Below are 57671 nucleotides of genomic sequence, written 5' to 3'. Positions count from 1 at the left end.
GCAAAAGCCGCGGCTTGCCAAGGGGATGGCGCCGCTCTCGCAAGGCGATGCGCTGCAATGGCAGATCGCGCAGGGCTTCGGCAAGGAAGGCCCGCTCGGCTGCGTCGCCTGCCACTCCGAGCACGAGGGCCCGGTGCGCACGCAGGCGGGGAGCGAGGCCTTCTGCGGCGATTGCCACAAGGACCTGAACACGCGCCTGACCGACACGGCGCTCGCCAACGCGCATGATTTCGGCAAGACCCACCCGCAGTTCCGCCCGCTCTATTTCGCGAGCTTCGGCGCGGCCAACCCTGTCCGGGCGGCGGCGGGATCGAAGCCGGTCGAGCAATCGGGCCTCGTCTTCCCGCACGACGTCCACATGAACCCGCGCGGCGGCGCGGCGCGCATGGCGGTGAGCCTCGCGCAATATCGCGCACCCCTCGAATGCAAGGACTGCCACGCGCCCACGGACGACAAGGTCACCTTCAAGCCGGTCGAGATGGAGCAGGCGTGCGAGGCGTGCCACAGCCTCGTCTCGGGCCGAACGCCGGGCGGCGGGTTCGGGAAGCTGCGCCACGGCAGCGTGAAGAACCTCGCCGAGGATCTCGCCCGGATTACCTCAGGCCCGCGCCCGGCGATTGCGCCCGGTCGCCAGCGTCCGGGGCAGCTCGGCAGCGCCTCGCCCTATCGCGCGGACTTCGGCCGTCCGGTGCGCGCCTATATCGGCATTTCGAACGCGCTCTCCACCGGGGGCGTGTGCACCGAGTGCCACCTGCCCACCACCGGCCCGACGGGGCAGGCCGACCTGATGCCGGTCAACTTCCCCGAACGCTTCCTCACCAGCGGCTATTTCAGCCACGCCGCCCACGCCAAGCAGAAGTGCTCCGATTGCCACGCGGCCGAAACCTCGAAGGCGGCAAGCGACCTGCTGATGCCCGACCTCAAGAGCTGCCGCGACTGCCATCTCGGGGCGACCGCCGTGAAGAGCGCCAAGATCGTGCCGAGCGACTGCGCGATGTGCCACGCCTATCACGTGCCGGCCGGGCAATGGTCCCCCAAGGGCCCCGCGCCGCACTACAAGCCCCCGCCGCCTGACAAATCTAAGGTTGCAGCAAAACTCGCACAAGCTAGACCATAGCAATGGGCGGGGGCGCTTCTTCGACTGGCCGTGCGGTGCTGATCGCGCAGATGACCGACATCCATGTCGGCTTCGCCCCCGATGAAAAGCCCGAGGAGCTGAACCTCACCCGCTTCCGCGCCACGCTGAAGCGGGTGGTCGAGGGGCCCAACCGCCCTGATTTCCTGGTGCTTTCCGGCGACATCACCGATCATGGCGATGCCGAGAGCTTCGCCAAGACCATCGAGATCCTGCGCGACTGCCCGATCCCGATCCTGCCCATGGTCGGCAACCACGACAGCCGCGAGGGGCTGCTCGGCGCCTTTCCCGAGGTCGAGCCGGCAGAGGGCGGGTTCCTGCATTATGTCGTCGATGCGGGACTCGGCCTCAGGATCATCTGCCTCGACACGCTCGAGGAGGGCCGCCACGGCGGGGCCTTCTGCGCGGCCCGCGCCAGCTGGCTCGCCGCGCAGCTGGCCGAGGCGTCCGATACGCCGACGCTGATCTTCATGCACCACCCGCCGGTGGTCGCGGGGATCGACTGGATGGATCCTGCCCCCGATGAAGGCTGGATCGTGCGGCTGCGGGACGTGCTGGAGGGGCAGACGCAGGTGCTCGCGATCCATTGCGGGCATCTCCACCGCCCGATCTCCACGCGCTTTGCCGGTATCCCGCTGGGGGTGACCCCCTCGGTCGCTCCGCTGGTGGCGATGGATCTCAACCCGATCGACCAGAACGTGCCCGACGACCGCGAGCTCATCACCACCGAGCCGCCGACCTATGCGATCCACCGCTGGGATGGCGAGGGTCTCGTCTCGCACTACGAGCGCGTGGGCGACTGGCAGGTGCTGGCGCGCTTCCACGCAGGTCTCCAGCCGATGATCGAGGGCATGTTCGCGGAGAGGGAGTAGGTCTTAAATCGTCATCCTGAACTTGTTTCAGGATCCTTCGGGCCGCTTGAACCGCTATCCGAACATCTGCAGCCACGGTTCGTCAGGCGACGACAATCTGGCCTCTTTGGTGAGCACCGCGCTTGCTGAGCAATGGATGCTGAAACGAGTTCAGCATGACGAGGGTTGCGTCTATTTCCGCGCCGCCGCCCTTTGCGCGCCCACCGGCGCCAGCCCGACCCAGCGCTTCATGTCGACCTCGTCGCTCACCTTCCACGGCACGCCGCTGCGGGTCATGAACATCCGCTCCATCTCCTCGCGGGTGAAGGGGCGCGAGCCGAGGCGGCCGAACACCGCCATCTGCCCGCCGGTCTCGTCCACCGCACGGTCGCGGTCGAGGCCCTTGGACATGGCGATGGCGGGCGTCGGCGTCTTCGCCCAGGCGATCAGTTCGGGCATCGGCGCGGGGCTGAAGCCGTAGAAGCCGCGCTGGCTTTCGGGGCTGGTGAGCTGCAGCACCTTGATTCCGTTCCTCCCGTCCGCGACGTAAGCGAACAGCGAGGCATTGGTGGTGCCGACGATCACGTCCTCGGCATCGTTGAGCGCGCCGCCCAGCGTCACCTTCTGGTAGACCTTGGGTGCGCGCGGGTTGGTGACGTTGAGGATCACCAGCCCCTCCTGCTTCGCTGCGACATAGGCATAGGTGCGCGCGATATACATCCGCCGCGCGTCGGCGAGCGGCACGGTCGCCTCGGGCACCGCGACGGGGTTGCGCAGCGAGGTGATGTCGAACAGCTTCACGCCTTCCGCATCGGTCACCCACAGGTAGCGGAACTGCACCGCGCTCGCCCGCGCATCACGCAAGGTCCGCACCGCGGCAAGCTTGGGCGTGTCGGGATCGCTGAGGTCGACCACGACCAGGCCCTTGGCCGCCGTGATATAGGCGATCTCGCCCGCCAGCACGATGTGCCGCGCGCCGTCGAGCACGCCGCCCGGGTTCCAGGCGGTGGAACCGTCGGAATAGACCTTGCGCTTGAGCTTGTTGTTGCGGAATTCGCCGTCCGCCAGCGTGTTGACGTTGACGAGGATCAGGCCCTCGACCGCGTCGGTGACGGCGGCATAGTTGTAGATCGGCTTGAACGCCTGTTCCTGATTGGCCGCGCGCATCGCCTCGGTGTTGCGGGTCGGCGCGATCGGCTGGTTGGTGGCGAGCGCCATGCAGGTCGCATTGGTGGTCTTGACCTGCGTGTCGTGGCCCAGCGCGGAGAACGGCCCCTTGAGGATCCGCTCCGAGGTGCCCTTGTTGGCGATGCTGGCGACGTCATAGGCGACGAACCCGCCCTTGCCTTCGGCCACGAACATGTATTCGCCGCGCAGCTGGAGGCAGCCGACCCGGCCGGGCGTGCCTTCGTGGACGTTGACGAATTCCTCGAACGGGTGGGTCTCGCCGCTGAGTTTCTCGTCGAAGGCCTTGCCGCGCGTCCAGTTCTTCAGCTCGCGTCCGTTCTGTTCGACATGGAGCTTCCAGTAATCGGGATAGGCATAGCGCTGGAGGTAGGAGCCGATCACCGCCTGCGGCTCGTCATATTCGGTCACCCGCGTCGCCTGGAACCCGCCTTCCAGACCGCTCCACGCGTTGAGGCCGACGAAGTTGACGTAGTTGGTGCCGAGCAGGAAGAGCTGCGCCATGATCGCGTTGTTGTCCTCCTTGGCGGAGAGGTGGCAATCGGTGCAGGTCTTGGTCTCGGTCAGGCGCACGGTGTGCGGGAAGTGCGGCGCGAAGGCCTGGCTGGAGAAGCCGATGGCCGAGATCGGCGGCTGCTGCACGTAGATCCGTTCGCGGTTGATATTGGTCGAGGACAGCACCAGCGCCGAGGACGAGCGGACCGGGGCGACCTGGTTGCCCTTGGTGGTCATGTGCTTGCCGAGCTGGAACATCTCGTCGCGCGCGACCTGCGGGTTGTAGGTCGCGAAGTTGCGCGTCTCGCCGCCTTCGTAGCGGTGGACGGGGGTCTTCCAGTTGGCCTCGATCGGGAGGTGGCACCCGCCGCAGCTCGTGGTCCATGACAGGTGGCAGGTAAAGCAGGCCATCTCCGGCTCACGGTGCGCGCGGTCGGGCTCGGAGATGCCGGTGCCGAATTCGAAATTGCCGGTCTCCGCTCCGTAACGGCTGACGAGCTTGGCACGCGCGGCCTTGGCGTTGAACACCGGGGTGGCGGGATCGACCGAGTCCTTGACGAGGCTCATCTCCCACTCAAGGCTGGGGTCGACGATCGAACGCTGGATCAGACGTTGCCTGCCATCCGGCCCCTCCAGCCATTCGAACCGCCGCTTGCCATCGGGGTTGCGCAGCAGGGCGAGGTTGTGGCCCTCGGGGGGCGCGGCCGGGCCGCTGGTGCGCAGGGTCGGGTAGGCGTCCGCGGTGCCGTGACAGTCCTTGCAGGTGATCTCGATCGCATTCGCCACCTCGCCGTAGATGAGGCCGTTGCCGTGGCTGTCCTGCTCGAAGTGGCAATCGGCGCATTGCATGCCCTTTTCGGCATGGATGTCCATCAGGTGGACCGCCTTGCCCGGGTTGATGCCCGCAGGCACGAACTTGCCCTCGCCCTCGCGCCGCCACTTCTCGGGATCGTCGGGGTCGACGATATTGCCCTCGGCATCGAGCAGATTGCCCTCGCGGTCGCGCTTGAAGATCGCGCGGAAGTTCCAGCCGTGGCCGTGATAGTCGGCGAACTGGGTGTCCTTCAATTGCGGGTTCAAGTCATAAACGTTGCGCAGGAAATCGAGGTCTGCCCAGTTGCCCTTGGGCGCGGCGCCCTCGGGGTTGCGGTCGGTGACCGCACGGACTTCGGCGGCGGTCGGGTATTTTTGGCTAGCTGGCCACATGAAGGGCGCGTCGGACTCGTAGTCCCACATGGTGTAGCCGAGGAAGGAATTCAGGAAGATGTTGGGCTGGTGCATGTGGCAGTTCATGCACTGGCTGGTCGGGATCGCGCGGGTGAAGACGTGCTGGAGCGGGTGGCCGCTTTCCTTGACCGCTCCGCTCGCAGTGCGCAGCGCCCCGTCATCGGCGTGATCGTCATGCCCCGGCTGCTTGACCGCGCCGTGGCCGCCTTTCTTCTCTTCATAGCCCGCCGCGTGGGCGATCTTCTCGGCAATGGTGGGGTCGGCGGTGATGCTCTGCCCGTCGCGCCCGTATTGCGCATAGACGAGCGAATGGCGCGGCTCGCGATCATTGGCGTAGACAACGTGGCACGAGGCGCAGCCCGAATGGCGGTAGTCGCCCGGCTGGTCGTTGGTGCCCATGAACCAGGTGAAGGGATCGTTGAGGCGCGTCTTGTGGATGTTGAGCGCCGGGATCGCGACCCGAAGCCCCGTGCCCGGCCCGCGGTTCGATTGCTTGAGGTCGGGCCGGCCGGGCTCTTCCAGACGCTGGATCGAGCCGGTCGGGTTGGGCAGGCCGATCTCCGGGAACTGCGAGTTGATCGTGCGCCCCCCGCGCTCGAACACGCGGAACACGTCGCCCGGCGGGATCACGTGCCACGTGGGCAGCGGATACATCTCGGCAAGCACGCCGCGCGCGATCTGGTCCTCGGAGAGCTTGCCCCCCGGCCCTGCGCCGGGCGTGGTGATCTTCGCCGGATCGCCCTCGCGCGTGTAGGCCTCGCCGAGGAGGTAGTTCTTGAAGGGCAGGATCCCGTTGTTATAGCTCGCCCCGCCCCACAGCATCGCGCCGGTCGCCATGATCGATCGCTCGGCGCTCTCGATCGCCTGGATGTGGCACGCCCCGCAGGCATCGCGCGCGACGCGGTAGTCCGAGGGGTTGATGAACTTCACGAACTCCGGCGATTCCTGGTTGAGCAGCGCGTAGGAGCGCTGGGGGTTCGCCGAGGAGGGGAAGTGCCAGGACTTGGGATATTTCGGCAGCACATGCGCCGCATCGCGCGCGGCGACGTAATCGGGGTGGTCGTGCGGCAGTTCGGAATTGCCGCGCACGGCCTCATTGCCGCCATGGCAATCGGTGCAACCGAGCCGCACGGCGGGCGAGACGTGCATCGTCGGCGCGTCGGTCTTGACGTGGCAGGTAAGGCAGCCTTCGGACTTGGCGTCCATCTCGGCCACCGATTGCCGCTGCGGCGCGGGCGGCGCGATGACGAGCGAGTAGTCGCGCTTGACCGGCTTCTCCTTGTCGGAGGCCATCGGGCTGCCGGCAAACAGGGACACGGCCAGCACCAGCGCCGCGGCAATCAGCGCAAGGTGGCGGGCGAAAGGCTGGGTGAGCGCGCGCATCAGTAGGTCAGCACCACGTTGGCGAGGATCGAGACGAATTCCTTTCCGCCCCCGCGGGAAGTGAACAGGTCCTGGAAACCGTCACCCGCAATCAGCGTGGCGGCGGACAGGCGGAAGACGAGGTTCTGGTTGGCATGCGGCCGCCAGATCGCCGAGGCCGAGAGGTCGAAGCCGATCTCCTTCGGGATCGAGCCTTCGTTCCTCAGCACCTCGAGCACCGAGGTGTTCTCGAACCACAGGTGGTTGGCATTGGCGGTGAGGCGGAATTCCGGCGTCAGATCGAAATCCGCGCCAACCCCGGCAAGGATCAGGCCCGGGTTGTTGAAATTGCTCTGCCCCTGCTCCTTCGAGGAGCGCAGCGAATTGAGCAGGCCATTCCTCCCGTTGACGCTGATGACGCGCCCGCCGCCCGCGAAGGGGATGGTCTGGCGGATCCAGTAGGAGGTGTCCGCACCTGCGAACACAGGGTTCTCGAAGATCGCGTCGAACCCGCCTTCGGTGTCGTCATAGGGATCGCTGTCCCCGCTGGCATAGGCGGCCGAGAGGCGGAAGCGCATCCAGTCCTTGTCGTAGCTCGCTTCCAGTGCGGCAAACTGGGCGTTGATGTCCGCCGGGCGGTCGGTGAGGAAGGAATTGCGGTCCTCGCCCAGCGCCCAGTAGAAGCTCCCCGTCAGGTTCACCCGCCCGATGCGGCCATCGAGATTGTAGCCGAGGTAGAAGGCGTCGTATTCGCGCCCCCGCAGCGTGCCGAGCAGCGCCGGGCGCACCGGGAAGCCGTTGTCGTCGATCTCGATGTCGTCGGCCTCGCGGTTGCGGTTGTAGACGACGGTTATCTGGCTGGTCAGGGCGGGAATGAGGAAATCCTGCCGGTAGGCGTTCGCGACGAACACGAAATCGTCGCGCGGGCTCTGCGTCACATCGTTGAGGCCGGAGTTGGTGTCCTTCTCCAGCCGCCAGAAGGCGCCCAAGTTGAACTGGAAGCGGTTGTTGTCGCGCGATCCGAACAGGCGCACGCCCAATTGCTGGTCGTTGAACAGGAACCCGCGGAAGTCCGACTGGAACGGCTGTATTCCGGCGCGGATCGAGATGAAATCGAACCTGTCAGTGTCGAACTGGCTGAAGTGGTAATCGACGAAGGCTTCCTGCACCCCGAGGAAATCGTCCAAGCGGTGCGAGGGGCGCGAGGGTTCGACGAACAGCACGCGGCGTTCCGGCACGTCGACATAATTGACGTTGTAGGCCAGCGTCAGGCGGTATTCGATGGTCGGCGGCTTGAAGTTGGTCGAGCCCTTGAGCAGCGCAAAGCCGGCGATGAAGGTCTGGCTGAAGACCTGGCTGAAATCATCGCCGAAGACGTCGTTGCGGTCCGGGTCCTCGGTGGTCTGGACGCCGACGGGAATGGGGAAGGTGCGCGGCTCGTAAACGGTGTCGCTGATGAGGTTGGCAACGAAGAACCAGTCGTCCTCCTTGATCGGCAGCCACGGCACTTTCGCCCGGTCGATCGGCCGGTCGCCCTTCAACGTGTTCTGGTTGTAGGGATCGAGCAGGTTCTCCTTCACGAGGCCGAGGCTCTGGATCAGCCTCCAGCGATCGGGGATCGGCACCTGCTCGGCCGGGAAGGCCTGCGGGGGCGGCGCGCGCACCGCGCCCTCGTTGTTCTGCTCGATCTTCTCAGGGAGCGGCGCGGTGTAGCCCGGGCGCTCGCGGCCCTCGATGATGCCGGGGTCGACGGGGGGGACATCCTGCTCCCAGTCCTGCGCGGCGGGAGCCTCGCCGGGCGGCACAACCGGGGGCGTCGCCTCTTCGGGCGGGGCGGCCTGGAGCAGCAACAGGGCGGGGAGCAGCGCCGTCATCTGCTACAGCCCCTGACACACGTTCTGTTCGCTGCTGCCGATGAACGGCGCGAAGGGGCAATTGACGTAGCGCAGCCGCACCTGGCGGTTGCCGACCTGCACCACGATCCGGTCGGAGCGGATCGCCGCAGGCGCATTGCCGAGGCCCCCTCCGGCGCGCGCGGCGCCGTTGTGGAGGCCGAGGAAGCTGATCATGTCGTCCTGGTCGATCCCGTCGCCCGAAACGCCGATGCCGCCCACCAGCACATTGCCGCGATAGACCGGGACCGAGCCGGGGAAGATCTGAATGCCGTTCGCGAGCCGCGGCGTGCCGCCTGCGGTGTTGGGCAGACCCGTGCAGGCGCGCGGCGTGTCCTGCGCGCTCGCGCCGGTCACGAAGCCGAGGTGCTGCGCGAGGTTGCCCACTATCAGCGCCGAGTGCAGCCCGGTCGAGAAGGGGCTGAACTGCTGGATCGGGCGCGAGAAGGGCCCGTTGGGCTGGCCCACCTCGCCATCGGGGAAATAGGGCCGCGAGAGGTTGCCGTTGGCACGGTCGGAGAAGGCGAAGTTGCCGGTCAGCGCGGTAGGATCGCCGAGGAACGTCCGTGCCCGCGTGACGAATTGCGGCACCTCCCCCGGCGCCGTGGAAAGCTCGGCAGCGGCGAAGGGGCCGGAGAAGAAATTGGCAGTGCGCGCCTTCTGCAAGCTCACGTCGATCCCGAAGATCGGCGCATCGGGCGAGCGCACGAGGCCCAGCACGGCCCCGCGCGTGTCGACGAGGCTGATCGTCACCTGCGCGCGGCTGTCCAAAGGTTGGCGGATCTGCGCCCGCGCGCGGCTCATGACCGCGAAGGCTTCCTCGAGGATCACCCGCGCCTCGGCGGCGGTGAGCGGCGCGGCCACATCACCCGCATCGGTGCCGCCGCGCACCGGATAGCGGTTCGCGCCTGCCCCGTTCGTGAGCACGAAGGCATCACGATTGGCGAACTCCGCCACGGTCGAGGCGCGCACGCCCGACGCCTCGGTGCCGTAGGTCGCGCCCGCCAGCAGACCTGCGCCGCTATAATATCCGTTCACCGGCACCAGCGCGCCCGCCGTGCTCGCGAAGCTCGCCCCCGCGACATTGCCGATCTGCGGGTATTCGACATCGGTGTAGCGTAAGGAAGTGCCGTCGGCGGTGATGCGGTCGGCGCGGATGCCGACCGGGGCCTCGAAGCCCACCGTGCCCGCGAGCGCGATCGCCTCGTCGAGGTCGGTATCGCGGTCGAGCACATTGGGGTCGAAGCCGTAGGTGCCGTCGGCGATCACCCCGATCCCGCCGACGACAACGCCATTCTGGTAGAGCGGAAAGCCGCCGGGGTCCGCCGCCAGCCCGAGCGGCGAGCGCTTGGGGCCGATCAGCCCGTCGCTCGCCCGCGCCGCGAGGTCGGAGCAGGGGAGCTGGCTGAACTGCACCCCGAACAGCGGGCCGCTCTCCAGCCCCACGGTGGTCGGCGCAGGCGGGAAGTGCTCCTGCACGATGAAGCTTGCGGTGCGGCTCGAGAAGGCGTTGCCGCCGCTCGACAGATAGGCGCCGGTGATCGCCTTGGCGATCGCGGCGCCCGCCGACGGGATGGTGAGGCCCTGCGCGTCGCGGCTGGTGCCGTCGCGCGCGGGCGGAATCTGCGCGGTCGCGGCAGCCCCGGGCATGGCGAAGACGCCGAGGACATTGCCCACCCGGTCGGTCACCGCGATGGTCGCCGCCACGCCCCGCGCGCGCGCCTCGGCGGCGGCCTGGGCGATGATCGTGCCGACCTCGCCGCTCGACAGGCTCTCGGGCGCGGGGACGCTGAACACCTGCCCGGCAGGCGGCGGGGTGGGCGTGGGGGCAGGGCCGCCGCCGGTCGCGCCGCCATTGGTGGGCGGGCCGTCGCCGCCGCACGAGGCAAGCACCAGCGCGCTCGCGGTCAGCCAGAAGGTGGTGATCCCCCCCCGCATCGCTATTTCAGCCGTCCGATCGCGCCAGCCGCCGCCTTCAATGCGGCGCGGAAATCGGCCGGGCGGTAGGCATTGGGCTCCTCGACCGCCTTGTAGGCGCGCGAAATGTCACCGCGAATGCCCGCCGCCGCGCCCTGCGTCACCCGGCCCTCGCGCACCAGCGCATTGAGCAGCGTGTCGACCGCCATCACCGCCTGCACCGATCCGGCATAGTCGGTGAAGCGTGGGCTCGTCGCCTCGCCGGATATCGTCGCGATGATCCTGAAGGTGTCGGCATCGCTGTAGGAGCGGCCCGCAAGCGCATCCGACAGCGCCCCGGCGCGCGCTGCCAGGGCCTGCGCAGCGGTGCGCGCTTCGGCGGGGCCCGCGCCGAACGCCTTGTGGAAGTCGCGCGCGGCAGCCTGGAACTTCGCCGCCTCGCCCGGCACCAGCGCCCCCGCCACTGCAGAGAGCATGATCATGTTCTCGTCGTTGAAGGGCGGGTTGCCGAAGGGGATCGGACGGCCGGGATTGGTCTCGAAGGTGAGCTTCCTCTGCGGGCCGTCGGTGATCGTGCGGTGGCACGAGTGGCAATCGAGGAAGTAGAACTGCGGGAAGGCGCCCTCGTAGCCGAACCTGGGCTGGGCGAAGAGGCTGGTCGAGCGGCGCACGGCTTCGGCCTGCCCGACCGCCCAGAAGCGCACCGAACTGGGCGGACCCTTCCGCGTCACGTAGTCGCCGTCGACCTGGTGGTGCTGCTGGAGCGCGCTGAACAGGTCGAGCTCGAAGGAGACGCGCGGGTGACCAGCGGCCATCATCGCGTGGGTGACGAACTGGCCGGGCTTGCTCGAGCCGTAATGGCAGTCGAGGCAAACCCCCGCGCGCGCCTTGGGATTGTCGAGCGGGGTGAGGCCTGCCGCGACATTCGAGGCGTGGGTGGCGGGGAGCGCGTAGTGCTCGGCGAGCCAGGTGCCGCCCGAGGCGCCGTGGCAGCTCTCGCAGCCGACCCCGTCGGTGAGCGTGAACTTCGCCCCGCGCTGGCCTGCGGGCGCGTTGGTGGCATGGCAGCCAAGGCAGGCAGGCGCGGACTGCGCATTGCCGAGCCCGAGGCTCGCGGCGATCTGCTGCCCGCGCCGTCCGCCGAGCACGGCATAGGCGCGGCTGTGTGCGCCCGAGGGTGAGGAGGGTTCCTGCCAGGTCGCGATCTCGTCCTGACGGACAACCGCGCCGTTGCCCTCGGCACGGCCGTGGCAGGTCGATCCGGCGCAGGTCGCCACGCCCTCGAAGGTGCCGCCGCCGAGCGCGGTCGAGACCGGATAGACGGCGATCAGCGCCAGCACTGCGGCAAGGCGCGCCAGCACGCGCCGCGAGGTCCCCCGTGCCGCTCCACCAGCGATCAGATCCGCCAGAATTCGTCTCATCCCATCCCCCCCGAGATGCCCGTCACCCGGCCCGGCCGGCCCCCGGCACGGCTATCGACACGCGCCCCGCGCCACGATTGCCGCATCGATGCAAAGCCCGGTTGCGCACCGCGTCCCGATTCCCCCGTCAGGCCGACCCCGTCGCCCTTCTCCCAAGCTTGCGCCTGCGATGCAACAGGCAATCGGCAGGCTGCAGGCGACCGGCCGTGCCTGCGCGTTCAGCCCCCGCTCGCCTCGGCATCGGCCTCGAGCCCGGTGGCGAGCAGGTCGAGCTGCACCGTGCAGCCCTTGGCGATCAGGGCCTCGCCGAGCGTGTCGGGCGCCTCGAAATCGCCCTCGAGCAGCACGAAGGTGACCTGCGCGCTGGTCGCGTTGTCGGGCCCGGTGATGGTGTAGGGCGCGCCCTCGACGATCGGCAGGCGCGCCGGATCGAGCGCCGCAACGGTCACTGTCTCGTCGAAGGTGACATCGACCGATGCGCCATTCTCGCGGTTGAACATGCGGTAGGTGATGGTGTCGGGCGCGCCGGGCCGCCACAGGCGCACCGTGGCAAGATCATAGAGGCACACCGTGCCCGAGCGGGTGACATCGACATACCACAGGCTGGGATTGGTCGGATTGCCCTCGGGCTCGCCGCGCACTGCCCCGGTGCGCACGCGGGTGGCGGCGCGCTTGCGGGTCAATGAGGCGAAACGGTCGGCGGCGACCTGCGGGCGGTCGCCGATGCGGAAGGTGCCCGCGCCCTTGATGACGCGCGTGCCATTGGCGGTCAGCACGGTGATGACATCGCCCGCCTTCAGCGTGATGGTGGCATTGTCGTCGACCTTGGCGCCGACCGGATAGCGGGTCGCCGAGGGCCCGGTGGACTTGACCACCACCCCCGCCATCGCCGCCGTCGGCAGGGCCAGTGCCGCTCCTGCCAGTGCCAGCGCGCGAAGGCGCCGCTTCAAGCTAATCGAGAACATAGGTTCCTCCCTCATCGATCGCTGCCATGCGCCGTGCAAGATTGCCTAGCGCTGAATCCTCCGGATGGCGAGCCGCGACTGCTTCGGCGAGCGCGCGCGCTGCGGCCGGATCGGTTGCCGCGAGCGCGCTCGCCTCGGCGAGGCTCGCGCGGTCTTCCGCCGGGAAATCGGGCGATGGTTCAAACAGGTCGACCGGCCGCGCCCGGCCGCGCAGCCGCACCCGGCCCATCTGCCGCCACCAGTCGAGCCCCGAGGCCTCGGCGAATTCGCGGCTCGCCATAACGCTCGAATCGAGCGCCTTGTTGGCGGCCTCGAGGCGCGCGGCGGTGTTCATCGAATCGCCCAGCGCGGTGTACTGGATGCGGGTCGCCCCGCCGAAATTGCCGATCACCGCCTCGCCGAAGTGGAGGCCCACGCGGGTCTTGCCGATCCTGGGCAGATCCGGGTCCATCGCCGCGACCTCGGCGCGGAAGGCCTCGCCCGCCTGCCACATCGCATAGCCCGCACGCGCGGCGCGGTTGCCATCGTCGGGCCGGCTGATCGGCGCACCCCAGAAGGCGACCACGGCATCGCCCACGAACTTGTCGATCACCCCGCCATGGTCGAGCACCACCTGGCTGAGCATGTCGAGGTAGCGGTTGAGCAGCTTCGCCACCATTTCCGGCGGGATCGCGTGGCTCATCTTGGTGAAGCCCTCGAGATCGCTGAACAGCACGAAAATTTCGCGCTTCTCGCCCCCGAGGCTGAGCAGTTCGGGCTTGTCGATGATCGCCTGGGCGATGTCGCGCGGGATGTACTTGCCGAGCGCGCCGGTGGCGAAATTGCGCTGCACCGCGCCTGCCGTGCGGGCGGCCACCGTCACCGCGGTGAAGACGAGAATCCACCCGATCAACCAGCCGACCGCCGGCAAGCCGTAGGTATCGACATTGCGTACCTGGAGCAGCACCGGCAGGCCCTGAAAGAAGACCAGCTGCGCCACGCCGAACAGCGCCAGCCGGCGCGCGGTCCATTCGAGCAGCGCGGTCAGAGCCGCGATGATGACCACCAGCACCGCCATCGACCACAGCACCCATTCCCCGATCGGCCGGAGAACCCGGCCGTCGAGCATCTGCGAAATGATCTCGGCATGCACCGCGATCCCGGCAGGCACCTCGCCGTTGATCGAGGTGAAGGTCGTCTCGACCCGGTCATAATCGACAATATCGCCGCCGATCAGGATGTACTTGCCTGCATACTGCTCCTTGAGAAAGGGCAGGATCTCCGGGTCGGGGTCGACAAAAAGGTCGATCTGGGCCGGGGGGAACAGCACCGAATCCTGGAACTTGGGCCGCCGGTAGTCGATCGCGCCCTGGTACCCTGCAAAGGCGGCGACGGCCGGCTCCCCCGCCTCTTCCAGCATAACCCGCCCGAGCAGCGGCGGAAGGCCCGCGCGGATGTCGGGCCACAGCCGGGTCGCGCCGAAGGTGTTGTCGAGCCGGATGCTTGCCGGACGCCCGTTGCTGCCCGCCAGCCGCGCCATGAAGGCTTCGAGATATTGCTGCTGTTCGTATTCGATGTCGTCCGGGTTGGTCGCCTTGGCGGCATAGGCGACCGCGACCGGGGTCTTCATCGCGCGCAGCGCGGCGATCAGCTCCTCGTCCTCGTCCTGCGGCTGGTCGAACAGGATGTCGATCCCGATCGCCTTGGGCTCGAAGGTGTCGAGCGTGCGCAGCGTCTTGGCCAGAAGGCCGCGGTCGAGCGGCGAGCGCTTGCGCGCGGCGATCAGGGTCTGGTCGGTATAGACCACCAGCACGACCCGCTTGTCTTCCTCGACCAGATCGGCAGCATAATAGGCCCTGAGGTCATAGAGCGCGCGTTCGGCCTCGCCAATGAGCGGGGTGGGCACCGAACCGCCGGGCAAGACCCATCCGTAGCGGGCGATGAGCACGCCGAGGCACATGAGCATGAGGGTCAGGCCGAGCTGCACGCCGCCCGCCGCGCGGACATTGCGCCAACCGCGCGCGAGCAGGCCGGAGCGCGCGTCCTGGCGGGCTTGCACGGTCTTGTCCATTGCCCTCGCGTCCCGGCCGCTCTCAGCGCGCGAGCCGCGCCGCGCCGTCGCCGACGACCGCGAAGGCCGACCAGTAGAACGGGTGCGAGGTCTGGGCATCGTCCATCAGCGCGAGCTGCGAGCTGCGCAGCGCCTCGGCTGTGCTGCGCCCGTCCTCGGCGAACAACCCGCCGACCAGCCGCCCGGTCGCGTCGAAATCGTCGGGCACTGGCCAGTGGCTCGCAAGCACTGTCCGCCCGCCCGCGCCCACGAAAGCGCGCACCAGCCCGTCGAGTGCGAACTCGCCGCCGCTCCTCACCCCCGCCTCGCGCGCCGCGCCGATGGTGGCGCTGCCGGCGGTGTCGCAGGCCGACAGGATCACCAGGTCGGCATCAATCCTGAGGTCGAAGATCTCGGCGAAGCTCAAGAGCCCGTCCGAGGCCGCGCCTTCGGCGAAACTGGTCAGCAGCGCCGGGCGCGGCGGGCAGCCGGGCTGAGGCGCGGTGACGAGGCCGTGGGTGGCGAAGTGGAGGATGCGGAACTCGGCAAGATCGGCCAGCGCCGCCACGCCGGTATCGGTGAAGGCGGTGCCGGTCAGCACCTGCGCGCTCGCATCGAACCTCGCCGCCGCCTCGCGCAGCTCCTTGGCCTTGATCGGGTTGGCCCAGATGTTGGGCGACCAGGTGCAGCGCTCGCCCGCCTCGAGCGCGGCGCGGACGCGCGACGCGCCGGGGCTGGCGGTGCCGATCGGGGTGTTCTCGCCGAGGCCGAGATAGGCGCGCTTGCCATCCGAAGGCCGCGCGGCGCGCACGTCGCGGAAGGCCGAGGGGCCGACCGAGGTGCTGACCTGAGTGCTGCGCCCGAGCCACCTGGTGCCGCGGAAGTCGTATTCGTCCGCGCCCTTCTGCTTCATGCGCGCCTGATAGGCGGCCACGCTCGCATCGTCGGTGACGAGCAGGTTGACCGGCAGCTTGAGCAGCGCGCCATCGGGTTCGAACACCAGATGCTTGAGCTTCGGCAGATCGTCGGCGACGGGGGCGAAGAGCTGCACATAGAGCTTCCGGGCAGCCGCCAGGTCGAAGGGATAGGTATTGACCTGCCCGCCCTCGACCACCGCGATGCTCTCGCGGATCTGCGTCACGAGGCCTTCCAGCTGGCGCGGGGTCGCTTCGGCGCGCCACACCCGCGCCGCCTCGCGGGTGGCGTAGAGCACATAGGCATCGCTATCGAGCGTCACCAGCTTCACATAGGCCTCGCCCTCGCCGAGCACGGCCTGGAGGTCGGCGAGGCTGATCGCATTGCCCGCGACCGCGCGGTAGCGGGGATAGGCAGCCAGCCGGTCGAGCACCTCGGCCTGCTGCTGCTCGAGCTGTTCGAGCCGCGCGCGCCGCTCGGCGATCTGGTCGGCGAGGCGGGTGTCCGCGTCGGGCAGGCTCTCGAGCTCGAGCAGCGAGACACGGCTCTGCTCGATCCCGCGCCCGAGATTGGTGGCGGTGCGGAACAGCTGCGCGGCCTCGTCGGTGCCCTCGGACAGTTCGCGGGCGAGCGCGGCCTGGGTCTGGGCAAGGCCGGGGCGCTGGAGCAGCTGGCTCGCGGCGAAGACATCGGCGGCGGCGACCGCGTTGCCGATCCCGGCGTTGCTATCGGTCAGCAGCGCGAAATAGGGCGTCATGACCGAGCGCAGCGAAGGCAGCGGGCGCCCTTCGGCATCGCCGGTGATCCCGCGATAGATCGCCAGCGCCTCGTCGCGCCGACCGCTGCGGGCATAGAGCCCGGCGAGCTGGGCGCGCGCGCTCCCGAGCGCGGGCGAGCCCGGGTAGACGACTTCGAGCAGGCCGATCGCCTGCTTGTGGAGCCGTTCGGCCTCGGCGCCCTCACCCGCGCGCTCGGCGTTCTCGGCGAGCTCGCCGAGCACCTGCGCGCGCAGCCAGACGACCGAGATCACCCGGCCATCGCGCACTTCGGCAAAAGAGCGCTCGGCGGCGGCGAGCAGCGCCGGGGCCTCGCCGCTGCGGCCCAACTGGCGCAGCGCGGTAGCCTTGAGGTAATCGTGCTGGCCATCGAGCAGCCGCGCGCGTTCGAGCGGGGTCAGGCTGAGCGAATATTCCCCCGTGATCCGCCCGCTCTCGCTCGACAGCTGGCCGGCGAGCGCGGCGCCGATGGTGAGCGCGCGGACTTCCTCGGCGCCGCCGAACTCGCTCGCCAACGGCGCCTCGAGCAGCGCCAGCGCGCGCGCGGGCTGGCGTTGGTTCAATGCGTCCATCGCCTCGTAATTGCGCTGCATCCGGGCGAGCACCGGGCTGCCCGCCGCGGCGGGGCGGGCTGCGGCGAACAGCCGGCGGGCCTCGGTGAAGCTGCCGAGATTGGATTGCTGGAGCGCGGTGTTGAGCTGCGCCTCGGCCGCGCCCGGGCCCGACAGGGCCGCGGCGGAGACCGCGAAGAACTCGGCCGCCTCGGCAAAATCGCCGGCATTGCTGCGGCGATAGGCCTCGACCAGCGCCTGATCGGCGGCGATGGCCTCGGCCTGCTGGCGGGCGAAGGCGGCGGCATCGGTGGTGCTGGTGAGCGGGATCTCGACCGTGCCAGGCACGACCGCGTCGCTCGCCAGCGAGGCGATCCCCAGCTCGAGCGCCTTGGCATAGGCGGTGAGGCCCGATGCGGCATAGGTGCGCCCTGCGCGGTTGCCGATCAGGAGGTCGGTCGCAAGGATCGAGCCGGCGCGTCGGCACCCCAATCGCTCGACCGCGGCAAGGCCGGGGAGCGCTTCGGCGGGCTTGGCGGCATCACCGCGACATTCGGCATCGGCGCCGGCAAAGCGCGCCGGGCCGAGTGCTTCGCCGGCTTTGGGCTTGACCACCCACAGCGTGCCGACCGGCGCGGCGGCGTCGCGGCAGATCACCGAATAGCGCCGGTCGAACAGCCCCGCACCAGGCTCGGGCGGGAGGATCTGCGCCTCGCACAGCCCGTTCGAGCCGATCGGGAAAGTGTCGCGCAGCGCGAGGCTGGCGCGCGGCTCGGTACGGGCCGCGCCGGGCCCGGCGGCAAGGCCCGCGCCGAGCCCGGCGAGGGCCGCGAGCGAGAGGGCGGTGCGCAGCAGGCGAGGATGGCGCGCCTTCATGTCACTGCCCCCCGGTGGTGGGAGCCGCAGCCCCGCCGCCGCCGTAGATCGAGCTGTCGCCCCCGCTTGCGACCGGATCGTCGAGCAGCGGGTCTTCGCTGATCAGCGGCGCATCGGGCCGTTCGGGAAAATCGATCCCGAAGCGCTCTTCGTCTTCACCCGCGACCGGCGGCGGGGTGTCGTCGATCACCAGCGGCGGTTCGAAGCTGGTCGGGTTGTTGATGTCGGGCGAAACCGGCGGCGGGGTGATGGTGAAGGTGCCCGGCACGAAGGTGAGCGTGTAGTTGGCGCTCGCCGAGAGCGTGCCCTGACGGATCGCGAAGCTGGCGATGGTCTCGCCCGGATCGCGCACGAGACTGCCGCTGAGCAGGTCGCCGTTGACGAGATCGCCGGCGATGATGCTGAAGGTCAGCACGGGATCGGCAAGACCGAGCGGCTTCGACAGGTTGTTCGCTGCCACGGTGAGCGGGCGCGGAGTGATGGTGAGCACGCCGGGGGTGAAGGTCACGGCGTAATTGCCGCCTGCCGACAGCGTGCCGAGTGTGATCGCCGAGGTGCCGACCCCCGCCGTCACGCCCGCCGCCGCCAGTGCGCCGCTCAGCTGGTCGCCATTGACGAGGCCAAGCCCGCCGATGCTGAAGGTCAGCGCCGGATTGGCGTTGCCGTAGACCCGCGTGAAGCTGTCGGCGGTGATGGTGATCGGGCGCGCGGTGACGGTGATCGCCCCGGCATTGTAGGTCACCGCGTAATTGGCGCCTGCGGTCAGGCTGCCCTGGGTGATCGCATAGGCGCCGACGCCGCTCGTCAGGCCGGCGGTGGTGGCGAGCGCGCCGCTCAGCTGGTCGCCGTTGACGAGGCCCAGCCCGCCGAGCGCGAAGGTCAGCCCCGGGTTGGCATTGCCGTAGATCCGCGAGAAGCTGTCCGCGGTGATCGTGATCGGGCGCGGGGTGACCGTCAGCTGCCCGTCGACGAAGGTCACCGCGTAATTGGCGCTCGCCGCGAGCGAGCCCTGGGTGATGGCGTAGTTGCCCACGCCGCTGGTCAGCCCGGCGGTGGTGGCCAGCACGCCCGTCAGCTGGTCGCCGTTGACGAGGCCCTGCCCGCCCACCACGAAGGTCAGCGCCGGGTTGGCGTTGCCGTAGATCCGCGAGAAGCTGTTCGCGGTGATCGTGATCGGGCGCGGGGTGACGGTGAGGACGCCGGGCGCAAAGCTGAACTGGTAGCCTTGCGCGCTCAGCAGCGAGCCGAGCGAGGCGTTGACCGCATATTGGCCGATCGGCGAGGTACCGTCCGCCAGTGTCGCAAACTGCGCCGCGCCGGTGATGTCGGCGATGCTGTCCCCGGTCAGGAAGCCGGTGATGGTGGTGGTGAAGGCCGGGTTGGCGCTGCCGTAGAAGCGCGCGATGTCATCGACGGTGACGGTCAGCACCGGCGTGATGCGGAACGCGGCGAAATTGCCGCCCGGGTTGAGCGCATCATAGGCCGTTTCGGTCAGCACGTTGTAGCGCCGCGCGAAATTGCCCGGGCTGCCGATCTGCGATCCTGTCGGCGTGGCGGCGAAGATGCCGAAATGCCCGCCCCCGGTAAGGATCAGCCCTGCATCGCCGTGGAGGTTGATCACCTCGCCATTGAGCGAGGCAAGGTCGATCGCCCGTCCGCTGCCCGAAGCGGTCAGCACGCCGTCGGCCAGCACCCTGATGTCGCTCCCCGCGGTCGAGCCGAAATTGCGCGCGACGATCGACGAAGCGGTGACGTTCGCCAGCGTGATCGCGCCGGTCTGGCGCTGCGGATCGCTGAAGCCGTCCTGGAGGACGAAGGAGACAGTGCCGGTGCCGCCGTCGATGCGCGCACCCGTTGCCATGGTGATTTCCGACAGGGGCGGCTGCGGCAGCGGGAACCCGCCGCGGTTGGCGATCAGGCTGATCCCGCCATCGGTGCCCGTGACGTTGCCGTCGAGGAAGATCGAGCGGCCCGCGAGCAGGTCGACGAACTGGCCGCGGATCCCGCCGGTCGCGCCGCTCGCGCTCTGGGTTCCGCCGCCGCTCGGGACGATCCCCTGGATGCGCAGCGTGCCAGCGGTGTCGACCAGGATCGTGGTCGCGACCTGCGCGAGTGCGCTGCTGCCGATGGTCCCGTTGCTGCCATGCTCGATCGTGATGTCGCCGAGGGCGTTCGCGGCCAATTGGCCGGCGACATTGAGATTGCCGCCGACCGCACTGATGCGCGATGCGAGCGTGTCGGGAACCAGCAGGGTGCCGTTCGCCCTTGCGAAGAATTCATTGAGATTGACGTTGCCGCCCGCAAGGTCGACGTCGAAGCGGCCCGCGAAGTCGGCAAGGGTGAACACGCTGGCGCCGAACCCGTCGGCGGTGACGAACAGAGTGCCCGCATTGATGCTGGATGCACCGCCCGAGCCCATCCTGAGGGCAGAGAAGCCGCCGGTGGAGGAGCCGCCTTGTCCCGATCCGGCCGAGCCGGACACGGTGATGATCGCGGCCGTCAGGCCGGCGCCATCATCGAGCGCGAGCAAGGCCTCGCCGCCGCTCGCCGCGCCGCTGATCTGTCCGGATTCGCCGAGCGCGCTGCCTTCGGCGCTGACCCGCAGCTGCGCAGTGTCGAGCGTCGCCCCGAACAGCCGGAGCGCGGCCCGGCCGCCCGCGCCGTTGCCGAGGTTGAAGCCCCGTCCGGCGAATCCCTCCGCGCGGATCTGCGCGCTGTCGGTTCCGGTCGCAGTGACGGGCTGGACGCTCAGCGCGGCGTTGCTGAGCACCACGTCGGCAGTCCCGCCCCGTCCCTCGCCCCCGAGGCCGCCGATCTCGGTTCCCCCGTCGCCGCCGACCGCGTCGGCCGCGACCACGAGCTCCGACAGGAACACGGTGGCGCCATCGATGGTCACGCGCGCCAGGCCGGAGGCTGCATTGCCGCCTGCGCCATCGGAGGACGTGGTGCTGCCCCCGGTCGCGCGCGAGATCACCCGCAGGATGCCCTGATTGATATCGGAGTTGAGCAAACTGAAGCCTGCCGAGCCCGAGAAGGCATCGCCGCCCGTCACGCCCGCGCCGCCGGTGGCGGCGCTCTCCAGCGCGATGCCGCCAAGACCCTGCCCGTCGAGGTTGACGACGATGGTGGAATCCGTGGCCGAGAAGTCGACCGACCCGCCTTCGCCCGCGCTGAACGAATCGCCGCCGCGCTGACCATTGCCACCCGTGGCAGTGTCGCTCAGGCCCAGCACGCCGGTCACGGTCAGTGTGGCGTTGTTCAGGCGCACCACGTTGTTGCCGCCCAGCGCATTACCGCCGTTGCCGGTGCCGGATCCGTCACCGCCGAGCGCACCCGTGCGGGCGCTGGATTGGCCAAGCGTGAGCGAACCGCCATCCTGCACGGTCATGGAATGACGCCCCCCGGACGCCGAGCCTCCCTGCGTGTTCACCCCCGGATCGATCCCCGAACCGCCGAAGCCGAGGGCCTGCAGATCGACATCGCCCGCCGTGATGCTCGACCCGGCACCATCGACCACGATCGACAGCAGGCCGCCGAAGCCGCTGCCGCCGATGCCGCCCTCGAAGCTCGAGCCGCCGCCGGTGCCATTGGCGAGCACGATCAACGCATCGGCCGCACGGGCCGGATCGGCGAGGATATCGACCGGCAGGTTCACCACCCCGCCGAGCGCCGCGGACACGAGGATCGTGCCGCCCCGACCGAGGCCGCCGATCCCGTCGCCGCCGCTGGTCTGTTCGCCGAAACCGCCGGCATTGAGGATCGCCGCGCCGCCGGGCGAATCCGATGCGGAGTCTGCGGGCACGTTGCGCGCGATGGTGATCCGGCTGCCCGTGCCGGTGGAGATCAGTTCGACCAGGCCGCCCGTGCCGTTGCCGCCCTCGTGGGCCTGCGCGAAGCCGCCGCGTCCGATCGCGGTGAGCTGAACCGAACCGAAGGTCTTGGTTGCGCCCGCGGCCGAGCGGATCCATGCGTGACCGCCCTGGCCATCGCCCGCGGCAAAGGCACCTTCGCTGTCTCCGCCCTGGCCGTTGGCGAACAGCGCGGTGTGTCCGGTGACGTTGAGGACGCCCGGCCCGCCGACCCCGACCTGGCCGATATAGGCCTCGCCGCCGAGGCCGTTCCCGCCCGCGCCGCCCAGAGAGCCTCCGCCCGAGCCGTCAGCCTCGATCAGCAGGTCGCCGTTGATCGTGATCGTGGTGCCGTCGATCTCCATTTCGGCCACCCCGCCGACCCCCTCGCCGCCGGTGTCGAGGGTCGAGAAGCCTCCGAAGCCGGTGGAACGGATGCCAAGGCCGCTGGTGACCAGGGTCCCGCCAAGGCTGCCGAGCACTTCGGCCTGTCCGCCGCGTCCGATCCCGCCGGCCCTGCCCGACCCGCCGGAGCCGGAGGCGCTGAGCTCGATCGTGGTCGCGGTGACATCGCCGGCACGCAGCGACAGAAGCGCGGTGCCGCCCGAGCCTTCTCCGCCGTTGCCGGTCGCGAAGTCGAAGGTCAGCCCGCCGCTGCCGCCGAATGCGTCGGCGCTGGCAAAGACGCTGCCGAAGCTCGCCCGGCCCTGTCCGAGCGAGCCGTTCTGGCCGAGCAGCGCGAGACCGACCTCCACCAGCCCGCCGATCGCATTGCCGCCTGCGCCGCCATCGAGGGTGGAATCGCCGAAGCCGCCGAATCCGCCGCTGGCGCTTGCTGAAACGGATGCGCTGCCGGCGACGCTGATGGTGCCATTATCCCCTCCCGCCCGCAGGAAAGCGCCGCTGATGGAGGCGGGGTCGGCCTGGTTGGGAACCGCCGCCGCGCCGCCGAAGGCATCGCCGCCGCGCCCGGCGGGCGTGTTGGTCTGGATGAAAGCCCCGCCCCCGCTGCCCCCGGTGGCGTCGGCCACCAGCGTGGCATCCCCGCCGATGGTGAGGCGCGCGGTCTGGGTCAGCGTGCCGCCCGCCTCGAAGATGGAGCTGCCGCCGCGCGCAAGCCCGCCGTTGCCGCCGAAACCCGCGCTGGCCGAGCCGCCCTGCGCCTGGCTCCCGGCAAAGGCGCTCAAGGCGATGTCGATCCGGCCGACATTGACGATCGCCCCCGCAATCCCCCCGAAGGCGTCGCCGCCGGTCTGCCCGTCGCCGCCGGCGGCGAAGCTGTCGGCGTCGAACTCGCCGGCAACGGTGATCGTCCCGCCATTGAGCACCAGTGCCGAGGCCCGCCCGCCGCGTGCCTCGCCGCCGATGCCACCCGCATTGGTGCCGCCCCGCGCCGTGGCGTCGAGCACCAGGTCGCTGCCGAACTCGATCAGCCCGCTTTCCTGCACGCTGACAGTCGCCTCGCCCGCATCGGCAATCGCGCCCGCGCCCGCGGCATTGACCGAACGCGACGTGGCCCCCGCGCCGACGAAGGCCGGGCCGGCCACGGTGATCGTCCCGCCGCCGTCAAACAGCGAGATGCGGGCCGTGCCGCCATAGGCATCGGAGACGGTCGAGGGGCCGGACAGCGAGCCTTCGGCGCCCAGCGCGTTGGCGAACACCGCGAGGTCCTGGCCCACGCTGACCACGCCGCCCGCCCGCGCGCGCACCTCGGCCGATCCGCCGCGCGCCTCGGCCCCGGTGATGATGCCCGGGAAATTGGTGCCCGACGCCGAAGCGCTGACACTGGTTTCGCCGGTAATTTCGATGCTGCCGCCATTGGCGCTGATCGCCGCGCTGCCGCCGCGCGCGGTGCCGGCGATGCGGCCGATGGTGTCGGCCCCGCCGAAGGCATCGGCCTGCACGAAAGCCGCACCGGCCACGGTGATCGCGCTCCCGGCATTGGCCTCGATCAGCGCAGTGCCGGCGGCCGCATTGATCACGTCGAGCGATTGCAGGCCCGAGCCGGTCACCCCGTAATCGCGCGCATCGACCAGCACGTCGCCCGAGATCGTCAGATCATTGCCCCCTGCCGCGGTCAGCGAGGCGCTCTCGCGCCCGACCAGCAGCAGGTTGCCGGCAAAGCTGCTGTCCGCGCCGAGAGCCGATGCACTCACGCGGTGCGTGCCGATCGCGAGAAGGCTGCTGCTGACCGCGGCATCGGTGATGGCGATGTCGGCGCGGACGTTGGAGAGTTCGCTGTTGCCGTTGAACCGGGCGTCGATCCCCTCGCTGATCGAGCTGCCGTCGACGATGCGGCCGGACACGTTGTAATTGGCCGCAAGGATGATCTCGCCGTTGACGATCCCCGCGCTCTGCGCCGGATCGAAGCCGAGATTGCCGCGCAGCAGCATCGAGATCGGATCCTGCGATGCGCGCGCGACCGCATAGATCAGATGATTGTCGTTGATCGCGCCCGTGCTCGAGGGGCCGCCGACGGTGCCGTCGATGGTCACCACCTCGCCCGCCGCCGCGGTGCCGACCGGCACCTGGATGTTGAACAGCCCGTTGTTGAAGCTGAGGTTGACCAGCTCGCCTGCGACATAGGCGTGGCTGCCGTTGACCCGCGCGACCCCGCGCATCTCGACATCGGCGGCGACGACCGCGAAGAAGGCGTTTTCGGGCGTGGCGAGGATCTGCGCACCGGGCGCAATGCTGATCCGCGCGGTCGATCCGGCTGCGCCCTGCAGCTGGAGGCCGAAGCCGGACTGGGCGAAACTCTCGAAATTCGCCGGAGTCGTGTCGAGCGTCGTCAGCAGCAGCTGTCCGACATCGAAGCTCGCCGTGCTGCCGATCAGAATGCCGGTGGGCGAATAAAAGGCGACGAACCCGCCGGGCGCGGAAGTGCCGCTGAACTGGACAATCCGCGAGATGACGCTGCCGTTGATGACCGCCACATTGCCGTTGGTGGAGGGCAGGATGCGGTTGAGCACCGCGAAATTGGAAACGAACGAGGCGCCGGAATCATTCTCGTAAATGGCAGAGGCGCCGGCCGGCAGGAAATCGAGTGCGTTGCCGGCCGCATCCTCCTGCGGTGTCCAGTCGATCGCGGTGGTCGGCGTCGACACGGAAACCCTGGTCTGCCCCGGCACCGCGTTGTTGATCGTGGCATTGCCGAAGGTGACGTTGCCGCTTGCCTGGATACCCTGCGCCGCTGCCGGTGCCGGACCAAGGGCAAGGCCGAGCGCCAGCGCGGCGCAGCCGCAGCCGATCATCAGGGAGGTGCGCTTTGCGGTGGCTTGGCTCATCTCGAAAATCTCCACGGGAACAGGCGGGCGGTGAGCGAGAACAGGAAACGGACATCGCCCCTGCGCTGGGCAAGGTCGGGGGTTTCAAGCGGCACGGCGACGACCAGATCGCTCTGGATGCCGCGGCCCCAGGACAGGCGCACGCCGCCTCCGGCCGACCACAGCTTGTCGGGGTTGGTGCCGACGCGGCTCGGATCCTCGTTCCAGACCACGGCGAAGTCGGTGAAGACATAGGGCTGCCATGCCACGCCCTCGGCGGTCTCGGGGCTCATCGAGCCGTAACGCAGTTCGAAGGCGTTGAGGATGCCGCTGTCGCCGAGCACCGCGCCCGGATCATAACCGCGCCCGATCGAGAAGGAGCCGGCGGCGAGTTCCTCGAAGGCGGGCAGCGCGTCGCCGGTGACCTGCGCCTGCGTGGCGAGCGCCAGCGTCCACTCGGGCACCGGGCGGTATTCGAGGCCGGTGTTGAGGCGCAGCACCAGCGGGGTCGGATCGGCCTCGATCCGGCTCGGGGCGGCCATGCCGCCGGCGAGGCAGGCGAGCGGGTTGGCGCGGCAATCGGGGCTCGCCGAAAGAACGTCGAGCCCTTGGCGCAGCTCCGCCCCGTAGCGCAGGCGCAAGCGCGGCTCGAAGGCCGAGTAGCCGCCCGCGCGCACCACCGAGCCCTGGTCGATCAGCTCGCCCGACAGGCGCACATAGGCCATCCGCACCCGGTCGCGCGTCAGGCCGAAGCCGTTCAACGAAACGTCCTGGTCGACGAAGTCGAACCCGGCATCGGCATAGAGGCTGCTCGCCCGGGTGCGCAGCAGCGGATAGCTGGCAAAGACGCTGGCGAAGATCGTGTCGGATTCGACGTTGAACCCGGCGATCCCGGTCGCGGGGTTGGTGTTGCTCCAGGTGAACTGGCCGCCGAGCCGCAGCCCCTCGCTGCCGACGCGGAAATCGTGGCCGACCTGGACGGTGTGCTGCTCTTCGAAATCGAGCGTGGAGAACAGCGCCAGCGAGGTGCGGTCGCCCAGCCCGGTGACATCGTAGATCTCGCCCCGCAGCACTCCGCCGTAGCGCCCGATCGCGCGCGAGGCGAGGTTCTGGATGTTGAGATCGACCATCGCGCGCTGGCGCAGCACCGCGACCTCGCCGACCAGATCGCCGGGCGCGCCGCCCGCGGCCGGACGCAGCGACAGGCGCACGTCGAGCCCGGGCAGGTCGTCGGCGAGCAGCAGATAGCGCTCGGCGCGGTTGATGTTGAACACCTCTTCAGCGGTGAGCTTCTCGAGATAGCGGGCGACCAGCGCCTCCGAGGCCCCGGCCTCGCCGCGCACGCGGACCGAGGTGAGGCGGCCGAACACGACCTTGAAATCGGGGGTGCCGTCGGCGAGGCTCTGTTCGGGGATCTCGACCGTGGCGAGATAGCCGTCGCGGCGCAGGATGGCGTTGGCCTCGGCGCGGATGTCGCACAGCACCGAGACCGGCAGCTCGCGCCCGACATAATCGGCATAGGCGCGCTCGAGCGAGAGGCCGGGCACCCGGGCGAGGCCGTCGAATGCGGCGCCTTTCACGGTGAACCTGATCCCGGCGAATTCCTGCCGGTCGAGCGCGCAGGGAGCGCGTTCGAAATCGCCGTCGACCGTCAGTGTCGTGGCGCGTTGCGGCGAGCGCTGGTCAGGGGGCACCAGATCGCTGCGGTTGGGCGGGGTGATGGCAGGCGCAGGGCCCGCCTGAGCCAGCGCGGGCACAGGCAAAAGGCACAGCGCGCCCGCCGCGAGCGGCGCCGCGATCGCGGCTGGGCTGGCGAACGAGCGCAGATTCACGCGCGGCCGGCTGATGCGAGAATGCGACAAGGTCCCCCCCAAAATGCAGCGGCACGCCTTCGCCCGGCCGCCGCGCCTGCGGCGGGTCTCGTGCGACGGCCTGACCCCGATAGACGTTCGCCATTTGACACCCCTCAGTGTCAATCCCGCGAACGGCGACCCCTTTTCCGATGCATAGCTACTAGGGCTTGCGACAAAGGCAAGCGCGCAGCGGCGCCATCGCGGCCGCAGCGGCAAGATTGTCGCGTTTGGACAACAATGCGAGCGGTATCATCCGCCGCACGGGAGTTCCTCGCGCCGCGAAGGCCCCGGAATCAGCTTCCCGCCGCGAGCATCACCTTGGCCGAAGCGCCCGACAGCGCGCCCGGTTCGGCGGGCAGCTTGGCCGGGCGGGCGGCGCCGGGATAGGCCTTGCTTAACAGAGCAAGCGCCTCGGCGATGGCCGCGTGGAGCGCGGGGTTCTCGGCCTTGATTGCCGCGCCCGAGGCGGCGAAGCTGCCCGCCGCCACGCGGGCGAAGCCGTAGCCGTCGAGATAGGGCTCGTAGGCGTCGTTCGTGGGCAGCTGGCGATACATCGCGCTCGCGCGCTCGATCATGTCGGCGATCACCCCGGCCTGAACCTTCGCCGCGCTGGCATCGCTCTTGGGCGCCTTGGCCGCAGCGGCGCGCAGCGCGGCGATGATCGCGTCATAGGCCTTGTTCACCTCGGCGACCGGCTTGCCCGCGAGCGCCGCATCCGAGGCCGCCGAGAACAGCGGCTTCATGTCCTTGACGCCCAGCGCGGTGAAGGCGGGGTCCATGTCTAGCAGCACCTCGCTTACCGGATGCGCGAACATCTCGCCTGCCGCTTCCTTCTTGCCCGCCGCATAGGCATCGCGCGCGGCGACGACATGCGCCTCGGCGACCGCGAGCGCGATGCCGTAGGCGACCGGGTCCTTCGCCGCATCGGCGACCGCGACGCCGCCTTCGCCTTCACCGCCTGGCGCAGCGGCCTCGCCCTCGCCCGCGCCGCTCCCACCTTCGCCTTCGCCTTCGCCGGCGGTGGCGGCAGTGCCAGGAGCTCCCGCCTCGCCCGCCGCGCCCTCTCCGCCTGCCTCGCCCCCGCAGGCGGCCAGCAACCCGCCTGCAAGCGCGGTGCCGAGGCCAAGCTGAGTCCAGAGTTTGAGCGTGCTGTTCATGGGAGGGGGTGCGTCCTTGGCGTGTGATGAAATCCAGCCTGCGTCATGGCCGAACTGATAATCACTCGCAAGAGCCGTTTTGCAGGAAAACCTCGCCCGTGCGAACCCGAAGTCGCCTGCCGAGCGCGATGTGCGGTTCGTCGATGGGGCACAATGCCCCTTTTCAGCCCCGCGCGCTTTGCCCTAACACGCGCCTCTTGCGCCCAAGCGGGCGCCATCCATTCGTGAGAGAGGTTTGCCGCACATGAAGACGATCCTGCGCGCCGGGGCCAGCGCCCTGCTGCTCGCCGCCCCCGCTATCGCCACCGCCGACGAGGGCATGTGGCTGCCGAGCCAGACCGGTGCCATCGCCGAGGAGATGAAGGCCGCCGGCCTCGAGCTCGACGCGAAGACTCTCGGCGACCTGCAACGCCCGCCGCTCACCGCGATCGCCTCGCTGGGCGGGTGTTCGGCCGCCTTCCTCTCGCCGCAGGGTCTGGTTGCGACCAACCACCACTGCGTTGCCGGATCGCTCCAGTACAACTCCTCGCCCGAGAATGACTATCTGACCGACGGCTTCCTCGCCAAGACCCTCGCCGACGAGCTTCCCGCCGCACCGGGCAGCCGGATCTACGTGATCGAGGATCTGCGCGATGTCACCGCCGCGATGCTCAAGGGCGCCGACAAGCTCGAGGGCCGCGCGCGCTATGACCGGCTTCAGGCCAACCGCACCGCGCTGATCGAAGCGTGCGAGAAGCAGGCCAACCGCCGCTGCGACGTGCGCGCCTATTTCGGCGGCGCGCAGTACTGGCTCCAGCAGCAGCTTGAGATCCAGGACGTGCGGCTGGTCTATGCGCCCGCTGGCGGCGTGGGCAATTTCGGCGGCGAGAAGGACAACTGGCAGTGGCCGCGCCACACCGGGGACTTCTCGTTCTACCGCGCCTACGTGGCGCCCGACGGCTCCTCGGCTGCCTTCAGCAAGGACAACGTGCCCTTCAAGCCCAAGGCATGGCTGCCGATCGCCAAGGAAGGCGTCAAGGAAGGCGACTTCGTGATGGTCGCGGGCTTCCCCGGCACCACCGAGCGCCTGCGCACGGCTGACGAGGCGCGCTTCTATTACGAGGAGCTCTACCCCTACCAGCAGCGCATGCTCGCCGAATATGGCGACAGCATCGATGCGCTGACCGCGGGCAACCAGGCCGCGACCATCGCCTATGCGGCGACGCTTCAGGGCGTGGAGAACTACGAGAAGAAGATCGCGGGCCAGCTTGCGGGCGCCGATGCAATCTCGCTGACCCAGAAGAAGGCTGCCGAGGAAGCGGCGTTCCGCGCGTGGATCAAGGCCGATCCGGCGCGCGAGGCGCAATACGGCGCGGCTCTGGCCGAGCTCGACAGGCTGGTGGCCGAAACCAACGCCGCATCGCTCGCCGATGCCAAGCGCGGGCTGCTCGGACGCGGCCAGCTCTACGGCGCGGCGCGCACGCTCTATCGCTGGGCGAACGAGCAGGCCAAGCCCGACAAGGACCGCGAACCCGGCTTCCAGGCGCGCGACAAGGCCCTCATGACGCAGCGCATGCAGGTGATCGAGCGCCGTTATGTAGAGGCGATCGACCAGCAGCTCTTCGCCGACGCGATTGCCGAGTATCGCACCTTGCCTGCCGACCAGCGCGTCAAGAGCTTCGATGCCTTCCTCGAAGGCAAGGATCTCGCCGCGCTCTATGCCGGCAGCGAGCTTGGCACCACCGCCAAGCGCTTGGAGTGGATGGGCAAGACCCCGGCCGACTTCAAGGCCTCGAGCGATCCCTTCATCCAGCTCGCGGTGGCGACCTATGACGAGGCGATGGCGGCCGAGGCTGCCGACAAGGAGCGCGCGGGCCGCGTCCAGAAGGCGCGTTCGCAGGTGATGGCCGCGCGGCTCGCCTATGCGGCCTCGCAGGGCAAGACCATGTACCCCGACGCCAACGGCTCGCTGCGCTTCACCTATGGCAAGGTCACCGGCAAGACGGTCGACGGGCAGGTCTGGACTGCCTTCACCACCGCCGAGGGGCTGCTCGCCAAGCACACCGGGCGCGGCGAGTTCGATGCGCCCGACAAGATGATCGAGCTGATCAAGGCCAAGGACTACGGCAGCTACACCGCGCCCGCGCTCGGCACCCTGCCGGTCGACTTCATGTCGACGGTCGACATCACCAACGGCAACTCGGGCTCCTCGACGCTGAATGCGCGCGGCGAGTTCGTCGGCCTCGCCTTCGACGGCACGATCGAGGGCGTGGTCAGCGACTGGATGTATGATCCCAAGATCAACCGCACGATCCACGTCGACAGCCGCTTCATGCTGTGGACGATGGACAAGGTCGACGGCGCGCAGCGCCTGCTCGGGGAAATGGGCGTCAAGTAAGACCCCCGATTTTGAATAAGTATGCGGCGCGTGGGATTCCCGCGCGCCGCCTGCTAATGCTCGCCGTGTCAGGATTTGCTGGCGGGGAGAGAGCTATGCGCGAAGTGGTGGTGGTCGATATCGGCGGGACGCATGCCCGCTTTGCCATTGCCTCGATCGGAGCGGACGGCACGATCAGCCTCGACGAGCCGGAAACGCTCCACACCGCCGATCACGCCAGCTTCCAGACCGCGTGGGAGGCCTTCCGCAAGCGCAAGGGCGGCACGCTTCCGGCTGCGGTGAGCATCGCGGTGGCCGGCCCGGTCGGCAGCCCCGGCAAGCCCAATCCGGTGATCCGCTTCACCAACAACCCCTGGATCATCCGCCCCGCGCTGATCCCCGAGAAGCTTGGCGCGGGCCAGTACACCATCGTCAATGATTTTGCCGCGGTCGCCCATGCGGTCGCGCTCGCGGACGACAGCCAATTCCTGCACCTTGCCGGCCCCGATGTGCCGCTGGGGCGCGAGGGCACGATCTCGGTGCTCGGGCCGGGGACGGGGCTTGGGGTCGCACATCTCTACCGTTCGGGGAGCCATTACCGGGTGCAGGCGACCGAGGGCGGACACATCGACTTTGCCCCCTTGGACAGCATCGAGGACGCCATCCTCGCCCGGTTGCGCCAGCGGCACCTGCGTGTCTCGGTCGAGCGGGTGGTGGCCGGGCCGGGGATCGTCGACATCTATCAGGCGCTCGCCGCGCTCGAGCACCGCACCGAGCCCGAGCGCGATGCGATCGAGATCTGGAACCTCGGCACCAGCGGCGAGGACAGCCTCGCTGCCGCCGCCGTGGACCGGTTCTGCCTCTCGCTCGGCTCGGTCGCGGGCGATCTGGCGCTGGCACAGGGCGGCTTTGCGGGCGTGGTGATCGCCGGCGGCCTCGGCTACCGCATCCGCGATACGCTGCTCGCCTCGGGCTTCGCCGCGCGCTTCAAGGCCAAGGGGCGGTTCGAGAGCCTGATGGCGGGGATCCCGGTCAAGCTCATCATCCACCCGCAGCCCGGCCTGTTCGGCGCGGCTGCGGCCTTCGCCTCCGAGCACGGAGAGGCGGCATGACCTCGCTCGCGGCGCTCGAGGCGCGGCTGGGCGAGTTGCACCAGCGCACGCGGGAGACCCCGCTGTTCAACCCGGTCTTCCAGCTCTCGCTCGATCTGTCGCGGGCAATCGAGGCGGGCGAGACCAGCCTCGATGATGTCGCAGCCCTGGTCGCCGAGCTGGAGTGCGACGGGCTGAAGGCGCGCGCGCGCAAGCTGCGCACCCTGCTCGCGCCGCCCGCAGCCGCCCCTGCACAGGATGCGGAGGACTTCGCCGCCTTTGCCGCGCGCTGGGAGAACCCGCAGCTCCACGCTGTCTTCACGGCCCACCCGACCTTCCTCTTGAGCCCGGCGCAGTCCGAGGCGGTGGCGATGGCGGCATCGGCGACCGAGGAAGTCGACGACACCGTCTGCGCCGTCCCCGCGACCCGCACCGCGGTGACGCTCGAGCACGAGCACCGGGCCGCGATGGACGCCATGGCCCGCGCGCAGGACGCGCGCGACGTGATCGTCGCCCGCCTGCTGGGCGAGGCCCGCCGATGCTGGCCGCAGGAATGGCGCGGCTTGCGGCCGCTCCCCTTCCGCTTCGCCAGCTGGGTCGGCTACGACATGGACGGGCGCACCGATATCGGCTGGCGCACCTCGATCGCCTTCCGCTTGCAGGAAAAGGCCGAGCGCCTCGCGCGCTACACCGCTTCGCTGGAAGCGCTCGACGCAGGCCACCCGCTGCTCGCGACCCTCAAGCCCGCCGCCGCCTTCGCCGCCGCGCGCGCCGATGACTTCGCGGGCGACCTCTCCAGCGCCGAGGCACTCGCCGAAGCCGCCAACCGGCTGACCACGCACAGCCCCGACAACCTGCTGTCACTGACCCCGCTCATCGCCGCGCTGGAAGGCGAAGCGACAAGCGCGCCCGAAGAACGCGCCATCGCCCTGCTGACGCTGGCGGCGGCGATGCGCGCGGACGGGCTCGGCATGGGCTGGATCCACTTCCGGGTGAACGCCAAGCAGCTCCACAACGCCGTTCGCCGCCGGCTCGGCGGGGATGACGAGGGGATCGACCTCGCCAGCAAGGGCGCCATCGCGACGCTGCGCCGGATGGTCGAGGAAGCCGCGCCGCTCAGGACCAATTTCGCCGCGCTCGCCACCGAAAGCTCGACCGCGATCCGCCAGTTCCTCGCCATGGCGCAGATCGTCAAGCACATCGACGCCGACGCCCCGATCCGCATGCTGGTGGCCGAGTGCGAACAGCCCGCCACGGTGCTGGCCGCGCTCTATTTCGCCAAGCTGTTCGGGGTGGAAGACAAGGTCGATGTCTCGCCGCTGTTCGAGACCGAGACTGCGCTGGAACACGGCGGCCGCTTCCTCGACGCGCTGCTCGCCGAGCCCGCCTACCGCGCCTATGCCCGCGCGCGGGGCCGCGTGGCGGTGCAGACCGGGTTCTCGGACGCAGGCCGCTTCGTCGGGCAGGTGCCCGCCGCGCTCGCGATCGAGCGGTTGCAGGGGCGCCTGGCCGAGGCGATGGCGGCCAACGGCCTCTCCGATATCGCCGCGCTGGTGTTCAACACCCACGGCGAGAGCATGGGGCGCGGCGCGCATCCCGCAAGCTTCGCCGACCGCCTCGAATGGCCGCTCTCCCCCTGGGCGCGGCGGCGGTTTGCGCGCGCGGGCATCCGGCTGGAGCCCGAGGTCAGCTTCCAGGGCGGCGACGGCTACCTGTTCTTCGCGACGCCCGAGCTGGCGCTCGCGACGCTCTCGCGGATTGCCGAACTGCGCCCCGCCGAGGCAGACCTCGCCGCGCCTGCCGACCCCTTCTACCACCGCACCGATCTCAGCCTCGATTTCTACCGCGCGGTCAAGGAGCATCAGGGCGATCACTTGGCGAGCCGCACCTATGCCCGCGCGGTGACGGCCTTCGGGCTGGGGCTATTGAAGCCCACCGGCAGCCGCGTCTCGCGCCGCCAGAGCGACATAAACGCCGACCGCGAGATGAGCCTGCGCCAGATCCGCGCGATCCCGCACAACGCGATCCTCCAGCAACTGGGCTATCCGGTGAACGTCATCGCCGGGATCGGCAGCGCGGCCGACGGCAATCGCGAGGAAATCGCCGCGCTGCTCACCGAATCCCCGCGCGGGCGCCAGATCCTGCGGCTGGTGCGCGCGGCAAACGCACTCGCCAGCATCAAGACCGTCGCGGCCTATGGCGAGCTGTTCAACTCGGCCTATTGGGCGAGCCGCACCTATCGCGGGACCGAGGATCACCTCGCAGGCAGCTGCGCCGCATTGGCCGAATATCTGGTGGGCGACGACCGGACGGGGGTGTTCCGCCGCCTCGCCTCGCGCCTCCGGATCGACGCCCTGAAGTTTCACCGTCTGCTTGACCTGCTGCCCGGCGAAAGGCCGGACGAGGCGCGCGAGCATGTGCGCCGCCGGATCGGCGTGCTCCAGGCGCTGCGCCTCGCGCTGCTCCAGCACATGTTCCTCAAGGTCGTCGCCGTCCCCGCCTTCAGCCGCGCCAACGACATCAGCCGCCGCGACGTGATCGACATGGTGCTGACCCTGCGGATCGACGAGGCCCTCGCGCAGTTGCGGCGCGCCTTCCCGGTGCGCGTGCCCGGCCCGCGCGACTTCCCGCTCGACGAGCCCTCCGACTACCCCGACGGCGGCGAGGAGGGCTACGGGTCGATCGAGCGCGACTTCATGACGCCGATCGCGAAGGCGCAGGAATTGTCGCTGCGGATTTCAACCGCGATCGCCAATGAATTCGGCGCGCATGGTTGATTGAAGGTCGCCCTGCCTTCTCCCCTCCCTTGAGGGAGGGGTCGGGGGTGGGTGCTCCACGTTAGATCGAGGGCGGTGCCCCCACCCTTCCCAAAAGTGGGCATTGTCGCCGCGCCCCCTCGGGGTCGATAGCGGCTCCCGACAAGGGAGAGAGCAATGTTCACAGGGCCCCTCGAGGATCGCGTGGCGATCCAGGAGTTGAACGGCACCTATGCCGATGGCGTGGTGCGGATCGATGCGGACACATGGGCGAGCGTCTGGGCCGAGGATGCCCATTGGGATCTGATGGGGCACCAGACCGAGGGCAAGGACGCGATCGTCGCCTTCTGGAACGGGGCGATGAGCGGGCTCGAGGCGGTGAGCTTCCACTGCGTACCCTGCATGATCGAAGTTACGGGAAAGACGGCGAAATCCCGCGTGCAGACGCAGGAGATCCTGAAGCCCAAGGAGGGCAAGGCGCGCCATGTCGGCGGCCTGTATGAGGACGAGTTGAAGAAGATCGATGGCCGCTGGCTGTTCACCAGCCGCACATTCAAGATCGTCGCCGAATTCGGGGTGGAGGGCTGAGCATGGCCAAGATTCTCATCTCCGCGCAGATCGACCTCGATCCCGCCCAGCGCGACGAGGCCCTGCGCAGCGCCCGCCCGCATATCGCCGCCGCGCTCGCCGAGAAGGGCTGCATCCACTACGACTGGAGCGCCTGTTCGATGAACCCCGCGCGGGTCAACGTGTTCGAGGAGTGGGAAAGCGAGGAAGCCCTCGCCGCCCACTTCCGCGATCCGGCCTACACGGGGATGCGCGATCACATCGGCCAGTTCGGGATCACGGGGGCGGTCAGCCGGAAGTACCGGGTTGACGCGGAGGGGCCCGTCTACAATGCCGAGGGCAATGCGACCGAGGCCTTCGACTGACAGCACCCCCGTGCTTCTGGGCGCGATCCTCGCCGGCGGACAGGCGCGGCGCTTCGGCAGCGACAAGGCGCAGGCGCTCTTCGAGGGCGCGCGGTTGATCGACCGGGTCGCCGCCGCGCTCGCCGCGCAGTGCGCGGGTGTGGTGGTGTGCGGGCGCGAGGAGCCCGGGTTCGCGTGCCTCCCCGATTGGCCCGAGGCGGGGCTCGGCCCGCTCGGCGGGCTGGCGGCGGCGCTGCGCCATGCCGGGGAGAGGGGCTTTGCCCATGTGCTCTCCGCCGGGGTAGATGTGCCCGACCTGCCTTTCGATCTTGCCGTGACGCTGGCGGGCGAGTGCGCGGCGATCGTCGAGAGCCAGCCGGTGGTGGGACTGTGGCCGGTCGCGGCGGGGGCGGCGCTGGAGAGCTTCCTCGCGCAGGGAGGCCGCTCGCTCTACCGCTTCGCCGACCACGTGGCCGCGCGGCGGGTGGAGCTTCCACGTGCGCTGATGAACGTCAACCGGCCGGAGGACCTGCCCCCGGCCTGAGGCGTCACAGCTTCAGCATCTGCTTGCCGCGGTTCTGCCCGGTGAACAGCCGCTGCAGGGTCGCCGGGGCGTTCTCGAAGCCGTGCTGGATGTCCTCCTGATACTTCAGGCTCCCGTCCTTGACGAAGCCCTCGAGCCGCTTGCGGATGCCGGGGAACTCGCTCGCCCAGTCGAGCACGATGAAGCCTGCCATCGTGCCCCGCCGGAAGACGAGGTTGAAGTAGTTCTCGGGCCCCGCGGGCAGCGTCCCGGTCTCGTAGCGGCTGATCCCGCCGCAGATCACCACCCGTGCGCCGGTGGCGATGCAGGCGAGCATGTCGTTCAGGATCTTGCCGCCGACATTGTCGTAGATCACGTCGACCCCGCGAGGGCAGTGCTGCCGGATCTGCTCCTTTACCCCGCCCGCCTTGTAGTCGATCGCGGCGTCGTAGCCCGCTTCCTTGACGAGCCAGTCGCACTTGTCCTGCCCGCCTGCGATGCCGACCACGCGGCACCCGGCGATCCTGGCGAGCTGGCCGACGATGCTCCCCGTCGCGCCCGCTGCGCCACTCACCAGCACGGTGTCGCCCGCCACGGGCCTGCCCACCTTGAACAGCCCGCAATAGGCGGTCAGCCCCGTGGTCCCCAGCACGGAGAGCACCGCGGTGGGCGACAATTCGGTCTCGACCCTGGTCAGCTCCTTGCCGTCGGTGACCAGAAACTCGGTCCAGCCGGTGGTGCCGAACACCATGTCGCCCACCGCGAAGCGCCCGCCATTGCTCGCGACCACCTCGCAGATGCCCGAGCCGCGCATCACGTCGCCGATGTTCATGGGCGCGACGTAATCGGCGATGTTCTCCATCCAGCCCTTCTGCGCCGGATCGAAGCCGAGATAATGCGTCTTCAGCAGCATCTCGCCGGGTGCGGGATCGCGGAGCCGGGTTTCCACCAGCCTGAAATCATTGTCGATCTCGATCCCGCGGCCGCGCGGGTGGCCGTTCAGGAGCCATTGGCGGGTGGTGGTGGGCATCGGTCAGTCTCCCTGCGTTTCCTGCCCTATTGCGGGGCCGCGCGCGGGGTCTCCACGGACAAAAGTGTCAGTCGAGCGCGCCCGCCCCTGTGGTAGTCTTGCCGTTACTCCGGGGAGAGCAATCATGGGCGTTCAGACTCGCAAGACCTTCTGCCGCTTCTGCCATGCCAATTGCGCGATGGAGGTCGACATTGTCGACGGCCCGAACGGCAAGCGCGTCGTCGAGGTGCGCGGCGATCCCGACGATCCGGCCTTTGGCGGTTACACCTGCATGAAGGGCCGCGAGCTGCCCGACAGCCACAATTCGCAAGACCGGCTGCATCATTCGCTGGTGAGGAACGACGCGGGCGAATTCGTCCCGACCCCGATGGCCGAGGCGCTGGCCCATGTGGCATCCGAACTGCGGCGGATCATCGACACCCACGGCCCGCATTCGGTCGCGGTCTTCATGGGCTCGGGCGGGTTCCAGAACTCGGCCGCGATGGCCGCCTCGCTGAGCTTTGCGCAAGGCCTGGGGAGCCGCAATTTCTACACCTCGGTGACGCTCGACCAGCCGGCGAAGGTCTTCACCACCGCACGCTACGGCAAGTGGATGGCGGGGCCGAACACCTTCTCCGAGAGCGACGTCGCCTTCTTCATCGGCAACAATCCGATCGTCTCGCACTACTCGCCCGTCGGCGGCGTGCCGCCCTTCAGCCCCTCGCGCCGCATCCGCGACAAGCAGGCGGAGGGCCTCAAGCTGATCGTCGCCGACCCGCGCGAGAGCGATGTCGCGCGGCTCGCCGACATCTACCTGCCCGTAAAGCCCGGCGAGGACCCGGCGATGCTGGCAGGGATGCTCAATGTGATCATCGCCGAGGGGCTGTATGACCGCAATTTCGTCGCCGCGCATGTCGACGGGTTCGACGAACTCGCCGAGGCGGTGAAGGCCTTCCCGCCCGAGGTCGCCGCGACACGCGCGGGGCTCGACACAGACCAGCTGGTCGCCGCCGCACGGATGTTCGCCAGCGGCACGAAGGGCTGCGCGGTGACAGGCACCGGCCCCGAAATGGCGGGCAACGGGACGCTGACCGAGTATCTCGTCGTGTGCCTCAACACGATCTGCGCCCGCTTCAAGCAGGAGGGCGAGAAGGCTGCGATCCCCGGCGTCTTCAGCCCCTACCAGACCGCACGCCGCGCGCAGGTCGGCCCGCCGGTGCCGATGTTCGGGGCCGAAGGCATGCCCAAGTCGCGCTTCCGCGGCCTCGGGCACCTGGGCTGGGAAATGCCCTGCAACGTGCTCGCCGACGAGATCCTCACCCCCGGCGAGGGCCAGGTGCGCGCGCTGATCTCGGTCGGCGGCAATCCGGTGGTGGGCTTCCCCGATCAGCTCAAGATGGCCCGCGCGCTCGATGATCTCGAGCTGTTCGTGCAGATCGACCCGTGGATGAGCGCGAGCGCGAAACGCGCCGACGTGGTGCTCGCGCCCTCGCAATGCCTCGAGCGCGAGGACATCACCAGCCTCTCCGAATGGTGGCACGAGGAGCCCTACGCCCGCTACACCGAGGCGGTGGTCGAAGCGCCGGGCGACTGCATCGACGAATACGAGATGTTCTGGACGCTGGCGAAGCATCTCGGGATCACCATGAACCTCGCCGGCGGCCCGCTGCCGATGGACAGGAAGCCCACCAAGCAGGAATTCCTCGACCTCGCCGTGGCGGGCTGCCTTCGGGGCAGATCGTCTTCCCGATGCCGGTCGGCGATGCGGCCGAGGGCGTCGAGCCCTGCAAGCTCTCGCGCCGCGGCACGCTGTGGTCGTGGACCAGTCAGGGCTTCCTCCCGAAGGAGCCCTATGAAGGCCCCGGCTCCGGCCCCGGCGAAGGCCCGCCCGATTTCCAGCCCTTCCTTCTCGGCTATGTCGAGTTGCCGGGCGAGGTGATCGTCGAAAGCCGGATCGTCGATGCGCGGCTCGAGGATCTCCACCTCGGCATGGAGCTCGAGTTCTGCATCGTGCCGTTCAACGCACGGTACGACACCTTCGCCTTCCGCCCCGTCGCCCTATCCGAAAGCAAAGCCGCATGAGCGAGAACGTCTATATCATCGGCGCGGGGATCCACCCCTTCGGCCGCACCGACAGCCGCTCGGGCCGCGAACAGGGCGTCCATGCCGTGCGCGAGGCGCTGAAGGATGCGGGGCTTGAATGGCCCGATATCGAATGCGCCTATGGCGGCTCGGCAGCGGCGGGCAATGCCGACATCATGGTCAACGAGCTGGGGCTGACCAGTCTGCCCTTCACCAATGTCGCCAATGGCTGCGCGACCGGCGGCAGCGCGCTCGCCGCCTCGCAGCAGGCGATCGCCAGCGGGATGTATGACCTTGCCCTCGCGGTCGGCTTCGACAAGCATCCGAGGGGTGCGTTCAACGCCAAGCCCGCCGACTATGGCCTGCCCGAATGGTACGGCCAGACCGGCATGATGCTGACAACGCAATTCTTCGCCCTGAAGATCCAGCGCTACATGCAGCTCCACGGCATCAGCCGCACCACGCTCGGGCGGGTGGCCGAGAAAGCCTTCCGCAACGGCACGATCACGCCCCACGCCTGGCGGCGCAGTCCGGTCGATCTCGACACGATCATGAACGCGCCGATGATCAACGACCCGCTGACCAAATACATGTTCTGCTCGCCCGCGGAGGGTGCAGTGGCGCTGATCCTCGCATCCGAGAAGAAGATGAAGGAACTGGGCGCGGACGGGGTGAAGATCCGGGCCGTGGCGGTGAAGACCCGCCCGCCCAATTCCTTCGAGGTGTTCCAGCCCGGCATAAGCATCGAGGAGGGCGGCAAGCCCACCGTCCTCGCCAGCAAGGCCGCCTTCGAGAAGGCCGGGATCGGGCCGGAGGACATCTCGGTCGCACAATTGCAGGACACCGAAAGCGGCGCGGAGATCATGCACATGGCCGAAAACGGCTTCTGCAAGGATGGCGAGCAGGAGGAATGGCTCGCCAATGGCTGGACCGAGATCAGGGGCGGCAAGCTGCCGGTCAACACCGATGGCGGGTGCCTCGCCTGCGGGGAGCCGATCGGCGCTTCAGGCCTCAGGCAGGTCTACGAGAACGTCACCCAGCTGCGCGGCCGCGCGGGTGAGCGGCAGGTGCCCGGCAAGGTCCGCTTCGGCTACTCCCACGTTTACGGCGCCCCCGGCCTCTCGGGCGTCGCGATTCTGGAGCGCGAATGAGCACCCGGATGCGGGGCAAGGTCGCGCTCGTATCGGGCGGCGCGGAGGGGATCGGGGCTGCGGTTGCGCGCCTGATCGTCGCCGAGGGCGGCAGCGTGATGCTCGGCGATGTGCAGCTCGAAAAGGCGCAGGCACTAGCGGCTGAACTGGGCGAGCGGGCGGCGGCAACGCATCTCGATGTCCGCCACCTCGCGCAATGGGAAGCCGCCGTCGCCGCCACCCTTGCGCGCTTCGGCAAGCTCACGGTGCTGTGCAACATCGCGGGCATCTCCGAACCCGGCAACGTCCCCGACGGCGCGCTCGACGTGTGGGAGCGGACCATCGACATCAACCTCAACGGCCCCTTCTACGGGATGCGCGCCGCGATCCCGGCGATGGAGGCGAGCGGCGAGGCCTGCGCCATCGTCAACATCGGCTCGATGATCGCGCTGCGCCCGGCGGCCTTCGTCGCGGCCTACAGCGCTTCGAAGACCGGCCTCAGGGGCCTCACCCAGTCGGTCGCGCTCGACCTGGCGGAAAGGGGCCTCCCGATCCGCGTCAACATGGTCCACCCCGGCGCGATCCGCACCCCGATGTATGATCGCTACAAGTTCTCGGGTGCCGCCGACCCCGAGGCGATCGAGACCCAGTTCGCCGCCACCCACCCGATGAACCGCATCGGCGAGCCCGAGGAAGTCGCCCGCGCGGTGGTCTTCCTCGCCTCCGACGAGGCGAGCTTCACCACCGGCTGCGACCTGACCGTGGACGGCGGCGGCAGCATCAGGAGCTAGCATGGCACAGCAACCCGCCACCCGCATCGACGCGCATTTCATCGCCGCGGGCAAGTATCACGATATCGACTACCCCCGGCTCGAAATCCTCAAGCTGCTCGCCGAACACCCGCATATCCGCACCACCGTGGCGGCGGACTATTCGGGGCTCGAGCGGCTCGACCAGTGCCGCTTCCTCATCACCTACACCTGCGACCTGATGCCGACCCGCGAGCAGGCGCAGCAGCTGAAGGCGTGGATGGAGAAGGGCGGCAAGTGGATGGCGCTCCATGGCACCAACTCGATCCTCGTCTTTACCGCGGAAGGGCTGGTCGATGCCCCCGACGAGCGCCCCGACGTGATGGACATGCTCGGCACGCAGTTCGTCGCCCACCCGCCGATCGACAGGTTCCCGGTCGAGGTGGTCAACAAGGACCACGAGCTGACCCGCGGGATCGAGGACTTCGAGGTGGTGGACGAGCTCTACCTCTCCAAGACCACCGCGCCGATCGAGACGCTGATGCAGACCACCTTCGAAGGCGAGGCGACCGGGTTCACCCACAGCACGTGGGAAAAGACCACGGTTCCTATCGTTTATACGAGGGATATCGGGAAGGGGCGCATTGTATACAACGCGCTGGGCCATTGCCGCGGACACTATGACCTGCCCGGCATGGCCGATTTCTACCCGCACAAGGAAATGTGCGCGTGGAACTACGACGTCTATTACGACCTTCTGCGTCGCACGATTGCTTGGGCGATGCGGGACGGGGAATGAAGCTGCCGGGCCCGCAGTCGCGTAGCTTGCGGGATCGAGATTGGGACTGATTGCAATGGACATGGACTTCTCGCCCGAGGATCTGGCTTTCCGCGAGGAAGTGCGCAGCTTCCTTGCGCACAACCTGCCGGAGCGGCTGCGCGATGGCGCGCGCCGGACGCCCGGGGTGTTCGTCGAGCCGGACATCGGAATGGAATGGCACCGCATCCTCTACAAGCAGGGCTGGGTCGCCCCGCACTGGCCCAAGGAGGACGGAGGGACAGGGTGGACGCCCACCCAGAAATTCATCTTCGAAAAGGAATGCGCCCTCGCCGGCGCACCCGCGCTCGCGATCCTCGGCCTGCGTCTCGTCGGCCCGGTGATCTGCGAATTCGGCACGCCCGAACAGAAGGCGCGCTTCCTGCCGGGCATCCTGTCGGGTGACGATTACTGGTGCCAGGGCTATTCCGAGCCCGGCAGCGGCTCCGATCTCGCCAGCCTCAAGACCTCGGCGCGGCTCGAGGGCGACGAGTATGTCATCAACGGCTCCAAGATCTGGACCACCCACGCGCACCACGCCGACTGGATCTTCGCCCTCGTGCGCACCGACGCCACGGTGAAGAAGCAGCGGGGGATCAGCTTCCTGCTGGTGCCGATGGACCAGCCGGGGGTGGAGGTGACGCCGATCTATTCGATGTCGGGCGATCACGAGGTCAACGCGGTGTTCTTCACCGACGCGCGCACCCCCGCCTGCAACCGCATCGGCGAGGAAGGCGCCGGGTGGAGCATCGCCAAGTTCCTGCTCGAGAACGAGCGCGGCGGATCGTGCTATGCGCCGCGGCTGCTCCAGAGCATCGACCGGCTCGAAAGCCTCGCCCGGACCCAGCCCTCGGGCGTCAACGGGGCAATCGCCCACGATCCGCGCTTCCGCGACCGCCTCGCCCGCGTGCGCCTGGAGGCCGAGGCGCTTGAAGTGACCGAGCTGCGCATCCTCGCCGAACTCGCCAAGGGCCGCGCGCCCGGGCCACAGACCTCGCTGGTAAAACTGCTCGGCTCGAACATCGGCCAGCAGGTCGATGTGCTGCGCCTCGAATTGCTGGGCCCGGACGCGCTGCAACTGCCCTTGGAGCGCCCACTCTACGGCAACGAGGCGCCCGAACCCGTGGGGAGCGAGTATGCCCAGACGGCGATGGGCAAATACTTGAACAACCGCGCCTCGACGATCTTCGGCGGCTCGGACGAGGTGCAGAAGAACATCATTGCCAAGACCGTTCTCGGTCTCTGAGGAAACCGAAATGGACGCTTCGAAACTGATGTTCCGCGATGGCCTGATGGCGGGCGAGCGAATCCTTGTCACCGGCGGGGGCACGGGCCTCGGGCGCGAGATGGCCGAGGCTTTCCTCAAACTGGGCGCGACCGTCTACATCTGCGGCCGCCGCCAGAACAAGCTCGACGAGACTGCCGCCGAACTGACCGCGCTGCACGGCGGCAAGATCGTCGGCCATGCCTGCGACATCCGCGATGCCGACGCGATCCACGCGATGGTCGACGCGATCTGGGCCGATGGCGGCGCGCTCACCGGCGTGGTCAACAACGCGGCCGGAAACTTCATCAGCCGCACCGAGGATCTCTCGGTCAACGGCTTCAACGCCATCGCCGACATCGTGATGCGCGGGACGTTCTACGTCACGCTCGACATCGGCAAGCGGCTGATTGCAGAGAAGAAGCGTGCAAGCTTCCTCTCGATCCTCACCACCTGGGTGTGGTCGGGCAGCGCCTTCGTGGTGCCCTCGGCCATGAGCAAGACCGCGATCAACGCCATGACCCAGAGCCTCGCGACCGAGTGGGGCCGCTATGGCCTGCGCTTCAACGCCATCGCCCCCGGTCTCTTCCCGACCAAGGGCATGAGTGCGCGCCTGCACCCCGGCGGCGCGGGCGGCAATTCGGGCAATTCGCTGAACCCGATGGGACGCGCGGGCGAGATGCACGAGCTTGCCAACCTCGCGGTGTTCCTGATGGGGCCGGGCGCGGAATATGTGAACGGCCAGACCATCGCGATCGACGGCGCGGGCTTCCAGGCCAATGGCGGAACCTTCTACCCGATGCTCCACGCGCTGGGCGATGCCGAGTGGGAGCAGATGCGCGCGATGATCAAGGGCACCAATGCCGCCGACAAGGCGGATAGAACGGTCGGTTAGGTCACCGCAGCGCGCCGGTTGAACTCTTCGCGCTGCCACTCGCCGCTCGCCAGCACCTCGGCGAGATGGCGCGCGGCGGCGGCCATGTCCGCGAAACTCAGATAGGCAGGCGCGAAGCCAAGCCGCAGCACATCGGGCGCGCGAAAATCCCCGATCACGCCCCGAGCGATCAGCGCCTGGCAGATGGCATAGGCTTCCGGATGGCGGAACGAGAGCTGGCTCCCGCGCTCGGCGGCGCGTGGCGGACTGACCAGCTCCAGCGCCACATCATGCGCCATCAGGCTTTCGAGGAAGAACTCCGAGAGCGCCTGCGACTTGGCGTAGAGCCGCGCGACGCCGATCTCCGCGATCAGGTCGACCCCCACCTCCAACGCTGCGAGGCCCAGCACCGGGGGCGTGCCGCATTGCAGCCGCTCAATCCCCGGTGCGCCCGCGTAATCGTCCGAGAAGGCGAAGGGCGCGGCGTGGCCGAACCAGCCGGTGAGCGGCTGCTGGAGCGCCGCCTGATGGCGCTCGGCCACGAAGGCGAAGGCTGGCGCGCCCGGGCCGCCACACAGGTATTTGTAGCCGCAGCCGACTGCGAAATCCGCGCCCGCCGCGTTGAGATCGACCGGCAGCGCACCGGTCGAGTGCGACAGGTCCCACAGCACCAGCGCGCCTGCCTCATGCGCGGCGCGGGTCAGCGCGGCCATGTCGAAGAGCGCGCCGGTCTTGTAGTGCGCGTGGGTGAGCATCAGCAGCGCGACATCGCCATCGAGCGCATCGACCAGCTTGCCCCGCTCCGCCAGCCGCCTTGTGGCGAGGCCCTGCGCCTCCAGCCCGGCGATCATGTAGAGATCGGTCGGGAAATTGCCGGGCTCGGACAGCACCACCTTGCGCCCGGGGCGCATCTGGAGCGCGGCGGCGATCAGCTTGAACAGGTTCACCGAGGTCGAATCGCAGGCGATCACCTCGTGCGGCGCGGCGCCGATCAGGGGCGCGATCTTCGCCCCCACGCGGGCCGCCATGTCGAACCAGCCCGCATCGTTCCACGAACGGATCAACCCCTCGCCCCACTCGGCTTCCACCACCCGCGCCAGCGCCGCAGGGGTCGCCTTGGGCAGCGCGCCCAAGGAATTCCCGTCGAGATAGATCACCCCCGCAGGGATCGTGAACCGCTCGCGATAAGGCCCAAGCGGATCGGCGGCGTCGAATTCGGCGGCGCGCGCTTCAGGAATCATATCGCGGTCCTGACGCTCAGCAGTTCGGGGAAGAAGGCCTGCCTCAGCACCCCTTCGAGATAGGGCACTCCCGGCGTGCCGCCGGTGCCGCGCTTGAAGCCGATGATGCGCTCGACCGTCTTGAGATGGCCGAAGCGCCAGCGCTGGAAGTGGTATTCGAGATCGACCAGCTTCTCGGCGAGTTCATAGAGATCCCAGTGCGCCTGCGGATCCCGGTAGATCGCCGCCCACGCCGCCTCGACGCTGGGGTCGGGGGAGTAGGGCGCGGACGGATCGCGCGCCAGCACCGCGGGATCGATCGCCAGGCCGCGCCGCGCCAGCAGGCGGATCGCTGCGTCATAGAGACTTGCGCGCCCCCGCTCCGCCTCCAGCCGCGCGGCCCAGTCGGCGTTCGACTTGTGCAGGCGCACGTGCTTGCCGTCGCGCCCGCCGAGCATGAATTCCATCATCCGGTACTGCGCCGACTGGAACCCGCTCGAAGCACCAAGATGCGGGCGGATCGCGGAGTAATCGTGCGGGGTCATGGTGCTGAGCACATCCCAGCTCTGGATCAGCTGCTGCTGCGCCCGCGCCACCCGGGCGAGCATCTTGAAGGCGGGCCTGAGGTCGTCCGCCTCGATGCACTCGCGCGCGGCGGTCAGTTCATGCAGGCACAGCTTGAGCCACAGTTCGCTCGCCTGATGGACGATGATGAACAAGAGCTCGTCATGCGCGTCGGAGGCCGGGTGCTGCGCCTCGAGGATACGGCCAAGATCGAGATAGCTCGCATAGGTGACATCGGCGCTCATACGAGCGACCCTAGCGCGGCGCGGCGCAGGAGGAAACTAGCCCTCGATCACCCGCGTCTCGGGATGGTGCTTGTCGAGGTGCTTGAGCAGGATCCTGAGGTTCTTGCTGTTCGAGCGGAACAGCACGTCCGCCGCATCGCCGACCAGCGGGATCGCGCCGATCGCAGTGTCGAGCAGCACGTTCGCCCCCATCCGCGCGAGCTTCCATTTCGGCAGGCCGAGGTTCTTCGCCTCCCACACGACATAGGCGCCCAGCGCGGTCGTCACCACCTCGCCCAGCACCGGCACCAGACCGATGATCGCGTCGAGACCGACGGGCATGTTGATGCCGGGAATGGTGAAGCTGCGTTCGAGCAGCCGCTCCAGAATCACCACCCGCGCGCGCACCGATGCGGGATCGGTGCCAGCGGGAAGCGCAAAGCGCATCTGTTCGGGGCGGCGGGGCATGGGCTTTTCCATACCCGCTTATGTGGTGGGCTGCGAGAGCGGGAACAAGGGGTGGAAGGCGAAGGCATTGGGCTGGAAGTTGCCCAGCGTGCCGCGCACCAGCGACCAGCGCACGGGGACGCCGAGCGGGATGTAGACCTCGCTTTCGACGAGCACGGCATGGGCTTCGGCGAGCAACACCTCGCGCTGCGCCGGATCGCGGGTCGCCTGCGCCTGCCTGACCAGCGCATCGGCGGCGGGCGTGCACAGCCCGGCGCCGATCCGGCAATTGAATTGGTTCAAATACCACACCGGCGAGACATAGCGCGCCAGCACGTCGCGCAGCTCGAGATCGGCGCCCTCGCCCGGCGCGGCGCGGCGGGTGGTGACGCCGATCGTCGCCCAGGCCTCGGCCAGCTGGCGCAGCAGCAGGTCGCTGCCCTTGCCGCGCGGCAGCGCCACGCGCACAACAGCCTCGCGCCCGGGGCCGGCCCACGCGGCGACGCGCCCGGCGGCGATCTGGCGGCGCTCCGCGATCGACATGCCGTTCCAGCGGTCGCGGCCATAGGCGGGGGCGGTGAAGGCCTCGGGCGGGACGATCCAGCTGTTCTCGCGCCAGCCGCCGAGCCTGAACGCCTGGATCAGCGCGGGCCGGTCGATCGCCATCGACAGCGCCTCGCGCCGCGACGGGTCGGCGAGCAGCCCCGCCTCGCGCCGCACGGTAAGCCCGAGCAGGCCGAGCGCCGGATCGACCTGGATCGTGCCGCGCGACAAGGGTCCGGCCGCCGCCGTCGCTTCGGGGAAATCGACGATGCTGCCGCCCAGCACCAGATCGACCTCGCCTGCGGCGAAGGCCGCCACCGCCTTGTCGGCGGGGAGCGCGCGCACCGCGATCGGGCGCGCGACCTCCTCCCAGTCCTGGCGCGCGGGCAAGCCGCGTGTTTCGGGCGGGAGCGCCGAGAGCCTGGCGCTGGCCCCGTCTCCGCCCTCGCCTTCGCCATCGGCATCGCCGCGCGACATTGCCATCGGCCCCGCGCCGCTGCCGCCGCGGGTGAAGCCCAGCTCGCTCTGCGCGAGCAGGCGCAGGAAATCGGGCATCGGCGCACCCAGCTGAACCTCGATCACCCGCCCCGTCATCGCGCGGATCGCGCGGATATTGGCGAGATCGAGGCCGAGCGAAGTGCCCTCGAGCTGCGCGATCCTGCGGCGCAACTGATCGCGCACGTCGTCCGCCTCGATCTCCTCGCCGTCCGGCCAGGTGCTGTCGCGCAGCCGGAAGATGTAGCTCAGACCGTCGTCGGTGACGATCCAGCGCTCGGCGATCGCGGGGACGACCTGGCCGGATGCATCGAGCGCGACCAGCCCCTCATGCGTCGCCGCGCGCATCAGCTGCGCGGCAGGCGCCAGGCGCACCCCGTCCTCGAACATGCCCGCCGGCGTCCCGATGACCGCAACCGCGACCGCCCCGTCGCCCGCCGAGGAACCGCAGGAGGAGAGCGCCAGCACAGCGAACGGAAGCAGGCAGAATCGCATCGCCCGGGAGCCTAGACCCAGTTGCGGTCAGGTGGAAGCGCGCCGCTCTGCGCGGGCGGGATAGCGCCGGGCCGCAGGCGGCCCCGCAGCCGGTTCAGATCTTGCGCAGCGTGCTCGGCTCGGGCGGGGGCGGAGCGCGGTGGGCCCAGGAGGGCTTGACCACCGCCGCAGCGGGATCTTCGGGCCCTTGCAGCGGGCGGCGGGCCTTGTGCGATTCGATTTCCTCGTCGAAGGCGACCCCGAAGCGGTTGTCCTGCACCCAGGCGACCGTCCCGCCGATCATGCCGATGTTGCGCAGCTCGATCGACAGGCGATGCCCGCGCTGCACACGCAGCTGGCCCTCGCCCATCATCCCGCCATCCGAGAGATTGCGGACCCGCACGCGATAGGTATCGGCGCTCTGTTCGACGCGGATGTCAGCCAGCAGAAACAGGCTGTCGCGTGCGACACTGCGTGTTTCAACCCCGGTCATGGTGCGCAACGCCTCCAAACTCGTGAACAACCCTCTCGGCATGTGGAGCATCTAACGCTGCTCGACATCGAGAGACCACTACCGGTTGGGGCAATTGCAGTTAATGCGGCGTAAATTTCAGACGCTGGCATCCGTGCCTGTGCGGTGCGTCCCACCGCGGCACATCTTGGCCGTCACACGTGAACGTTTCAATCGTCGCGCGAGACCTTCTCGCGGCGTTCGTGGGCTTCCTGCGCCTCGACCGTCGTCGTCGCCACTGGGCGCGCGATCAGGCGCCTGAGGCCGATGGGATCGCCGGTCACCTCGCAATAGCCGTATTCGCCCGAATCGATCCGCCGCAGCGCCGCGTCGATCTTGGAAACCAGCTTGCGCTGGCGGTCACGCGTGCGCAGTTCGATGCCCCAGTCGGTCTCGCTCGAGGCGCGGTCGGTAAGGTCGGCCTCGCGGATCGGGCCGTCCTGGAGCGATTGTAGCGTCTGCCCGGCGGCCGAGTGGATCGAGCGCTTCCATTCGATCAGCAGCATCCGGAAATAGGCCTGCTGGCGCTCGTTCATGTATTCCTCGTCCTCGCTCGGGACATAGTCCGGTGCGAGCAGGCGCTTGGCCTTTTCGAGAACATCGATGTCGTCAGACGCGGTGGATGGCATCACGCACTCTCATTTCGTGAGCCGCCGGGGAGACCGTCGCGTCCTGACGCCATGAATGTTTTCATTGGCTCACTTGGTCCCAGCAAGCGGAAGGCAATGCGCGCCCTATAGGCAAGCCCCCGGGGGCGCACAAGCGGCTTTGGCACGCAAGATGGGGGCAAATTGCCGGGGAAAACGCTGGTCCGACAAGGTGCAAGCCGCGTTAACCAATTTTTGACCATAATTGCCGCACCTTGCCTGCGACGGACGACCCGAGGGGGGTGGCCGGGTGAAGGGGACGTGACATGAACATCATCGCAATCGGGGCCAATGCCTCGCGCGAGAATACCACGGAAGGGCTGATCGGCGGATGGCTGGCGGATGCCGGTCGCGGCGATGCGGAGGCGTGCTACGATCTGGGCGTCGCTTTCTCGACCGGCAGCAACGGGGCACCGTGCGATCTCATCGAGGCGCACAAGTGGTTCAACCTCGCCGCCGCGCGCGGCCACGAGGAAGCCGCCCATTGCCGCGCCGACATCGCCGAGGAAATGACCGCGCGCGAGATCGCCGAAGCCCAGCGCCGCGCGCGCCAGTGGCTCGCCGAGGGGCGCCTGCGCGCGGCCTAACTCTTCTTGAAGGGCGTTCGGCCGCCGAGGTAGAGCTGGTCGCTCGCTACCCCCGCACGCTCGCGCTCGAGGAAGTCGGCGATTGCCGCACGCAGGCCCGGATCGGCAATCCAGTGCGCCGACCGGGTCTGCACCGGCTCGTAGCCCCGCGCGAGCTTGTGCCCGCCCTGCGCCCCGGCCTCGACCCGGGCAAGGCCACGCGCGATCGCGATGTCGATCGCCTGATAGTAGCACAGTTCGAAATGCAGGAACCGCACCTCGCGGGTGCAACCCCAATAGCGTCCGTAGAGCGCATCGCGCCCCACGAAGTTCAGCGCCCCTGCAATCGGCGTGGCCCCGTCATAGGCAAGGATCAGCACGATCCGCTCCCCCATCCGCTCGCCCAGCAGCGAGAAGGCTTCGCGGGTCAGATAGGGGCGCCCCCATTTGCGGCTTCCGGTGTCCTGATAGAACTCCCAGAAGGCGTCCCAGTGCGCCTCGCGGATCTCGGGGCCGGTCAGGTGGCGGATGGTGAGGCCTTGCGTGGCGGCGGCGCGTTCCTTGCGCAGATCCTTGCGCTTCCTCGAGGAAAGCGCGCCGAGGAAATCCTCGAATGTGGCGTAGCCGCGGTTGAACCAGTGGAACTGGATGTCGGCGCGCGGCATCCAGCCGCCCGCCTCGAACAGGGGGAGCTGCTCGGGCGTGATGAAGGTGGCGTGGGCGCTCGACAGCTTGTTCTGCAGGCACACCGCCTCGGCGCCCTCGAGGAGGTGCGGGGCGAATGCCGGGTCGCAGAGCAGCAGGCGCGGCCCCGTCGCCGGGGTGAAGGGCGCGGCGATCTGGAGCTTGGGGTAGTAGCGCCCTCCCGCGCGGTGCCATGCGTCGGCCCAAGAGTGGTCGAAGACGTACTCGCCCTGGCTGTGGCCCTTGGCATAGGAGGGCATGGCGGCGAGCAGGGTGCCATCGGCAGCGGTGATGGCGATGGGCGCAGGCTCCCACCCTGTGCCGGGGCCGACCGAGCCCGAGTCCTCCAGCGCGGTGAGGAAGGCGTGGGAGACGAAAGGGTTGTCGTTGCCGCCGAGCGCGTCCCACTGGCCCGCGTCGAAGGCGCCGACCGAGGATGCGATGCGGACGGTGAGCTCGGGCGCGCTCACGCCAGCCCGTCTCCCTCGGCGATGAGGGCGTCGACGCAGCGCATGGCATGGCTGCGCAGGTGCGGCGAGCGGATCGTCCAGCTCAACAGGGGCCGCCGGTCGGCCCGCCACAGGTCGGCGATGGCATTGGGCAGGTCACGAATGTCGAGCGCAAGGAAATCAGGATGGGCTTGATCGAGAGCGCCGGGCGCACGCCACGCGGAAAGGAAGCCGCCGTCATAGGTGTCGGTGCCGACCAACCCGCGAACGAAGGCGCTCCGGTGCTCGAAGAACCACGCGCCCATGCGCGGATCGAAGCTCATGACAGCAAAGTGGCCCTCGTAGTCCGCGAGCACTTCGCTGACCGCGAGGCAAGCGGCCGCTATGTTGAAGCCGGGCAGCGACTTGATCTCGATCAGCAGCGGCACACGGCCCGCGACGGCCTCAAGGAACCGCGCCAGCCGCACTGGATGCTGGTCGGTGCCGAGGAGGCGCAGCGCCTCGATCTCGTCGGCGGAGCGGCTGACGACCGGCCCTGTCCCCTCCGTCAACCGGTCAAGCTCCCAGTCGTGGAACACCATCGGAACGCCGTCGGCGCTCATCTGGATGTCGCACTCGATCCCCATGCCGCGCGCCATCGCGCCCTCGGCAGCGGCGAGCGAGTTCTCCGGCACAAGCCCATCGGCTCCGGGCCCATGCAGCCCGCGGTGGGCATACTCCCACTGCGTCAGCCAGCCGGGAGCGGCGCGGGCGGTCATGCCTTCAGAGCGACCACCGCATCGACTTCCACCGCCGCGCCGCGCGGCAGGGCGGGGACGCCAACTGCGGCGCGGGCATGCTGGCCAGCGCCGCCGAACACCTGCTCCATCAGGTCCGAGGCGCCATTGGCCACCTCGGGCTGCTGGGTGAAGTCGGGCGTGCAGTTGATGAAGGCGCCCAGCTTGACGACGCGCGCGACCTGCTCGAGCAGCCCGGCCGCTTCGAGCTGGGCGACGATCATCAGGCCGCAGGCCCGCGCCGCGGCCTGACCTTCCTCGACCGAAACGTCATCGCCCAGCCGGCCCTTCACCACCTGCCCGTCCACGAACGGCAGCTGGCCCGAGACGTGCGCGAAGCCGCCATGCACCACTACGGGCACATAGCTGGCCACGGGCGCTGCGGCCTTGGGCAGGGTGATGCCGAGTTCGGCGAGCTTGGCGGCAATGGTCATCAGTCAGTCCTCCAGTTGGGCAAGCAGCCACGGCAGCGCCTCGTCCCAGCGGTCGATCCGCGAGTGGGCGTGGCCGGCCTTGTGGGCGCAATCGATGGCGTGGGCGATCATCGGCTCGCCGCACAGGTGCAGGCGGGTGACGTCGGGGGTGATCTCGGCGACGCTCGCGTGGTGCTGGGCAAGGTCGTCGATGAACAGCGCGCGGGTGGGCGCATACTCGTCGATGATGGCCTTCAGTGCCGGGCCCTTCGGGCCCTGATTGGTGAAGACGCGGGCATTGATGCCGACCTTGGCAAGCTGCTCGGCGCGCGCGTCGCGGTGGTGGTCGACGAGGTTCGTGAGGATCACCACGTCCGCCTTTTCGGCCAGCGTGTTGATCCCCTCGACCGCGCCGGCGATGGGCAATTGCGAATCCATCTCGTTGTCGAAGAAGCTGCGCAGCATCCGCCAGATATCGGCGGGCGCGAGCAGTTCGCCGCTCTCCTGCCAGCGCAGTGCCTCGGCGAAATTGTGGCCTTCGAGGTGGAAGCTGACGCCCTGCGAGCCCTCCAGCCAGGTCTTGAAGGGGGCGACCATGTGCAGCAGCACTTCGTCGCAATCGGAGATGATGAGCGGGCGGGTCATGCGAGCAAAGCGTCCTTGGCGGCGACCAGTTCCTCGGGGGTGACGGCGAGGGCTTCGGCGGCGCGAATGAGATCGGGTTCGTGATTGGCGAGAAATTCGAGCGCCGAGGCGAGCACATGGCAATCGCCCAGCCCGCTCCGCAGAGAATCGGGATCGAGGCCGGTGAGTTCAAGATATCGGCCTGCGCGATCTTCGCATTCCAGCACCCAGCCGAGCGCGGCCAGCGCCAGCACCTGCGCATTGGGAGCCTCGTATGCGGGACGATGCGGGATTGTCCTGTCCTTCGGCTGGGGGTAACTAACGGGCGGGTCGAGCAGCGGGGCGTTCAGTGACAAAGCGGATCATGGTTGTCGAGGACAATGACCTCAACAGGAAACTGTTCTGCGACGTGCTTCGCGCGAACGGTTTCGAGGTGGAGCCGGTGGCCGAGGGGGACAAGGTGCTCGACACCGCGCGCGCCGTCTCGCCCGATCTCATCATCATGGACATCCAGCTTGGCGGCGTCTCCGGCGTCGACCTGATCGAGGCGGCCAAGCGCGACCGGCGGCTGGCGGCGATTCCCGTGCTGGCGGTGACCGCCTTCGCCGCCAAGGGCGATGAAGAACGCATCCGCGCGGCCGGGGCGGCGGGGTATCTCTCGAAGCCGGTCTCGATCAGTCCCTTCATGAACGCGGTGCGCGAGCTGCTGCCGGCCGCCTAGGGCACCGCCGCCGCCTCTGCCAGATAGATCACCAGCGTCAGCACCAGCCCGCCGAGGAAGATGCGGTAGGCCCAGCCCAGAAACCGGAACTTGCGCCGCCGCAGCACCAGCCCGTTCTGGTAGAGATCGCGCAGCATCATCCGGTAGAGCGTCTCGTCGCTGCGGAACTCGGCCAGCATCGCTTCGGTCCATTGCGCTTCGTCCATCAGCGCGAAGTGGCCGAAGAACAGCGGGTTGAAATGCGCCGGGTCGATGGAATCGGGCCCGGGGCGCGGGAGTATCGCGATCACCGCCAGGATCGAGGCGGCCAGCGATGTCAGCGCCAGACACAGCATCGCCCAGCTCACCCCGCCGGCATCGGCCTGGGTGATCACCAGCGAGAAGACGACGAAGCTTGCCCCCATCAGGATCTGCGCCTTCTGGTCTGCCATCTGCGAGAGGCTGAGGTTGTTCACCTGCGCGGTGCGCACCAGATGCACCGCCTGGGGCGAAAGCGGCGGCGGGGCGGAAGCGCCCTCGGCGGGTTGCACCATGCGTTGCCCTCCCCAGATAGGCTGACGCCCCGCTCCCTCGGCGCGGCGAAAGCTTGACAAGCTGCATCAACCGCCGCTTTGCAGCCGTAATAGAGGGCTAGAGCCCGCCCGACAACCGACACGCCGCCCACCCGGTCCAACAAGAGCACGCACCCATGAGCCCCGCAGACGTCGACGCCAAGATCCGCACCCTCATCGAACCCTTCAACAAGAAGGGGATCGTGATCGCGGATGCGACAACCTTTGCCGGCGATCTCGAGTTCGACAGCCTCACCGTGATGGATTTCGTCGCCGAGATCGAGGACGCGTTCGACGTGATCATCTCGATGAACCAGCAGGCCGAGATCGAAAACTGGGGCCAACTGGTGGCGGCAGTCCACAAGCTGCAGGATAGCTGATAATGGCAACCGCCATGACCGAAACGACCACCGCTGCCGAGCCGGTTGACCTGCTCGCCAAGTTCGACCCGATCATCCAGACCCGCGAGCAGCTGCTCGCCGCCGGGGTGGAGGATCCGTTCAACCTCGTCATGGAGCAGGTGCTCTCGCCGACCCGCGCGATCTGCAACGGGCGCGACACGATCCTGCTCGGCACCTACAACTACATGGGCATGACCTTCGACCCCGACGTGATCGCCGCGGGCAAGGCGGCGATGGAGGATTTCGGCGCGGGGACGACCGGCAGCCGCGTCCTCAACGGCACCTTCCGCGACCACCGCGATGTCGAAGCCGCCTTGCGCGAATTCTACGCGATGGACCACGCGATGGTGTTCTCGACCGGCTATCAGGCCAATCTCGGGATCATCTCGACCCTGGCGGGCAAGGGCGATTACATCATCCTCGACATCGACAGCCACGCCTCGATCTATGATGGCTGCGCGATGGGCCGGGCCGAGGTCGTGCCGTTCAAGCACAACGACGTCGAGGCGCTCGAAAAGCGTTTGAAGCGCATCCCCGAAGGCGCGGGCAAGCTGGTGGTTCTCGAGGGCGTCTACTCGATGATGGGCGATGTCGCGCCGCTGAAGGAAATGGTCCGCATTTCCAAGGCCCACGGCGCGATGGTGCTGGTCGACGAGGCGCATTCGATGGGCTTCATCGGCGAGCACGGCCGCGGCGTCGCCGAGGACCAGGGCGTGATCGACGACGTCGATTTCATCATCGGCACCTTCTCCAAGAGCGTCGGCACGGTCGGCGGCTTCTGTGTCTCCAACCACCCCAAGTTCGAGGTGCTGCGGCTCGTGTGCCGCCCCTACGTCTTCACCGCCGCTCTGCCGCCCTCGGTGATGGCGAGCTCGGCGACCTCGATCCGCAAGCTGATGCACGGCGGCAACAAGCGCGCGCATCTGTGGGAGAACAGCCGCACGCTCCACGCCGGCCTGCGTGCCCTCGGCTTCCAGCTCGGCACCGAGACCCCGCAGAGCGCGATCATCGCCGTCATCATGCCCGATCTGGAGAAGGGCGCGATGATGTGGGAGGCGCTGCTGAAGGAGGGCCTCTACGTCAACCTCGCGCGGCCCCCGGCGACGCCTGCGGGCATGACCCTGCTGCGCTGCTCGCTGTGCGCCGAGCATTCGGCCGAGCAGGTGCACACCATCCTCGGCATGTTCGAACGCGCTGGGAAGGCGATCGGGATCATCTGACCCCGATCCGGCGCGTCGCGCATCAGTTGATCGTCACGATCCCGTCCACGGCGCGCCATTCCTGCGGGCCGATCAGGTGCCTGTGCGCCACCCGCACCGAATGCAGCACGGCGTCGATCTCGCGCCGCCAGAAGGCGAGGAAGCGGTCGAGCTCGGGGAACTGGGGCGCCACGTCGTATTGCTGCATCACGAACTGCTGCAGCAGGCTGCGGTGATCGGGCATGTAGTAGTGGATTTCGACCGTCGACAGGCCGTAGCCTGCCATCTGGGCCAGGAACGCGCGGTCGGTCATCACCTCTCCTCCTTGGAACTGCTGAAGAAAAAGCGGGTGCGCAAGGATCGCACGAAATCGCGCGTCGTCAACGGGGTATCGTCCCCAGAGGGTCGCGCACCGCCGTCGCGCCCGCGATGCGACCGCGATGTGTCAACTAACCAGAATGGTTATTTTCCTTGACATCGTGACGCTCTTTGGTTATCAGAAGGCATCATCGGAAAATTGCGATTCGCCAGCAGGCGGCCTCCCGACAGCAGGAGCGCCGCCCTTGCCGTTTGCGTGCGCAGGAGACACCGCCATGGCCAGAAACCCCGGCAAGCGCATCCAGATCCGTCCCGGGCTGAAGCACGGCGAGCCCGACCAGATCAGCCGGAGATGGCGCGTGGTGTTCCTCGATCACCTCGCCGAAAGCTCGAACGTCACCGCGTCGGCCGCGAAGGCCGGGATCAGCGTCAGCCGCGTCTACAAGGTGCGCCGCGAGGAGACCGAGTTCGCGCGCCAGTGGCTGGCCGCGCTCGCCGAAGGCTATCTGCACCTCGAGCTGGAAGTGGTCCGACGCCTGCGCGAGGGCGATTTCAAGGCCGGCGAGGACGGCAAGTTCGACTTCGCCAATGCCATCCGCCTGCTCGCGGCCCATCGCGACAATGCGGCGCGCGGGGCCAGCCAGGTGCGCGATGTCAGCGCGGCGGAGGTCCGCGCCTCGATCGACCGCAAGATCGACGACATCCGCCGCCGGATCGCCCGCCAGAAGGCCGCAGCCGAAAGGCAGGGGCAATGAGCGGGGCCTACCGGAAGATGATCGCCGAGCTTGTCGGCGAGGATCGCAAGAAGTCCGACGAGGCAGAAAAGGTCTGCCAGATTCTCACCAGGGAACTGGATCAGGGCCAGAAGAACGACTTCGACTATCTGTGGGAATTCGACGCCCGCGAGAATCAGCTCCCCCCTCCGGGTGACTGGCGGGTGTGGATGATCATGGCCGGGCGCGGCTCCGGCAAGACCCGCGCGGGCGCCGAGTGGGTGCGGATGATCGCCGATGCCAATCCGGATGCGCGGATCGCGCTGGTCTCCGCCTCGCTCGCCGAGGCGCGCGCGGTGATGGTCGAGGGCGAGAGCGGGCTGCTGGCGATCTGCCGCCCGGGCCACAAGCCGCACTTCGAGCCCTCGCTCCACCGCGTCCGCTTCGCGAGCGGCGCGCAGGCGCAGCTGTTCTCGGCCGCCGAGCCCGAGGCCCTGCGCGGGCCGCAGCACAGCCACGCTTGCCGGGCAGGCGCAGAAAGAGTTCTTCGTCAACGAGGCGCTGTGCCTCCTCGACGCGCTCCATTCGCGCGCGGTAATCGCCTCGCAGCCGACTCCGCCCGCCAGCGCGGCTGACGGCGCGTGCTACCGCGTGACCGCCACCGCGACCGGGGCATGGGCGGGCAAGGAAGACCGGATCGCCGTGCTGGTCGCCGGCGCATGGCACTTCGTTGCGCCGACCGAAGGCATGGTGCTGTTCGACAGGACGACCGGTGCGTTTGTCATCTTCGGGTCGCAATGGCAGCCCGCATCGGTCGTCGCCCTACCGTCCGGCGGCACGGTCATCGACGTTCAGGCGCGGGCTGCCGTGACCGCTCTGATCACGGCGCTCGAGACCATGGGTGTGCTCGCCGCGCCCGGCACATGAGCCGGACGAATGGCGGATTACCGCGGCTTTTGCGGCCATATTTTTATCCACAAGGCCTTTTCAGCGACATTCTTGCAACACCCGCGGGGCATTGACTGCTTGCCTCGTGCAGGGGGAAAAGATAGAGACACCCGGTGCCTCAAGTTTAACGCAAAGGGGAATTTCGGAAATGCGCAAACTCGTCATTGGAATGGCGATGGCCTCGACCGCGCTGACCACGCCCGCCATGGCCCGCGACGGCCAGTGGTATATCCAGGGTGATGGCGGCGTGATGGTGGTCGAGGACCAGTCGATCGACGTCAACGCTGCAGAGGACGATGCGGCGAGCGACTATGACACCGGCTACGATTTCGGCGGGCTTGTCGGCTATGACTTCGGCAGTTTCCGCCTCGAAGCCGAAGCCAGCTATCGTGCCGCCGACCTTTCGGAAGTGATTGCCGGCAGCCAGGGCCTCGCGCTCAATCCTGCGACTGGCGCGCCGGGCGGCTTCACCACCTTCACCGGTCCACGCGACGCGCTCGGTGAAGTCAACGCGCTGAGCTTCATGCTGAACGGCCTCCTCGATTTCGGCGATGACGACGGCCTGCAGGGCTTCCTCGGTGGCGGTGTGGGTGTCGCCCGCGTCGACATGGACGGCCGCGTCAATGCCACCGGTCCGGGTGTCTGGAACGATTCGGACACCGGCTTCGCCTGGCAGGTGCTCGCGGGCATCCGCACCCCGATCAGCGATTCGTGGGACGTCGGCCTGAAGTATCGCTACTTCCGCGCTACCGATATCAACCTCGTCGATCCGCTCGGCCGCGATCTGAACACCAGCCTCGCGACCCACTCTCTGCTCGGCTCGATCACCTACAACTTCGGTGGCGAAGAGCCGCCGGTGGTTGCGCCGGTTGCGGCACCGCCGCCTCCGCCGCCCCCGCC

The 57671-nt window shown here is 68.7% G+C and carries 46 protein-coding genes and 1 pseudogene (1 of these 47 running past the window's edge); 23 read left to right on the top strand and 24 right to left on the bottom strand.

All coding sequences use genetic code 11. The features are described from left to right. Both AX692_RS07365 and AX692_RS07360 read left to right on the top strand, forming a co-directional pair. Nucleotides 1-1117, top strand: the 3' portion of a protein-coding gene (locus tag AX692_RS07365; protein WP_073975595.1) for a cytochrome c3 family protein. It extends 677 nt beyond the left edge of the window; the window shows 1117 of its 1794 coding nt (coding positions 678-1794); the start codon falls outside the window, past its left edge; it ends in the stop codon at nt 1115-1117. 2 nt (nt 1118-1119) lie between these two features. Next, nucleotides 1120-2007, top strand: a complete 888-nt coding sequence (locus AX692_RS07360) for a phosphodiesterase (RefSeq protein WP_073975596.1) — start codon at nt 1120-1122, stop codon at nt 2005-2007. A 171-nt stretch (nt 2008-2178) separates the two neighbouring features. On the opposite strand, the gene AX692_RS07355 is transcribed toward AX692_RS07360, so the two are convergent. From AX692_RS07355 to AX692_RS20070, 10 genes are all read right to left on the bottom strand, one after another. Beyond that, entirely contained in the window at nt 2179-6276 is a 4098-nt protein-coding gene (locus tag AX692_RS07355; RefSeq protein ID WP_073975597.1) for a hypothetical protein, read from the bottom strand. Then, nucleotides 6276-8129 (bottom strand): hypothetical protein, encoded by a 1854-nt coding sequence (locus AX692_RS07350; RefSeq protein WP_155644947.1) that lies wholly within the window; start codon nt 8127-8129, stop codon nt 6276-6278. Before AX692_RS07350 ends, AX692_RS07355 begins: the two co-directional genes overlap by 1 nt. A 3-nt stretch (nt 8130-8132) precedes the next feature. Beyond that, on the bottom strand, nt 8133-10085 hold the full coding sequence (locus tag AX692_RS07345; RefSeq protein WP_073975598.1) for a heme-binding protein: 1953 nt from the start codon (nt 10083-10085) through the stop codon (nt 8133-8135). A 2-nt stretch (nt 10086-10087) separates the two neighbouring features. After that, nucleotides 10088-11485 carry a cytochrome c family protein gene (locus AX692_RS07340; protein WP_230959637.1) on the bottom strand — a complete coding sequence of 466 codons (1398 nt, stop codon included), beginning with the start codon at nt 11483-11485 and terminating at the stop codon, nt 10088-10090. A gap of 218 nt (nt 11486-11703) precedes the next feature. Further along, nucleotides 11704-12450, bottom strand: coding sequence for a hypothetical protein (locus AX692_RS07335; RefSeq protein WP_073975599.1), 747 nt, complete (start codon nt 12448-12450; stop codon nt 11704-11706). Beyond that, nucleotides 12437-14500 carry an adenylate/guanylate cyclase domain-containing protein gene (locus tag AX692_RS07330; RefSeq protein WP_073975600.1) on the bottom strand — a complete coding sequence of 688 codons (2064 nt, stop codon included), beginning with the start codon at nt 14498-14500 and terminating at the stop codon, nt 12437-12439. The genes AX692_RS07335 and AX692_RS07330 overlap by 14 nt, the downstream gene beginning before the upstream one ends. A 22-nt stretch (nt 14501-14522) precedes the next feature. Next, nucleotides 14523-17597, bottom strand: a complete 3075-nt coding sequence (locus tag AX692_RS07325; RefSeq protein ID WP_073975601.1) for a CHAT domain-containing protein — start codon at nt 17595-17597, stop codon at nt 14523-14525. 1 nt (nt 17598) lies between these two features. Further along, nucleotides 17599-24732 (bottom strand): MBG domain-containing protein, encoded by a 7134-nt coding sequence (locus AX692_RS07320; protein WP_073977618.1) that lies wholly within the window; start codon nt 24730-24732, stop codon nt 17599-17601. Next, nucleotides 24729-26543, bottom strand: a complete 1815-nt coding sequence (locus AX692_RS07315; RefSeq protein ID WP_230959638.1) for a ShlB/FhaC/HecB family hemolysin secretion/activation protein — start codon at nt 26541-26543, stop codon at nt 24729-24731. Before AX692_RS07315 ends, AX692_RS07320 begins: the two co-directional genes overlap by 4 nt. 314 nt (nt 26544-26857) lie before the next feature. Beyond that, a complete protein-coding gene (locus AX692_RS20070) occupies nt 26858-27721 on the bottom strand; it encodes a hypothetical protein (RefSeq protein ID WP_073975739.1) in 864 nt (287 codons plus the stop codon). Between the two features lie 244 nt (nt 27722-27965). On the opposite strand from AX692_RS20070, the gene AX692_RS07305 reads away from it, so the two are divergent. From AX692_RS07305 to mobA, 6 genes are all read left to right on the top strand, one after another. Continuing rightward, entirely contained in the window at nt 27966-30098 is a 2133-nt protein-coding gene (locus AX692_RS07305) for a S46 family peptidase (protein ID WP_073975738.1), read from the top strand. 56 nt (nt 30099-30154) lie between these two features. After that, nucleotides 30155-31189 (top strand): glucokinase, encoded by a 1035-nt coding sequence (locus AX692_RS07300; protein ID WP_419470595.1) that lies wholly within the window; start codon nt 30155-30157, stop codon nt 31187-31189. After that, the gene (locus AX692_RS07295; protein WP_073975736.1) at nt 31186-33945 is read left to right on the top strand and encodes a phosphoenolpyruvate carboxylase; all 2760 of its coding nucleotides are present in this window, start codon (nt 31186-31188) and stop codon (nt 33943-33945) included. Before AX692_RS07300 ends, AX692_RS07295 begins: the two co-directional genes overlap by 4 nt. A 156-nt stretch (nt 33946-34101) precedes the next feature. Then, nucleotides 34102-34512, top strand: coding sequence for a nuclear transport factor 2 family protein (locus AX692_RS07290; protein ID WP_073973427.1), 411 nt, complete (start codon nt 34102-34104; stop codon nt 34510-34512). A gap of 2 nt (nt 34513-34514) precedes the next feature. Further along, on the top strand, nt 34515-34856 hold the full coding sequence (locus AX692_RS07285; RefSeq protein WP_073973428.1) for a putative quinol monooxygenase: 342 nt from the start codon (nt 34515-34517) through the stop codon (nt 34854-34856). Further along, entirely contained in the window at nt 34834-35379 is a 546-nt protein-coding gene (mobA, locus tag AX692_RS07280; RefSeq protein WP_073973429.1) for a molybdenum cofactor guanylyltransferase, read from the top strand. Before AX692_RS07285 ends, mobA begins: the two co-directional genes overlap by 23 nt. Before the next feature lie 4 nt (nt 35380-35383). Here the strand turns inward: mobA and AX692_RS07275 are convergent, their stop codons facing one another. Continuing rightward, a complete protein-coding gene (locus AX692_RS07275; protein WP_073973430.1) occupies nt 35384-36388 on the bottom strand; it encodes an NADP-dependent oxidoreductase in 1005 nt (334 codons plus the stop codon). A gap of 124 nt (nt 36389-36512) precedes the next feature. On the opposite strand from AX692_RS07275, the gene AX692_RS07270 reads away from it, so the two are divergent. From AX692_RS07270 to AX692_RS07245, 7 genes and pseudogenes are all read left to right on the top strand, one after another. Continuing rightward, nucleotides 36513-38306, top strand: a complete 1794-nt coding sequence (locus tag AX692_RS07270) for a molybdopterin-containing oxidoreductase family protein (protein ID WP_230959435.1) — start codon at nt 36513-36515, stop codon at nt 38304-38306. Next, nucleotides 38219-38449 (top strand): annotated as a pseudogene (locus AX692_RS18965) (OB-fold domain-containing protein); the annotation flags it as partial. The gene AX692_RS07270 and the pseudogene AX692_RS18965, both read left to right, overlap by 88 nt. Continuing rightward, nucleotides 38446-39600 (top strand): thiolase family protein, encoded by a 1155-nt coding sequence (locus AX692_RS07265; RefSeq protein WP_073973431.1) that lies wholly within the window; start codon nt 38446-38448, stop codon nt 39598-39600. The pseudogene AX692_RS18965 and the gene AX692_RS07265, both read left to right, overlap by 4 nt. After that, nucleotides 39597-40370: a glucose 1-dehydrogenase gene (locus AX692_RS07260; protein WP_230959434.1), complete on the top strand. Its 774-nt coding sequence runs from the start codon at nt 39597-39599 to the stop codon at nt 40368-40370. The genes AX692_RS07265 and AX692_RS07260 overlap by 4 nt, the downstream gene beginning before the upstream one ends. Before the next feature lies 1 nt (nt 40371). Continuing rightward, nucleotides 40372-41127 (top strand): ThuA domain-containing protein, encoded by a 756-nt coding sequence (locus AX692_RS07255; protein WP_073973432.1) that lies wholly within the window; start codon nt 40372-40374, stop codon nt 41125-41127. Between the two features lie 55 nt (nt 41128-41182). Further along, nucleotides 41183-42391, top strand: a complete 1209-nt coding sequence (locus tag AX692_RS07250; RefSeq protein WP_073973433.1) for an acyl-CoA dehydrogenase family protein — start codon at nt 41183-41185, stop codon at nt 42389-42391. A gap of 10 nt (nt 42392-42401) precedes the next feature. Then, a complete protein-coding gene (locus AX692_RS07245) occupies nt 42402-43304 on the top strand; it encodes an SDR family oxidoreductase (protein ID WP_073973434.1) in 903 nt (300 codons plus the stop codon). Here the strand turns inward: AX692_RS07245 and kynU are convergent. The 6 genes from kynU to dksA form a co-directional block, all read right to left on the bottom strand. After that, on the bottom strand, nt 43301-44524 hold the full coding sequence (kynU, locus tag AX692_RS07240) for a kynureninase (protein ID WP_073973435.1): 1224 nt from the start codon (nt 44522-44524) through the stop codon (nt 43301-43303). The two genes, AX692_RS07245 and kynU, sit on opposite strands and share 4 nt — an antisense overlap. After that, entirely contained in the window at nt 44521-45312 is a 792-nt protein-coding gene (locus tag AX692_RS07235; RefSeq protein WP_073973436.1) for a tryptophan 2,3-dioxygenase, read from the bottom strand. Before AX692_RS07235 ends, kynU begins: the two co-directional genes overlap by 4 nt. 36 nt (nt 45313-45348) lie before the next feature. Then, nucleotides 45349-45759 carry a DUF4112 domain-containing protein gene (locus AX692_RS07230; RefSeq protein WP_230959433.1) on the bottom strand — a complete coding sequence of 137 codons (411 nt, stop codon included), beginning with the start codon at nt 45757-45759 and terminating at the stop codon, nt 45349-45351. An 18-nt stretch (nt 45760-45777) separates the two neighbouring features. Beyond that, nucleotides 45778-47271: an ABC transporter substrate-binding protein gene (locus tag AX692_RS07225; RefSeq protein ID WP_073973438.1), complete on the bottom strand. Its 1494-nt coding sequence runs from the start codon at nt 47269-47271 to the stop codon at nt 45778-45780. A gap of 94 nt (nt 47272-47365) precedes the next feature. Beyond that, entirely contained in the window at nt 47366-47743 is a 378-nt protein-coding gene (locus AX692_RS07220) for a PilZ domain-containing protein (RefSeq protein ID WP_073973439.1), read from the bottom strand. Nucleotides 47744-47931: 188 nt separating this feature from the next. Continuing rightward, a complete protein-coding gene (dksA, locus tag AX692_RS07215; protein WP_073973440.1) occupies nt 47932-48390 on the bottom strand; it encodes an RNA polymerase-binding protein DksA in 459 nt (152 codons plus the stop codon). Nucleotides 48391-48674: 284 nt separating this feature from the next. On the opposite strand from dksA, the gene AX692_RS07210 reads away from it, so the two are divergent. Beyond that, nucleotides 48675-48995 carry a sel1 repeat family protein gene (locus tag AX692_RS07210; protein WP_073973441.1) on the top strand — a complete coding sequence of 107 codons (321 nt, stop codon included), beginning with the start codon at nt 48675-48677 and terminating at the stop codon, nt 48993-48995. Here the strand turns inward: AX692_RS07210 and AX692_RS07205 are convergent. From AX692_RS07205 to AX692_RS07185, 5 genes are read right to left on the bottom strand one after another with little or no spacing between them, the layout of a single operon-like run. After that, the gene (locus AX692_RS07205; protein WP_073973442.1) at nt 48992-50128 is read right to left on the bottom strand and encodes a GNAT family N-acetyltransferase; all 1137 of its coding nucleotides are present in this window, start codon (nt 50126-50128) and stop codon (nt 48992-48994) included. The genes AX692_RS07210 and AX692_RS07205 overlap by 4 nt on opposite strands. Further along, nucleotides 50125-50865 carry a glycerophosphodiester phosphodiesterase family protein gene (locus AX692_RS07200; protein WP_073973443.1) on the bottom strand — a complete coding sequence of 247 codons (741 nt, stop codon included), beginning with the start codon at nt 50863-50865 and terminating at the stop codon, nt 50125-50127. The genes AX692_RS07205 and AX692_RS07200 overlap by 4 nt, the downstream gene beginning before the upstream one ends. Further along, complete coding sequence (locus tag AX692_RS07195; protein WP_073973444.1) at nt 50862-51317, bottom strand: RidA family protein; 456 nt, start codon at nt 51315-51317, stop codon at nt 50862-50864. Before AX692_RS07195 ends, AX692_RS07200 begins: the two co-directional genes overlap by 4 nt. A gap of 3 nt (nt 51318-51320) precedes the next feature. Further along, complete coding sequence (locus AX692_RS07190) at nt 51321-51941, bottom strand: hypothetical protein (RefSeq protein ID WP_073973445.1); 621 nt, start codon at nt 51939-51941, stop codon at nt 51321-51323. Beyond that, nucleotides 51938-52276, bottom strand: a complete 339-nt coding sequence (locus AX692_RS07185) for a DUF3572 domain-containing protein (protein WP_330997324.1) — start codon at nt 52274-52276, stop codon at nt 51938-51940. Before AX692_RS07185 ends, AX692_RS07190 begins: the two co-directional genes overlap by 4 nt. Here AX692_RS07185 and AX692_RS07180 point away from each other — a divergent pair. After that, entirely contained in the window at nt 52270-52641 is a 372-nt protein-coding gene (locus AX692_RS07180; protein ID WP_073973447.1) for a response regulator, read from the top strand. The genes AX692_RS07185 and AX692_RS07180 overlap by 7 nt on opposite strands. Here AX692_RS07180 and AX692_RS07175 read toward each other — a convergent pair. Beyond that, a complete protein-coding gene (locus tag AX692_RS07175; RefSeq protein WP_073977355.1) occupies nt 52638-53174 on the bottom strand; it encodes a Pycsar system effector family protein in 537 nt (178 codons plus the stop codon). The genes AX692_RS07180 and AX692_RS07175 overlap by 4 nt on opposite strands. 155 nt (nt 53175-53329) lie before the next feature. On the opposite strand from AX692_RS07175, the gene AX692_RS07170 reads away from it, so the two are divergent. Together AX692_RS07170 and spt are read left to right on the top strand one after the other, a co-directional pair. Then, the gene (locus AX692_RS07170) at nt 53330-53572 is read left to right on the top strand and encodes an acyl carrier protein (RefSeq protein WP_073973240.1); all 243 of its coding nucleotides are present in this window, start codon (nt 53330-53332) and stop codon (nt 53570-53572) included. Between the two features lie 2 nt (nt 53573-53574). Next, on the top strand, nt 53575-54813 hold the full coding sequence (gene spt, locus AX692_RS07165) for a serine palmitoyltransferase (protein WP_230959432.1): 1239 nt from the start codon (nt 53575-53577) through the stop codon (nt 54811-54813). Between the two features lie 22 nt (nt 54814-54835). Here the strand turns inward: spt and AX692_RS07160 are convergent, their stop codons facing one another. Next, nucleotides 54836-55105 (bottom strand): usg protein, encoded by a 270-nt coding sequence (locus AX692_RS07160; protein WP_073973241.1) that lies wholly within the window; start codon nt 55103-55105, stop codon nt 54836-54838. A gap of 280 nt (nt 55106-55385) precedes the next feature. Between AX692_RS07160 and AX692_RS07155 the strand changes: the two genes are divergently transcribed. From AX692_RS07155 to AX692_RS07140, 4 genes are all read left to right on the top strand, one after another. Next, nucleotides 55386-55865: a hypothetical protein gene (locus AX692_RS07155; RefSeq protein WP_081095197.1), complete on the top strand. Its 480-nt coding sequence runs from the start codon at nt 55386-55388 to the stop codon at nt 55863-55865. Continuing rightward, a complete protein-coding gene (locus tag AX692_RS20065; RefSeq protein ID WP_073973242.1) occupies nt 55862-56458 on the top strand; it encodes a terminase large subunit domain-containing protein in 597 nt (198 codons plus the stop codon). Before AX692_RS07155 ends, AX692_RS20065 begins: the two co-directional genes overlap by 4 nt. Next, nucleotides 56385-56750 (top strand): DUF2793 domain-containing protein, encoded by a 366-nt coding sequence (locus AX692_RS07145; RefSeq protein WP_081095196.1) that lies wholly within the window; start codon nt 56385-56387, stop codon nt 56748-56750. The genes AX692_RS20065 and AX692_RS07145 overlap by 74 nt, the downstream gene beginning before the upstream one ends. A 169-nt stretch (nt 56751-56919) precedes the next feature. Next, the coding region (locus AX692_RS07140; RefSeq protein WP_196491576.1) for an outer membrane protein at nt 56920-57671 on the top strand (752 nt) is incomplete at its 3' end.

The organism is Erythrobacter donghaensis (genome assembly GCF_001557325.1).
Lineage (GTDB): Bacteria > Pseudomonadota > Alphaproteobacteria > Sphingomonadales > Sphingomonadaceae > Erythrobacter > Erythrobacter donghaensis_B.
Note: the sequence above shows the minus strand (reverse complement) of the source record. Positions and strands in the feature narration are given on the sequence as shown.

What these genes read in the sequence shown, in the direction of transcription:
- AX692_RS07360 (WP_073975596.1), top strand. Translation starts at nt 1,120, where the DNA reads ATGGGCGGGGGCGCTTCTTCGACTGGCCGTGCGGTGCTGATCGCGCAG.
- AX692_RS07355 (WP_073975597.1), bottom strand. Translation starts at nt 6,276, where the DNA reads ATGCGCGCGCTCACCCAGCCTTTCGCCCGCCACCTTGCGCTGATTGCC.
- AX692_RS07350 (WP_155644947.1), bottom strand. Translation starts at nt 8,129, where the DNA reads ATGACGGCGCTGCTCCCCGCCCTGTTGCTGCTCCAGGCCGCCCCGCCC.
- AX692_RS07345 (WP_073975598.1), bottom strand. Translation starts at nt 10,085, where the DNA reads ATGCGGGGGGGGATCACCACCTTCTGGCTGACCGCGAGCGCGCTGGTG.
- AX692_RS07340 (WP_230959637.1), bottom strand. Translation starts at nt 11,485, where the DNA reads ATGAGACGAATTCTGGCGGATCTGATCGCTGGTGGAGCGGCACGGGGG.
- AX692_RS07335 (WP_073975599.1), bottom strand. Translation starts at nt 12,450, where the DNA reads ATGTTCTCGATTAGCTTGAAGCGGCGCCTTCGCGCGCTGGCACTGGCA.
- AX692_RS07330 (WP_073975600.1), bottom strand. Translation starts at nt 14,500, where the DNA reads ATGGACAAGACCGTGCAAGCCCGCCAGGACGCGCGCTCCGGCCTGCTC.
- AX692_RS07325 (WP_073975601.1), bottom strand. Translation starts at nt 17,597, where the DNA reads ATGAAGGCGCGCCATCCTCGCCTGCTGCGCACCGCCCTCTCGCTCGCG.
- AX692_RS07320 (WP_073977618.1), bottom strand. Translation starts at nt 24,732, where the DNA reads ATGAGCCAAGCCACCGCAAAGCGCACCTCCCTGATGATCGGCTGCGGC.
- AX692_RS20070 (WP_073975739.1), bottom strand. Translation starts at nt 27,721, where the DNA reads ATGAACAGCACGCTCAAACTCTGGACTCAGCTTGGCCTCGGCACCGCG.
- AX692_RS07305 (WP_073975738.1), top strand. Translation starts at nt 27,966, where the DNA reads ATGAAGACGATCCTGCGCGCCGGGGCCAGCGCCCTGCTGCTCGCCGCC.
- AX692_RS07300 (WP_419470595.1), top strand. Translation starts at nt 30,155, where the DNA reads ATGCTCGCCGTGTCAGGATTTGCTGGCGGGGAGAGAGCTATGCGCGAA.
- AX692_RS07295 (WP_073975736.1), top strand. Translation starts at nt 31,186, where the DNA reads ATGACCTCGCTCGCGGCGCTCGAGGCGCGGCTGGGCGAGTTGCACCAG.
- AX692_RS07290 (WP_073973427.1), top strand. Translation starts at nt 34,102, where the DNA reads ATGTTCACAGGGCCCCTCGAGGATCGCGTGGCGATCCAGGAGTTGAAC.
- AX692_RS07285 (WP_073973428.1), top strand. Translation starts at nt 34,515, where the DNA reads ATGGCCAAGATTCTCATCTCCGCGCAGATCGACCTCGATCCCGCCCAG.
- mobA (WP_073973429.1), top strand. Translation starts at nt 34,834, where the DNA reads ATGCGACCGAGGCCTTCGACTGACAGCACCCCCGTGCTTCTGGGCGCG.
- AX692_RS07275 (WP_073973430.1), bottom strand. Translation starts at nt 36,388, where the DNA reads ATGCCCACCACCACCCGCCAATGGCTCCTGAACGGCCACCCGCGCGGC.
- AX692_RS07270 (WP_230959435.1), top strand. Translation starts at nt 36,513, where the DNA reads ATGGGCGTTCAGACTCGCAAGACCTTCTGCCGCTTCTGCCATGCCAAT.
- AX692_RS07265 (WP_073973431.1), top strand. Translation starts at nt 38,446, where the DNA reads ATGAGCGAGAACGTCTATATCATCGGCGCGGGGATCCACCCCTTCGGC.
- AX692_RS07260 (WP_230959434.1), top strand. Translation starts at nt 39,597, where the DNA reads ATGAGCACCCGGATGCGGGGCAAGGTCGCGCTCGTATCGGGCGGCGCG.
- AX692_RS07255 (WP_073973432.1), top strand. Translation starts at nt 40,372, where the DNA reads ATGGCACAGCAACCCGCCACCCGCATCGACGCGCATTTCATCGCCGCG.
- AX692_RS07250 (WP_073973433.1), top strand. Translation starts at nt 41,183, where the DNA reads ATGGACATGGACTTCTCGCCCGAGGATCTGGCTTTCCGCGAGGAAGTG.
- AX692_RS07245 (WP_073973434.1), top strand. Translation starts at nt 42,402, where the DNA reads ATGGACGCTTCGAAACTGATGTTCCGCGATGGCCTGATGGCGGGCGAG.
- kynU (WP_073973435.1), bottom strand. Translation starts at nt 44,524, where the DNA reads ATGATTCCTGAAGCGCGCGCCGCCGAATTCGACGCCGCCGATCCGCTT.
- AX692_RS07235 (WP_073973436.1), bottom strand. Translation starts at nt 45,312, where the DNA reads ATGAGCGCCGATGTCACCTATGCGAGCTATCTCGATCTTGGCCGTATC.
- AX692_RS07230 (WP_230959433.1), bottom strand. Translation starts at nt 45,759, where the DNA reads ATGCCCCGCCGCCCCGAACAGATGCGCTTTGCGCTTCCCGCTGGCACC.
- AX692_RS07225 (WP_073973438.1), bottom strand. Translation starts at nt 47,271, where the DNA reads ATGCGATTCTGCCTGCTTCCGTTCGCTGTGCTGGCGCTCTCCTCCTGC.
- AX692_RS07220 (WP_073973439.1), bottom strand. Translation starts at nt 47,743, where the DNA reads ATGACCGGGGTTGAAACACGCAGTGTCGCACGCGACAGCCTGTTTCTG.
- dksA (WP_073973440.1), bottom strand. Translation starts at nt 48,390, where the DNA reads ATGCCATCCACCGCGTCTGACGACATCGATGTTCTCGAAAAGGCCAAG.
- AX692_RS07210 (WP_073973441.1), top strand. Translation starts at nt 48,675, where the DNA reads ATGAACATCATCGCAATCGGGGCCAATGCCTCGCGCGAGAATACCACG.
- AX692_RS07200 (WP_073973443.1), bottom strand. Translation starts at nt 50,865, where the DNA reads ATGACCGCCCGCGCCGCTCCCGGCTGGCTGACGCAGTGGGAGTATGCC.
- AX692_RS07195 (WP_073973444.1), bottom strand. Translation starts at nt 51,317, where the DNA reads ATGACCATTGCCGCCAAGCTCGCCGAACTCGGCATCACCCTGCCCAAG.
- AX692_RS07190 (WP_073973445.1), bottom strand. Translation starts at nt 51,941, where the DNA reads ATGACCCGCCCGCTCATCATCTCCGATTGCGACGAAGTGCTGCTGCAC.
- AX692_RS07175 (WP_073977355.1), bottom strand. Translation starts at nt 53,174, where the DNA reads ATGGTGCAACCCGCCGAGGGCGCTTCCGCCCCGCCGCCGCTTTCGCCC.
- AX692_RS07170 (WP_073973240.1), top strand. Translation starts at nt 53,330, where the DNA reads ATGAGCCCCGCAGACGTCGACGCCAAGATCCGCACCCTCATCGAACCC.
- spt (WP_230959432.1), top strand. Translation starts at nt 53,575, where the DNA reads ATGGCAACCGCCATGACCGAAACGACCACCGCTGCCGAGCCGGTTGAC.
- AX692_RS07160 (WP_073973241.1), bottom strand. Translation starts at nt 55,105, where the DNA reads ATGACCGACCGCGCGTTCCTGGCCCAGATGGCAGGCTACGGCCTGTCG.
- AX692_RS07155 (WP_081095197.1), top strand. Translation starts at nt 55,386, where the DNA reads ATGGCCAGAAACCCCGGCAAGCGCATCCAGATCCGTCCCGGGCTGAAG.
- AX692_RS20065 (WP_073973242.1), top strand. Translation starts at nt 55,862, where the DNA reads ATGAGCGGGGCCTACCGGAAGATGATCGCCGAGCTTGTCGGCGAGGAT.